At 61.4% G+C, this 56,368-nt stretch carries 54 protein-coding genes and 1 tRNA gene (2 of these 55 running past the window's edge); 30 read left to right on the top strand and 25 right to left on the bottom strand.

Features of this window, described 5'->3' with window-relative positions; genetic code table 11:
• Both gpgD and gpgS read right to left on the bottom strand, forming a co-directional pair.
• Window positions 1–212 carry the beginning of an N-acetylglucosaminyl phosphatidylglycerol deacetylase gene (gpgD, locus tag AD659_RS20850; protein ID WP_053124654.1) on the bottom strand. 556 nt of this gene lie to the left of the window's left edge, so 212 of the gene's 768 nt are visible here — the first part of the coding sequence; the start codon lies at window positions 210–212; the stop codon falls past the left edge of the window.
• 16 nt (window positions 213–228) lie between these two features.
• Entirely contained in the window at window positions 229–1,350 is a 1,122-nt protein-coding gene (gene gpgS, locus AD659_RS20845; protein WP_053124652.1) for an N-acetylglucosaminyl phosphatidylglycerol synthase, read from the bottom strand.
• Window positions 1,351–1,663: 313 nt separating this feature from the next.
• On the opposite strand from gpgS, the gene AD659_RS20840 reads away from it, so the two are divergent.
• Window positions 1,664–3,151 carry a helicase HerA-like domain-containing protein gene (locus AD659_RS20840; protein ID WP_053124650.1) on the top strand — a complete coding sequence of 496 codons (1,488 nt, stop codon included), beginning with the start codon at window positions 1,664–1,666 and terminating at the stop codon, window positions 3,149–3,151.
• Window positions 3,152–3,288: 137 nt separating this feature from the next.
• On the opposite strand, the gene AD659_RS20835 is transcribed toward AD659_RS20840, so the two are convergent.
• Window positions 3,289–3,744, bottom strand: a complete 456-nt coding sequence (locus tag AD659_RS20835; RefSeq protein ID WP_053124648.1) for a DUF721 domain-containing protein — start codon at window positions 3,742–3,744, stop codon at window positions 3,289–3,291.
• 308 nt (window positions 3,745–4,052) lie between these two features.
• Between AD659_RS20835 and secA the strand changes: the two genes are divergently transcribed.
• The 4 genes from secA to AD659_RS20815 all read left to right on the top strand — a co-directional run bounded on the left by secA (window position 4,053) and on the right by AD659_RS20815 (window position 9,868).
• Window positions 4,053–6,788 carry a preprotein translocase subunit SecA gene (secA, locus tag AD659_RS20830; RefSeq protein WP_053124646.1) on the top strand — a complete coding sequence of 912 codons (2,736 nt, stop codon included), beginning with the start codon at window positions 4,053–4,055 and terminating at the stop codon, window positions 6,786–6,788.
• Between the two features lie 122 nt (window positions 6,789–6,910).
• Window positions 6,911–8,128: a bifunctional glutamate N-acetyltransferase/amino-acid acetyltransferase ArgJ gene (gene argJ, locus AD659_RS20825; protein WP_053124644.1), complete on the top strand. Its 1,218-nt coding sequence runs from the start codon at window positions 6,911–6,913 to the stop codon at window positions 8,126–8,128.
• A gap of 163 nt (window positions 8,129–8,291) precedes the next feature.
• Window positions 8,292–8,924, top strand: coding sequence for a glutathione S-transferase family protein (locus AD659_RS20820; RefSeq protein ID WP_053124642.1), 633 nt, complete (start codon window positions 8,292–8,294; stop codon window positions 8,922–8,924).
• Window positions 8,921–9,868 (top strand): Nudix family hydrolase, encoded by a 948-nt coding sequence (locus tag AD659_RS20815; RefSeq protein ID WP_053124640.1) that lies wholly within the window; start codon window positions 8,921–8,923, stop codon window positions 9,866–9,868. The genes AD659_RS20820 and AD659_RS20815 overlap by 4 nt, the downstream gene beginning before the upstream one ends.
• 124 nt (window positions 9,869–9,992) lie before the next feature.
• On the opposite strand, the gene AD659_RS20810 is transcribed toward AD659_RS20815, so the two are convergent.
• Genes AD659_RS20810 through AD659_RS20800 form a run of 3 tightly spaced genes read right to left on the bottom strand, consistent with a single transcriptional unit; the run spans window position 9,993 to window position 13,577 of the window.
• Window positions 9,993–10,574: a cob(I)yrinic acid a,c-diamide adenosyltransferase gene (locus AD659_RS20810; protein WP_053124639.1), complete on the bottom strand. Its 582-nt coding sequence runs from the start codon at window positions 10,572–10,574 to the stop codon at window positions 9,993–9,995.
• Window positions 10,575–10,576: 2 nt separating this feature from the next.
• Complete coding sequence (locus AD659_RS20805) at window positions 10,577–12,613, bottom strand: sensor histidine kinase (protein WP_053124637.1); 2,037 nt, start codon at window positions 12,611–12,613, stop codon at window positions 10,577–10,579.
• Window positions 12,614–12,659: 46 nt separating this feature from the next.
• Complete coding sequence (locus AD659_RS20800) at window positions 12,660–13,577, bottom strand: putative 2-dehydropantoate 2-reductase (protein ID WP_053124635.1); 918 nt, start codon at window positions 13,575–13,577, stop codon at window positions 12,660–12,662.
• 142 nt (window positions 13,578–13,719) lie between these two features.
• Between AD659_RS20800 and AD659_RS20795 the strand changes: the two genes are divergently transcribed.
• Window positions 13,720–14,205 carry a YajQ family cyclic di-GMP-binding protein gene (locus AD659_RS20795; protein ID WP_003205057.1) on the top strand — a complete coding sequence of 162 codons (486 nt, stop codon included), beginning with the start codon at window positions 13,720–13,722 and terminating at the stop codon, window positions 14,203–14,205.
• A gap of 228 nt (window positions 14,206–14,433) precedes the next feature.
• Entirely contained in the window at window positions 14,434–15,276 is an 843-nt protein-coding gene (locus tag AD659_RS20790; protein WP_053124633.1) for a mechanosensitive ion channel family protein, read from the top strand.
• A 165-nt stretch (window positions 15,277–15,441) separates the two neighbouring features.
• On the opposite strand, the gene AD659_RS20785 is transcribed toward AD659_RS20790, so the two are convergent.
• Window positions 15,442–16,734, bottom strand: coding sequence for an OprD family porin (locus AD659_RS20785; protein ID WP_053124631.1), 1,293 nt, complete (start codon window positions 16,732–16,734; stop codon window positions 15,442–15,444).
• Window positions 16,735–17,618: 884 nt separating this feature from the next.
• On the opposite strand from AD659_RS20785, the gene AD659_RS20780 reads away from it, so the two are divergent.
• The gene (locus AD659_RS20780; RefSeq protein WP_053124629.1) at window positions 17,619–18,044 is read left to right on the top strand and encodes an HIT domain-containing protein; all 426 of its coding nucleotides are present in this window, start codon (window positions 17,619–17,621) and stop codon (window positions 18,042–18,044) included.
• A gap of 3 nt (window positions 18,045–18,047) precedes the next feature.
• Window positions 18,048–18,254, top strand: coding sequence for a SlyX family protein (locus AD659_RS20775; RefSeq protein WP_053124626.1), 207 nt, complete (start codon window positions 18,048–18,050; stop codon window positions 18,252–18,254).
• 75 nt (window positions 18,255–18,329) lie between these two features.
• Here the strand turns inward: AD659_RS20775 and AD659_RS30390 are convergent, their stop codons facing one another.
• Window positions 18,330–18,935 (bottom strand): cold-shock protein, encoded by a 606-nt coding sequence (locus AD659_RS30390; RefSeq protein WP_003205048.1) that lies wholly within the window; start codon window positions 18,933–18,935, stop codon window positions 18,330–18,332.
• Window positions 18,936–19,332: 397 nt separating this feature from the next.
• Between AD659_RS30390 and AD659_RS20765 the strand changes: the two genes are divergently transcribed.
• The 18 genes from AD659_RS20765 (at window position 19,333) to AD659_RS20680 (ending at window position 33,226) form a co-directional block, all read left to right on the top strand.
• A complete protein-coding gene (locus AD659_RS20765) occupies window positions 19,333–19,806 on the top strand; it encodes a Dps family protein (protein WP_053124624.1) in 474 nt (157 codons plus the stop codon).
• A 203-nt stretch (window positions 19,807–20,009) separates the two neighbouring features.
• Window positions 20,010–20,369, top strand: coding sequence for a ribbon-helix-helix domain-containing protein (locus AD659_RS20760; protein WP_053124622.1), 360 nt, complete (start codon window positions 20,010–20,012; stop codon window positions 20,367–20,369).
• 245 nt (window positions 20,370–20,614) lie between these two features.
• Window positions 20,615–20,836 (top strand): FmdB family zinc ribbon protein, encoded by a 222-nt coding sequence (locus tag AD659_RS20755; RefSeq protein WP_003178589.1) that lies wholly within the window; start codon window positions 20,615–20,617, stop codon window positions 20,834–20,836.
• 75 nt (window positions 20,837–20,911) lie between these two features.
• Window positions 20,912–22,687 (top strand): aspartate--tRNA ligase, encoded by a 1,776-nt coding sequence (gene aspS, locus AD659_RS20750; RefSeq protein WP_053124620.1) that lies wholly within the window; start codon window positions 20,912–20,914, stop codon window positions 22,685–22,687.
• Between the two features lie 120 nt (window positions 22,688–22,807).
• Window positions 22,808–23,554, top strand: coding sequence for a YebC/PmpR family DNA-binding transcriptional regulator (locus AD659_RS20745; RefSeq protein WP_053124618.1), 747 nt, complete (start codon window positions 22,808–22,810; stop codon window positions 23,552–23,554).
• A 192-nt stretch (window positions 23,555–23,746) separates the two neighbouring features.
• Window positions 23,747–24,271, top strand: coding sequence for a crossover junction endodeoxyribonuclease RuvC (gene ruvC / locus AD659_RS20740; RefSeq protein ID WP_014339919.1), 525 nt, complete (start codon window positions 23,747–23,749; stop codon window positions 24,269–24,271).
• A gap of 114 nt (window positions 24,272–24,385) precedes the next feature.
• Window positions 24,386–24,994 carry a Holliday junction branch migration protein RuvA gene (gene ruvA / locus AD659_RS20735; protein WP_053124616.1) on the top strand — a complete coding sequence of 203 codons (609 nt, stop codon included), beginning with the start codon at window positions 24,386–24,388 and terminating at the stop codon, window positions 24,992–24,994.
• Window positions 24,995–26,056 (top strand): Holliday junction branch migration DNA helicase RuvB, encoded by a 1,062-nt coding sequence (ruvB, locus tag AD659_RS20730; protein WP_003178599.1) that lies wholly within the window; start codon window positions 24,995–24,997, stop codon window positions 26,054–26,056.
• 127 nt (window positions 26,057–26,183) lie between these two features.
• Window positions 26,184–26,651, top strand: coding sequence for a tol-pal system-associated acyl-CoA thioesterase (ybgC, locus tag AD659_RS20725; RefSeq protein ID WP_003205037.1), 468 nt, complete (start codon window positions 26,184–26,186; stop codon window positions 26,649–26,651).
• Complete coding sequence (tolQ, locus tag AD659_RS20720; RefSeq protein WP_030140798.1) at window positions 26,641–27,336, top strand: protein TolQ; 696 nt, start codon at window positions 26,641–26,643, stop codon at window positions 27,334–27,336. Before ybgC ends, tolQ begins: the two co-directional genes overlap by 11 nt.
• A gap of 23 nt (window positions 27,337–27,359) precedes the next feature.
• On the top strand, window positions 27,360–27,812 hold the full coding sequence (tolR, locus tag AD659_RS20715) for a protein TolR (protein ID WP_162277330.1): 453 nt from the start codon (window positions 27,360–27,362) through the stop codon (window positions 27,810–27,812).
• Window positions 27,812–28,891 (top strand): cell envelope integrity protein TolA, encoded by a 1,080-nt coding sequence (gene tolA / locus AD659_RS20710; RefSeq protein ID WP_053124613.1) that lies wholly within the window; start codon window positions 27,812–27,814, stop codon window positions 28,889–28,891. Before tolR ends, tolA begins: the two co-directional genes overlap by 1 nt.
• On the top strand, window positions 28,888–30,189 hold the full coding sequence (gene tolB, locus AD659_RS20705) for a Tol-Pal system beta propeller repeat protein TolB (RefSeq protein WP_053124611.1): 1,302 nt from the start codon (window positions 28,888–28,890) through the stop codon (window positions 30,187–30,189). The genes tolA and tolB overlap by 4 nt, the downstream gene beginning before the upstream one ends.
• Before the next feature lie 52 nt (window positions 30,190–30,241).
• Window positions 30,242–30,739: a peptidoglycan-associated lipoprotein Pal gene (gene pal, locus AD659_RS20700; RefSeq protein WP_003178634.1), complete on the top strand. Its 498-nt coding sequence runs from the start codon at window positions 30,242–30,244 to the stop codon at window positions 30,737–30,739.
• A 6-nt stretch (window positions 30,740–30,745) separates the two neighbouring features.
• A complete protein-coding gene (gene ybgF, locus AD659_RS20695; RefSeq protein WP_053124609.1) occupies window positions 30,746–31,579 on the top strand; it encodes a tol-pal system protein YbgF in 834 nt (277 codons plus the stop codon).
• Between the two features lie 166 nt (window positions 31,580–31,745).
• Window positions 31,746–32,393 carry a 7-carboxy-7-deazaguanine synthase QueE gene (gene queE, locus AD659_RS20690; protein ID WP_053124607.1) on the top strand — a complete coding sequence of 216 codons (648 nt, stop codon included), beginning with the start codon at window positions 31,746–31,748 and terminating at the stop codon, window positions 32,391–32,393.
• A 19-nt stretch (window positions 32,394–32,412) separates the two neighbouring features.
• Complete coding sequence (gene queC / locus AD659_RS20685) at window positions 32,413–33,087, top strand: 7-cyano-7-deazaguanine synthase QueC (RefSeq protein ID WP_172681748.1); 675 nt, start codon at window positions 32,413–32,415, stop codon at window positions 33,085–33,087.
• Between the two features lie 63 nt (window positions 33,088–33,150).
• Window positions 33,151–33,226, top strand: a tRNA-Lys gene (locus AD659_RS20680).
• A gap of 325 nt (window positions 33,227–33,551) precedes the next feature.
• Here AD659_RS20680 and AD659_RS20675 read toward each other — a convergent pair.
• The 6 genes from AD659_RS20675 to AD659_RS20650 form a co-directional block, all read right to left on the bottom strand.
• A complete protein-coding gene (locus AD659_RS20675; RefSeq protein ID WP_053124603.1) occupies window positions 33,552–34,487 on the bottom strand; it encodes a LysR family transcriptional regulator in 936 nt (311 codons plus the stop codon).
• Between the two features lie 115 nt (window positions 34,488–34,602).
• Window positions 34,603–35,790, bottom strand: a complete 1,188-nt coding sequence (locus AD659_RS20670) for a cyanate transporter (RefSeq protein WP_053124601.1) — start codon at window positions 35,788–35,790, stop codon at window positions 34,603–34,605.
• A 294-nt stretch (window positions 35,791–36,084) separates the two neighbouring features.
• Window positions 36,085–36,996: a copper homeostasis membrane protein CopD gene (gene copD / locus AD659_RS20665; protein WP_053124599.1), complete on the bottom strand. Its 912-nt coding sequence runs from the start codon at window positions 36,994–36,996 to the stop codon at window positions 36,085–36,087.
• Between the two features lie 4 nt (window positions 36,997–37,000).
• A complete protein-coding gene (gene copC, locus AD659_RS20660) occupies window positions 37,001–37,378 on the bottom strand; it encodes a copper homeostasis periplasmic binding protein CopC (RefSeq protein WP_053124597.1) in 378 nt (125 codons plus the stop codon).
• A 51-nt stretch (window positions 37,379–37,429) separates the two neighbouring features.
• Window positions 37,430–38,296, bottom strand: a complete 867-nt coding sequence (locus AD659_RS20655) for a copper resistance protein B (protein ID WP_167352842.1) — start codon at window positions 38,294–38,296, stop codon at window positions 37,430–37,432.
• 22 nt (window positions 38,297–38,318) lie between these two features.
• Window positions 38,319–40,136 (bottom strand): copper resistance system multicopper oxidase, encoded by a 1,818-nt coding sequence (locus AD659_RS20650; RefSeq protein WP_053124593.1) that lies wholly within the window; start codon window positions 40,134–40,136, stop codon window positions 38,319–38,321.
• A 498-nt stretch (window positions 40,137–40,634) separates the two neighbouring features.
• Here AD659_RS20650 and nadA point away from each other — a divergent pair, with 498 nt between their 5' ends.
• Window positions 40,635–41,693 carry a quinolinate synthase NadA gene (gene nadA, locus AD659_RS20645; protein WP_003205010.1) on the top strand — a complete coding sequence of 353 codons (1,059 nt, stop codon included), beginning with the start codon at window positions 40,635–40,637 and terminating at the stop codon, window positions 41,691–41,693.
• Between the two features lie 115 nt (window positions 41,694–41,808).
• Here nadA and AD659_RS20640 read toward each other — a convergent pair whose 3' ends face one another.
• From AD659_RS20640 to AD659_RS20605, 8 genes are all read right to left on the bottom strand, one after another.
• Window positions 41,809–42,297, bottom strand: a complete 489-nt coding sequence (locus tag AD659_RS20640) for an RDD family protein (protein WP_053124591.1) — start codon at window positions 42,295–42,297, stop codon at window positions 41,809–41,811.
• Window positions 42,298–42,391: 94 nt separating this feature from the next.
• The gene (locus tag AD659_RS20635) at window positions 42,392–42,604 is read right to left on the bottom strand and encodes a cold-shock protein (RefSeq protein ID WP_003175786.1); all 213 of its coding nucleotides are present in this window, start codon (window positions 42,602–42,604) and stop codon (window positions 42,392–42,394) included.
• Between the two features lie 395 nt (window positions 42,605–42,999).
• A complete protein-coding gene (gene gcvT / locus AD659_RS20630) occupies window positions 43,000–44,124 on the bottom strand; it encodes a glycine cleavage system aminomethyltransferase GcvT (RefSeq protein WP_053124589.1) in 1,125 nt (374 codons plus the stop codon).
• Window positions 44,125–44,155: 31 nt separating this feature from the next.
• Window positions 44,156–45,532 carry an L-serine ammonia-lyase gene (locus AD659_RS20625; RefSeq protein ID WP_053124588.1) on the bottom strand — a complete coding sequence of 459 codons (1,377 nt, stop codon included), beginning with the start codon at window positions 45,530–45,532 and terminating at the stop codon, window positions 44,156–44,158.
• A 184-nt stretch (window positions 45,533–45,716) separates the two neighbouring features.
• Window positions 45,717–48,566 carry an aminomethyl-transferring glycine dehydrogenase gene (gene gcvP / locus AD659_RS20620; protein ID WP_053124586.1) on the bottom strand — a complete coding sequence of 950 codons (2,850 nt, stop codon included), beginning with the start codon at window positions 48,564–48,566 and terminating at the stop codon, window positions 45,717–45,719.
• A 10-nt stretch (window positions 48,567–48,576) separates the two neighbouring features.
• Window positions 48,577–48,960, bottom strand: coding sequence for a glycine cleavage system protein GcvH (gene gcvH, locus AD659_RS20615; RefSeq protein WP_053124584.1), 384 nt, complete (start codon window positions 48,958–48,960; stop codon window positions 48,577–48,579).
• A gap of 428 nt (window positions 48,961–49,388) precedes the next feature.
• Window positions 49,389–50,897: a sigma-54-dependent transcriptional regulator gene (locus tag AD659_RS20610; RefSeq protein ID WP_053124582.1), complete on the bottom strand. Its 1,509-nt coding sequence runs from the start codon at window positions 50,895–50,897 to the stop codon at window positions 49,389–49,391.
• A 219-nt stretch (window positions 50,898–51,116) separates the two neighbouring features.
• Entirely contained in the window at window positions 51,117–52,022 is a 906-nt protein-coding gene (locus tag AD659_RS20605; RefSeq protein WP_053124579.1) for a LysR family transcriptional regulator, read from the bottom strand.
• A gap of 114 nt (window positions 52,023–52,136) precedes the next feature.
• Here AD659_RS20605 and AD659_RS20600 point away from each other — a divergent pair, with 114 nt between their 5' ends.
• Entirely contained in the window at window positions 52,137–53,015 is an 879-nt protein-coding gene (locus tag AD659_RS20600) for an MBL fold metallo-hydrolase (protein ID WP_053124578.1), read from the top strand.
• 274 nt (window positions 53,016–53,289) lie between these two features.
• Window positions 53,290–53,904: an NAD(P)-dependent oxidoreductase gene (locus AD659_RS20595; protein WP_053124576.1), complete on the top strand. Its 615-nt coding sequence runs from the start codon at window positions 53,290–53,292 to the stop codon at window positions 53,902–53,904.
• A 147-nt stretch (window positions 53,905–54,051) separates the two neighbouring features.
• Here the strand turns inward: AD659_RS20595 and AD659_RS20590 are convergent, their stop codons facing one another.
• The 3 genes in view from AD659_RS20590 to aauS are tightly spaced (at most 25 nt apart) and all read right to left on the bottom strand, a layout consistent with a single transcriptional unit that may run on beyond the window.
• On the bottom strand, window positions 54,052–54,381 hold the full coding sequence (locus AD659_RS20590) for a GlpM family protein (RefSeq protein WP_167352841.1): 330 nt from the start codon (window positions 54,379–54,381) through the stop codon (window positions 54,052–54,054).
• Window positions 54,382–54,406: 25 nt separating this feature from the next.
• On the bottom strand, window positions 54,407–55,735 hold the full coding sequence (gene aauR, locus AD659_RS20585) for a two-component response regulator AauR (RefSeq protein WP_053124572.1): 1,329 nt from the start codon (window positions 55,733–55,735) through the stop codon (window positions 54,407–54,409).
• Window positions 55,732–56,368, bottom strand: the 3' portion of a protein-coding gene (aauS, locus tag AD659_RS20580) for a two-component sensor histidine kinase AauS (protein ID WP_053124570.1). 1,265 nt of this gene lie beyond the right edge of the window; only the last 637 of its 1,902 coding nucleotides appear in the window; its start codon lies beyond the right edge, outside the window; its stop codon occupies window positions 55,732–55,734. The genes aauR and aauS overlap by 4 nt, the downstream gene beginning before the upstream one ends.

Genomic DNA, 56,368 nt, shown 5'->3' with positions numbered 1-56,368 from the left:
AGTTCGTCGCCGCGCTCGACCCGGCTGTCGAGCAGGCGCCGAAAGCCGGGGTGAGCGTCGAGGGCATTGGTGCGGTGAAAGTCCGGCACCACCAGCCAGCTCATCGGCACTTGACCGAGGGCATCCACGGCTTCGACGAAGGGCTGGTAGTCGGGCCAGGTTTGCGGTGCGACGTCGTGCAGCACCAGGAGGACACTGGGCGAGGAATTCATCGACACGGACCTCGCCTCAACCATTGGCCAGCAACGGCATCTGTTCGCCGAGCACGGCGTAGTAATGCCCCAGCAAGCTGTTGACCACAGTGTCCCAGGCGTAGTGACGCTCCACATGCCGGCGCGCCAGCAGGCCACGGCGCTGGCAGCCTTCGGCAAACAGCTGCCGCACGGCGTTGGCCATGGCCTGTGGATTGTTGGGCGTGCACAGCAGGCCACAGTCTTCATTGACGATTTCGGTGAAGGCTCCGGCTGCCACGGCCACCACGGGAATACCGCTGGCCATGGCTTCGAGGATCACCAGGCCGAAGGTCTCTTGATCGCCGGCGTGCAGCAGGGCATCGGCGCTGGCCATGAGCCGGGCGACTTGCGGTGCCGGGCAGAATTCATCGACCACCGTGACGTTGTCCGGCACCACGGCGGGCATCGACGAGCCTACCAACAACAGGTGATAGCGCTCGCCTAGGCGTTTCATGCACTTGAGCAGCACCGGCAGGTTTTTCTCCTTGGAGCCGCGACCGGCGAAAATCAGCAGGCGCGTGTCTTCGGCGATCCCCAGTTCGGCCCGCAGTTCCGGGTCGCGGGCGGCGGGGGTGAAGGTTTGCAGGTCGACGCCCAAGGGTTGCACGAAGACGTTCTTGACTCCCAGCCCGGTCAGTTTGTCGGCCATGACCTGGCTTGGCGCCAGGACCCGGTCGAAATTGCCATACAACTTGCTGACATAGGCTTCGATGTTGGGGGTGAACCAGTTGCCCATGCGGTTGCTCACCAGCAGCGGCAGGTCGGAGTGATAGAAGCCGATGACGGGCACGTCGAGCTGACGGCGGGCGTCGAGCGCGGCCCAGGCGGTGAGGTACGGGTCACCCACCTCGATCAGGTCCGGCTGCAGATCGCGCAGCACATTGCGCCAGGGCGCCAGGCGAAGGGGGAAACGATAGCCCTTGCCAAATGGCAGCGCAGGGGCCGGAACCTTGTAGATTCCGTCGTGCTCGCTCAAATGCGCGCCGGGAATCAACAGGCTGTGACGAATACCGGGCCGATCGCCCAGGCGCCGGTGCTTGGCATCCAGGTAAGTGCGCACACCCCCGCTGGCAGGGGCGTAGAACATGGTTATGTCCGCGATATGCACGATGAACATCCCTCCGGTCTGTGTTCTCCTGTGTTGACCTTTATGAAGAATAGATGTTCGGTTGGGGTTGTGGTGATGTAGCGGCTATGCAAATGAATACGTGGCGAGGGAGCTTGCTCCCGCTGGACCGGGCTGGCGCTCCAGTGCGAAGCGCTCCCAAGATTCTAGGGCCGCTTCGCAGCCCAGCGGGAGCAAGCTCCCTCGCCACAGGAGTGCGGTCAAATGCGGTTTTTATTTCCAGCGCCAGGGCCTTAATGCGCCAGGCATGCTTTTATATAAGCATGCAAAATGGCGTCATATCGCAAACACCACGGGTGACCAAATGCCTGACTCATCGCAACTCGTTATCGGCGCCGATCTTAGCGGCCAGCCCATCGGCCAGGCCATGCGCCTGGCGAACCGTCATGGCCTGGTGGCGGGCGCCACCGGTACCGGCAAGACCGTCACCTTGCAGCGCCTCGCGGAAATGTTCAGCGATGCCGGCGTGGCGGTGTTCGCGGCAGACATCAAGGGTGACCTGTGCGGCCTCGGCGCGGCCGGCAACCCCCAGGGCAAGATCGCCGAGCGCATCGCCGGCATGCCCTGGCTCAATCACAAGCCCCAGGCTTATCCGGTGACCTTGTGGGATATCCACGGCCAGTCCGGTCATCCGTTGCGCACCACCCTGAGTGAAATGGGCCCGTTGTTGATCGGCAGCCTGCTGGAACTGACGGACAGCCAGCAGTCGGCGCTCTACGCCGCGTTCAAGGTGGCCGACCGCGAGGGCCTGTTGCTGCTGGACCTCAAGGACTTGAAGGCACTGCTCAACCATCTCAAGGACAACCCAGAGTTGCTGGGGGACGACGCGGCGTTGATGACCACCGGCTCCAGCCAGGCACTGCTGCGGCGCTTGTCCACCTTGGAGCAGCAGGGCGCGGACGCGTTGTTTGGCGAGCCGGCCTTGCAGCTCGAAGACATCCTGCAACCGGCCAGCGATGGCCGTGGCCGCATCCACTTGCTCGACGCCAGCCGTCTGGTCCATGAAGCGCCCAAGGTCTATGCGACGTTCCTGCTGTGGCTGTTGGCCGAGCTGTTCGAACAGTTGCCCGAACGCGGCGATGCGGACAAGCCGCTGCTGGCGCTGTTCTTCGATGAGGCGCACTTGCTCTTTGCTGGCACGCCCAAGGCTTTGCAGGAGCGTCTGGAGCAAGTGGTGCGGCTGATCCGTTCCAAGGGTGTGGGGGTGTATTTCGTGACCCAGTCGCCGGGCGATTTGCCGGACGACGTGCTCGCCCAGTTGGGGTTGCGCATCCAGCATGGGTTGCGGGCGTTCACTGCCAAGGAGCAGAAATCCCTGCGGGCGGTGGCCGACGGTTTCCGGCCCAATCCGCAATTCGATGCCCTGGCGGTGCTGACCGAGCTGGGCATCGGTGAAGCCCTGGTGGGCACCTTGCAGGAAAAAGGCACACCGGAAATGGTCCAGCGCGTACTGGTAGCACCGCCGCAGTCGCGGATCGGGCCGCTGAGCGAGGCCGAGCGCGCCGGGTTGATCGCCAGTTCGCCGTTGCAAGGGCGCTATGACAAGCCGATTGATCGCGAGTCGGCCTATGAGGTGCTGATGGGGCGCAAGGGGCTGGAACCGCAGAACGAAGCGGCGCCGGGCAAACCAACGGCGGAAGAGCCCAGCTTCACCGAAAAGGCCGGGGAGTTCCTCGGCACGGCAGCCGGCCAGGCGCTCAAATCGGCGATGCGCCAGGCGGCCAATCAACTGGGCCGGCAACTGGTGCGCGGGTTGATGGGGTCGTTGCTGGGGGGCAGCAAGCGGCGGTAGTCAGGACCGAGCCGCGCCCTTCGCGAGCAGGCTCGCTCCCACAAGGAGTTGGCGTCGTACACGAAAGAGATGCCCGCCTCAGATCCCCTGTGGGAGCGAGCTTGCTCGCGATAGCTATCTGACAGCCGCCGAAAATCTCAATCCTTGGGCCGCGCATGGGCCGCCAATCGCTCCAGCGCCGCCCGCAGGTTGGGGTCGCTGATGCCGTCGGCGGTGGCCTGGATGGTCGCCGCGGCGTCGGTGGACAGATCCAGCGTATGCCCCTTGGCGCCGACCTGGACGGTGGGCGGTTGGACCTTGAACAGGATCCGCGTCAGGTTGGCGAATTCTTCGAATGCCTGGAGTTGGCGCAGCAAGCGTTTTTGCTGGTAGCGCAGGCGCGTGGCCCAGTGGCCGTCGGTGACGATCAGCAACAAGCTGCCTTCGCGCCAGGATGCTACGTGGCAATGCTCGCGTGCGGCGGGTTGCAACTGGCTGTCCAACAGGCGCTGCAGGTGGCCCAGGCGCCTGGCGTGGCCGAAGATGGCTTTCAGCGGCTTGGCTTCGCGCAGCAGAACGGCGGGCGCCTTGGCTGGAAGAGGGCGAAAGGCCATGAATGAACACCGCAAGTGACAGAGGCGCCATGGTAGCAGAAAGCGCCGGATGCGCCTCGACCCTCTCGCCCTGCGACCTTTTATCCATACAATCAATAGGTAACTTCTGCACCTTGTGGGTTGAAGTTCGCGCAAAAGACCTTATTTTAGGGAGGCCCCGTCACAGCGCTGTGCCAGCATCGTGGAATAACGCCACTTTCCTCACCATCGTTTCCGGGTAGAATGCTCGTTCGCATGCGGCCATGAGGGCTGCACGGGCGACTCACGGGGCCGCCCTCCATCCCTTTAGTGTGGAAGATCCTGCCGATATGTTTGCGCCTTTGTTAAAGAAACTTTTTGGAAGCAAGAACGAGCGTGAAGTCAAGCGCATGCTCAAGACGGTACAGACTGTCAATGCCTTCGAAGAGCAAATGGTGGCCCTTTCGGACGATCAGTTACGCGCCAAGACTGCCGAATTCAAGGACCGCGTCGCCAAGGGAGAAACCCTTGACCAGCTCCTGCCTGAAGCCTTTGCGGTCGCCCGTGAAGCCGGCAAGCGGATCATGGGCATGCGCCACTTCGACGTTCAGTTGATCGGCGGCATGACCTTGCACGAAGGCAAGATCGCCGAAATGCGGACCGGTGAGGGCAAGACCCTCGTGGCGACCCTGGGCGTGTACCTCAATGCGCTGTCCGGCAAGGGCGTGCACGTGGTGACGGTCAACGACTACCTGGCCCGCCGCGACGCCAACTGGATGCGCCCGCTCTACGAATTCCTCGGCCTGACCGTCGGCGTCGTCACGCCGTTCCAGCCGCCGGAAGAGAAGCGTGCCGCCTATGCCGCCGACATCACCTACGGCACCAACAACGAATTCGGGTTCGACTACCTGCGCGACAACATGGCGTTCAGCATGGAAGAAAAATTCCAGCGTGAACTCAACTTTGCCGTGATCGACGAAGTCGACTCCATCCTCATCGACGAAGCCCGTACCCCGCTGATCATTTCCGGTCAGGCCGAGGACAGCTCCAAGCTGTACATCGAGATCAACAAACTGATCCCGCAGCTCAAGTTGCACGTCGAGGAAGTCGAAGGCGAAGTGACCCAGGCCGGGCACTACACCATCGACGAGAAGACCCGCCAGGTCGAACTCAACGAGGCCGGTCACCAGTTCATCGAAGAAATGCTCACCCGCGTCGGCTTGCTGGCCGAGGGCGAGAGCCTGTACTCGGCCCATAACCTGGGCCTGCTGACCCACGTCTATGCCGGCCTGCGTGCGCACAAGCTGTTCCATCGCAACGTCGAATACATCGTGCAGGATGGCCAGGTCGTGCTGGTGGACGAACACACCGGTCGGACCATGCCGGGCCGTCGCCTGTCCGAAGGCCTGCACCAGGCCATCGAAGCCAAGGAAGGCCTGAACATCCAGGCCGAGAGCCAGACCCTGGCCTCGACCACTTTCCAGAACTACTTCCGCCTGTACAACAAGCTGTCCGGCATGACCGGTACCGCGGACACCGAAGCGTTCGAATTCCACCAGATCTACGGCCTGCAAGTGGTGGTGATTCCGCCGAACAAGCCGCTGGCGCGTAAAGACTACAACGACCTGGTGTTCCTGACCGCCGAAGAGAAGTACGCGGCGATCATCAACGACATCAAGGAAGGCATGGCCCAGGGCCGTCCGATCCTGGTGGGTACCGCCACCATCGAGACCTCCGAGCACATGTCCAACCTGCTCGACAAGGAAGGCATCGAGCACAAGGTCCTCAACGCCAAGTTCCACGAGAAGGAAGCCGAGATCATCGCCCAGGCCGGTCGCCCGGGTGCGCTGACCATCGCCACCAACATGGCCGGTCGTGGTACCGACATCCTGCTGGGCGGCAACTGGGAAGTGGAAGTCGCCAGCCTGGAAAACCCGACCCCCGAGCAGATCGCGCAGATCAAGGCCGACTGGCAGAAGCGTCACCAGCAGGTGCTCGAGTCCGGCGGCTTGCAGGTGATCGCGTCCGAGCGTCACGAATCCCGCCGTATCGACAACCAGCTGCGTGGCCGTGCCGGTCGCCAGGGCGATGCCGGTTCCAGCCGTTTCTACCTGTCCCTGGAAGACAGCCTGATGCGCATCTTCGCCTCTGACCGGGTGAAGAACTTCATGAAGGCCTTGGGCATGCAGCCAGGCGAGGCGATCGAGCACCGCATGGTGACCAACGCCATTGAAAAGGCCCAGCGCAAGGTCGAAGGCCGCAACTTCGACATCCGCAAGCAACTGCTCGAATTCGACGACGTCAACAACGAACAGCGTAAAGTGATCTATCACATGCGTAACAGTTTGTTGGCCGCTGACAACATCGGCGAAACCATCGCTGATTTCCGCCAGGACGTGCTCAACGCCACCGTCAGCGCCCACATCCCGCCGCAGTCGCTGCCGGAACAGTGGGACGTCGCCGGCCTGGAAGCCGCCTTGCAGAGCGATTTCGGCGTGGCCTTGCCGATCCAGCAATGGCTCGACGAAGACGATCACCTGTACGAAGAAACCCTGCGCGAGAAACTGCTGGCCGAACTGATCGCTGCCTACAACGAGAAGGAAGACCAGGCGGGCGCCGAGGCGCTGCGCTCCTTCGAGAAGCAGATCGTGCTGCGGGTACTGGACGACCTGTGGAAAGACCACCTGTCGACCATGGACCACCTGCGCCACGGTATCCACCTGCGCGGTTACGCCCAGAAGAACCCGAAGCAGGAGTACAAGCGCGAGTCCTACACGCTGTTCTCCGAGTTGCTCGATTCGATCAAGCGCGACTCGATCCGTGTGTTGTCCCACGTTCAGGTTCGCCGCGAAGACCCGGCCGAAGAAGAGGCTCGCCTGCGCCAGGAAGCCGAAGCCCTGGCCGCGCGCATGCAATTCGAACACGCCGAAGCCCCGGGCCTGGAAGTGGTCGCCGAAGAGGGCGTCGATGTGGATGTCGCCTTGGCGACCGCACCGGTGCGCAACGAGCAGAAGCTGGGCCGTAACGAACTGTGCTATTGCGGTTCGGGCAAGAAATACAAGCATTGCCACGGGCAGATCCAATAAACCCGTTCCAACGCTGAACCACCCGCGCCGCGACCGGCTCCCAGCCGTCGCGGCGTTTTGCCATTTTATTCGCCGTCTCGATGAGGACGGCGTCGATAGACATCTCATTTAGGAGCGCATTCATGGCTGTTGGTCTTGGTCCGTTGCCAACGTTGCACCCGGTTGCCGGTTTTGAACTCGGTATTGCCTCGGCGGGCATCAAGCGCCCCGGGCGCAAGGACGTCGTGGTCATGCGTTGCGCCGAAGGCTCGACGGTGGCGGGCGTGTTCACCCTTAACGCCTTTTGTGCCGCTCCGGTGATCCTGGCCAAGCAGCGCGTGCAAGGGCCGGTGCGTTACCTGCTGACCAACACCGGTAACGCCAACGCCGGCACCGGCGCGCCAGGCCTGGCCGCCGCCGAGCGCACCTGCGCCAAGTTGGCAGAGCTGACCGGCGTCGACGCCAGCCAGGTGCTGCCGTATTCCACCGGCGTGATCGGCGAACCGCTGCCGGTGGAGAAGATCGAAGGCGCACTGCAAGCCGCCCTTGATGACCTGTCGGAAAACAACTGGGCCGCCGCCGCCACCGGCATCATGACCACCGACACCCTGCCCAAGGGCGCGAGCCGCCAGTTCCAGCATGACGGCGTGACCATCACTGTCACCGGCATCAGCAAAGGCGCCGGCATGATCCGCCCGAACATGGCGACCATGCTCGGCTACATCGCCACCGACGCCAAGGTCTCGCGCCAGGTGCTGCAAGACCTGATGCTCGACGGCGCCAACAAGTCGTTCAACCGCATCACCATCGATGGCGACACCTCCACCAACGATTGCTGCATGCTGATCGCCACCGGCCAGGCCAACCTGCCGGAGATCACCGAAGCCAGCGGCCCGCTGTTCGCCGCCCTGAAGCAGGCTGTGTTCGAGGTGTGCATGGAAGTGGCCCAGGCCATCGTCCGTGACGGCGAAGGCGCGACCAAGTTCGTGACCGTGCAGGTCAACGGCGGTGGCAATCACCAGGAATGCCTGGATGTCGGCTACACCGTGGCGCACTCGCCGCTGATCAAGACCGCGCTGTTCGCCTCCGACCCGAACTGGGGCCGCATCCTCGCCGCCGTGGGCCGGGCCGGCGTGTCTGAGTTGGATGTGAGCAAGATCGACGTGTTCCTCGGTGAGGTCTGCATCGCCAGCCAAGGTGCCCGCGCCGCGACTTACACCGAAGCCCAGGGCGCGGCGGTGATGCAGCAGGAAGAAATCACCATCCGCATCGAGCTGGGACGGGGTGATTGCAGCGAAACGATCTGGACCACCGACCTGTCCCACGAGTACGTCAAGATCAATGCTGAGTACCGGACTTAATACACTCGGGACCGAGCTGCTCCAATCGCGAGCAAGCTCGCTCCCACAGTGGATCGGTGGCGTGAACGCTTTTTAGGTCACTCAACAAATCCCCTGTGGGAGCGAGCTTGCTCGCGATGGCGCCAGAACAGACACACCTCAGAACCATAAGAAAGGAATCCACATGAGCCTGCACCTGATCATCGGCGACAAAGATCTATCCTCCTGGTCCCTGCGTGGGGCCTTGGCCCTGGCGCTGACCGGCGCGAAGTACACCGAAGAGCTGGTCAGGCTCGGCCAGCCGGACACCCGTGAAAAGCTGCTCAAGTATTCGGCCACGGCCAAGGTCCCGTTGCTCAAGACCGAATTCGGCGTGATCGCCGATTCCCTGGCGATTGGCGAGTACCTGGCCGAACAGTTCCCCGAGGCCAATCTCTGGCCCACGGATGTGGCCGCTCGGGCCCAAGCGCGTTCGGCCTGTGCGCAAATGCACAGCGGCTTTTTCGCCCTGCGCAACCATATGCCCATGGATCTGCTGCACGATGCGCCGCTGTCGCCCATGCCGGCTGACGTCCAGGCGGAGATCGAGCGGATGCTGGCGCTGTGGGCCGAATGCCGTGCCACGGCGACCGAGACCGGTCCTTACCTGTTTGGCCGCGTGAGCCTGGCCGATGCCTTTTTTGCCCCTGTTGCCGTGCGCTTGCGCACTTATCAAGTGGCACTTTCCGAGGTCGATGAGGCCTACGTTGAAACCCTTTATCAATGGCCGGCCTTCAAGGTATGGCAACAGGCTGGCCTGGAGGACACTGCGCGGTGAAACGAGTCCATGTGGCGGCAGCGGTCATTCGCGATGCCGCCGGTAAAATCCTGATCGCCCGACGGGCCGACACCCAGCACCAGGGCGGCCTGTGGGAATTTCCTGGCGGCAAGGTCGAGGCCGGCGAATCCGTCGAAACCGCCCTGGCCCGCGAACTTCATGAAGAGCTGGGCATTGTCGTCGACGCCGCCCGGCCGTTGATCAAGGTGCGTCACGATTACCCGGACAAACAGGTGTTGCTGGATGTCTGGGAAGTCTCGGCGTTCACCGGCGAGCCCCATGGCGCCGAAGGTCAACCGTTGGCCTGGGTGACGGCCCGCGACCTGACCAACCATGAGTTTCCGGCGGCCAACCAGCCGATCGTCGCGGCGGCCCGTTTGCCGGGTGAATACCTGATCACCCCGGAAGGCCTCGAGACGCCGGCCTTGCTGCGCGGCATGCAGAAGGCGATTGCCGGCGGGATCAAATTGGTCCAACTGCGTGCCCCCAACGGCTACGACCCGCAATACCGCGATCTGGCGGTGGATGCGGTGGGGTTGTGTGCTGGCAAGGCCCAGTTGATGCTCAAGGGGCCGTTCGAATGGCTGGGGGATTTTCCTTCCGCTGGCTGGCACATTACTGCCGCGCAACTGCGCAAGCATGCCGCGGCCGGTCGCCCGTTCGGCAAGGACCGCTGGCTGGCGGCCTCCTGCCATAACGCCGAGGAACTGTCCCTGGCGCAGCAGATGGACGTGGATTTCGTGACGCTTTCGCCGGTGCAACCGACCCAGACCCATCCCGATGCACAGCCGTTGGGATGGGCAGAGGCGGCGCGGTTGATCGAGGGCTTCAACCGTCCGGTCTATCTGTTGGGTGGTGTAGGGCCCGGCGAGCGGCAAAAAGCCTGGGAGGCTGGAGCGCAGGGTGTGGCGGGGATTCGGGCGTTTTGGCCAGAGGGGCAGTGAACTGATCGTTCCCACGCTCCGCGTGGGAACGCCTCAACGGACGCTCCGCGTTCGGCTCTGGAGGGACGCGGAGCGTCCCGGGCTGCGTTCCCACGCAGAGCGTGGGGAACGATCAAGCAGGTGATCAGCTCCCAGGCTTGGCCGCCGCCTCCCAAAGCACCTCCGCCACCCCTTGCCGCCGAGCAATCACCCGCGCGGCCACGAACAACAAGTCTGACAACCGATTGATATAGGCCAGCCCCGGTCCGGCCAGCGGCTCCACCGCGTTCAATTGCTGGCACCGACGTTCGGCGCTGCGGGCCAGGCTGCGACAGACGTGGGCCTGGGCGATCAGCGTCGAGCCGCCGGGCAGGATGAAGTTTTCCAGTGGCCCCACTTCCTCGTTCCACACATCGATCGCTGCTTCCAGCCGCTCGATCTCCGCCACGTTCAAGGCCTGGTAGGCCGGCATCGCCAGTTCGCCGCCGAGGTCGAACAAGCGATGCTGACAAGGCTCCAGCACGTCGCTGACTTCCTTCAGCGCCGGGTATTGGGCCGTTTCAGCGGCGAGCCCGGCCAGCAATAAACCCAGTTGGCTGTTCAGTGTGTCCACTTCGCCGATGGCCTCGACCCGTGGGTGATCCTTTGCCACGCGGCGACCGTCGCCCAACCCGGTTTCACCTTTGTCGCCGGTGCGGGTGTAAATCTTCGACAGGCGGAAACCCATGCTCAGCGCTCCAGTTGTTTGTTTTCCTGCGCCACCATAGAGGTGCCCGCCAGGGGCAGGCGTAGCGTGAAGCAGGTGCCTTGGCCCGGCGCCGACTGCACTTCCATCTGGCCCTTGTGGTTGTTGGTGATGATGAAATACGAAACCGATAGCCCAAGGCCGGTGCCCTGGCCGATCTCCTTGGTGGTGAAGAAGGGCTCGAAGGTGCGCTTGCGCACGTTCTCGCTCATGCCGATGCCGTTGTCCTCGACCTGGATTTCCGCCCACGGCGGATTCAACCGCGTGCGCAGGATAATGCGCCCGGGTTCGCTGTCGTCCTGGCGCTGATGGATCGCCTGGGCGGCGTTTTTCAGCAGGTTGAGCAGCACTTGTTCCAGTTCGTTGGCGGTGCCTGGCACCGGCCCCAGGTTCGGGTCGAACTGACGGATGATCGCCTGGCCCTTGAAGTCGAAGCCGATCGCCAGGTCGAAGTCGTTACCGGCGATTTCCACCGCCTGGTCGATCAGCGCCGGCAGGTCGCACGGCGCCATCTGCCGTGTGCTGCGACGGCTGAAGCTGAGCATGTGGGTGACGATTTTCGCTGCCCGGGCGCCGGCCTGCTGGATGCCGTCGAGCAACTGCGGGATTTCCCGGGTTTCCAGGTAGCGGTTGACCACCGGCAGTTCGATCCCCAGGTGCTCGGCCTGTTCGAGGTTCTTCGGCAGTTCCGGCGACAGGCGTCGGCGGATGTTCTGCACGTTGTGCAGGATGGCGCCCAGGGGGTTGTTGATCTCATGGGCCATGCCCGCCGCGAGGCCGCCGACCGAGAGCATCTTCTCCGACTGCACCATCATTTCTTCCAGCGACAGGCGCTGGGTGATGTCGTCGATGCGGATTACCACGCCCCGTCCGGCACCGCCCATCAGCGGGTAGAAGGTCAGGGCGTAATGCCGGGCTTCGTCGTCCTTGGTCCAGGTGACGCGTTCGATCTTGGCCACCGTATGCTGCTCGACGGTTTGCTTGAGCTGGGGCAGGTACGGCTTGAGCGGTTCGAAGGCGAGGAAGATCGGCTGGTTCAGGGCTTCGTCCAGGCGCGTGCCGGAGAGGGCGCTGGCTTCCTGGTTCCACTGAGTGACGTAGAGTTGCTCGTCGAGGGCGATCAGGGCCGACGGCATGGAGTCGATGATGCTGTTGAGGTAGTTCTGGAAACCAGTGAGTTTTTTCTCGATCTTGCTGCGCACCTGGACTTCCAGCTCCAGCTTGCGATTGGTGTGACGGGTTTCTTCCGCCAGGCCCTGGGCCTGGTCGTAGGCGGCCTGGGAATCGTCCCGCGCACGCTTGAGTTGCTGTTCCCGGGCTTCGATCCGCGAGAGCATGGTATTGAACGCCTCGGCCAGGCTGCCGATCTCGTCGTGGTTGCCCCGTGCGGCACGCAGGGCATAGTTCTCCTCGCGGGTGACCTGGCGTGACAGTTCTTCGAGTTGATGAATCGGTCGGGTAATCAGGCGTTTGATCTGTTGGGCAATGACCAGCCACAGCAATACGCTGAAAATCAGGATGCCGAGGCTGGCGGTCAGGGTGCCGGTGTAGAACGCGGTCGGCAATTCGCTGCTGGCCACCAGCAACAGATGGCCGGGCGTCGTGCCGGGGCGGGGCAGGGTGATGACCTGGTTGCTGCGAAACTCACCCGCTTGCCAGGCTTGTATGTGGCGGTAATGATCTGGCAGCTTGAGTTTTTCGCCTTGTTGCAGCTGTGCCAGGCGCTCGCCCTGGCCGTCGTACAACGCCGCGGCCCGCAGCGGTGCGTAGCTGTTGAGTTCGTCGAGCAGGCGTTGGGCGCTTTGGGGCGATTGCAGGGCGTCGGAAATCAGGCTCGGGTTGGCGATCAGCCGGCCAATGGTCTGCAGGGCCTGGGGCGCCATGCTTTCCTGGGAAATGTAGTAGGCGGCGCTGATAAAAGTCAGGTTGGCCACCAGCAGGACAGTGGTCAATAACACCAACAGGGCGGCCAGCAGTTTCTGGCCGACCGGGAGATTTTCAAGGCGCTGGCGCAATGGCATCAGACTCGTCGCTAAAAAGGAACACGAGGGCCAGCGTAGCCGCTGCTCAGTCGCTGGGCAATCCGAGGTTGTCCAAGTGGGCAATCAGTCGCTGGCGCAGTTGCTCCAGGTGCGGCACGCTCAGCTCATGGCGTTGGGCGACCTTGCAGGCGTAACCGAGCAAGTAGCTGATTTCGGTGCGACGCCGATTGGCGACGTCCTGGTACATCGAGGAGTAATTGGCGGCCGTGGCCTGGATCACTCGTCCGACTTCCGGCTGCAAATCCTCGGCTGCCGCAGGCTGGCCGCAGCGTTCGAGCAGGTCGGTGAGCTCTGCGCACAAGGTCGCCACTTCGCAGCGGTGTTCCTGCAAGCCGCCGTTCTTGCAGTGATGCAGCACGGTCAGCGGATTGATTGCACAGTTGAGTGCCAGCTTGCGCCAGAGGCGGGTGAGGATGTCGGCGCTCCATTCGTGGGGAATGCCGGCGGCGGCCAGGTCGTTCAGCCAGAACGGCGCCACCGGGTGTGCCGGGTCGCCCAACCAGGTGTAGCCGTGGCCAGCGAACACCACGCGCCAGTCACCGTCGCGGAACGCGCCTTCGGTGCTGGAGGCGCTGATGCAACGGGCCTGGGGCACACAATTGGCCACTGCGTCCTGGCTGCCGAGGCCGTTTTGTAGCAGGATCAGTTCCGATTCGGCGTCCAGGCGATGGGCCACCGAGTTCACCGCCGCTTCTGCGTCGTAGGCCTTGCAGGCCAGCAGCAGACGCCTGATTGGCTCCGGGCTGTCCGCTGTTTCGCCTGGCACCGGGTAGGACTGCGCCTGGCCCTGTTCCACCAGGGTCAGGCCACCGGCGCCGCGGTAGGCCTGCAAGCGCGCTTCGTCGCGCAGCACCAGCCGCACCGGCAGCCCGGCCCGGGCCAGGCGCGTGGCCCACAACGTGCCGAGACTGCCGGCCCCGAGGACATGCCAGGTGGTCGACATCAGTTTTTTGCTCGGATTGATGCAGGCATCGGAGGGCTCGCAGTGTCGGCAGGAAAAGAGCCGTTATAATGAGCCCGATTTTAACCACAAGCCAAGCGCGCGCCGTTGTTACTGGCGCGCCTTTTTATTTGGAGAACACTACATGCCGTCATTCGACGTGGTATCCGAACTGGACAAACACGAAGTCACCAACGCGGTTGAAAATGCCGTCAAGGAACTCGACCGTCGTTATGACCTCAAGGGCAAGGGCAGTTTCGAGTTCAAGGAAAAAGACCTGACCGTGAACCTGACCGCCGAGGCCGATTTCCAGCTCGAGGCGATGATCGAGATCCTCAAGCTGGCGCTGGTCAAGCGCAAGATCGACGTGCAGTGCCTTGAGGTCAAGGACGCCTATGCCTCGGGCAAGTTGATGAAGCAGGAAGCCGTGCTCAAGGAAGGCATCGACAAGGAACTGGCGAAGAAGATCGTCGCTCACATCAAGGACGCCAAGCTCAAGGTACAAGCCGCCATCCAGGGCGAGCAGGTACGGGTCACCGGCAAGAAACGTGACGACTTGCAAGAAGCCATTGCGGCACTGCGCGGCAAGGAATTCGGCATGCCCCTGCAATTCAATAATTTCCGCGACTGATTTCGTAATGACCGTGGCGAGGGAGCTTGCTCCCGCTTGGTCCTGTAGGAGCTGCCGAAGGCTGCGATCTTTTGATCTTTCGCTTGGGATTCAAGTGCCTTGGGAAAAGATCGCAGCCTCGTTTCACTCGACAGCTCCTACACAGCTCCTACACAGCTTCTACAGGCCCAGCGGGAGCAAGCTCCCTCGCCACACAATGCCGCGTGCAACAGGAATAAGGAGAGTTAGATGGACTTGAACGCTGAAGTGGATAACCTGGTCAAGGTTTCCCAGACCTGGATCCCCATGATCATGGAATACGGCAGCCGCGTGCTGCTGGCCGTTATCACCCTGGCCGTCGGCTGGTGGTTGATCAACAAAGTGACGCGCAAGCTGGGTGCTTTGCTGGCCTTGCGTAATGCCGACCTGGCACTGCAGGGGTTTATCAGTACCCTGGCCAACATCATCCTGAAGATATTGCTGATCGTCAGCGTCGCTTCGATGATCGGTGTGGAAACCACTTCGTTCGTCGCCGCCATCGGTGCCGCCGGCCTGGCGATTGGCCTGGCCTTGCAAGGCAGCCTGGCGAACTTCGCCGGTGGCGTGCTGATCCTGCTGTTCCGCCCGTTCCGCATCGGTGACTGGATCGAAGCCCAGGGCGTGGCCGGTACGGTCGACAGCATCCAGATTTTCCACACGGTGCTGCGCACCGGTGACAACAAGACCGTCATCGTGCCTAACGGCAATCTCTCCAACGGCATCATCACCAACACCAACCGCCAGCCGACCCGCAAGGTCGTGTTCGATGTCGGTGTGGATTACCAGGCCGACCTGCAAAAGGCCCGGGAAGTGTTGCTTGAGTTGGCCAAGGATGAACGCGTGCTGGCGGATCCAGCGCCTGAAGCAGTGATTTCCACCTTGGGCGACAGTGCCATCACGGTGTCGTTGCGTATTTGGGTCAAGACCGCGGATTACTGGAACGTCATGTTCATGCTCAATGAGCAGGCGCGGGATCGCTTGAAGGAGGCGGGTATAGATATTCCGTTTCCACAACGCGTGATTCGAGTCGTTCAGGAAGGGCCAGCGCAATAACGACTTGAATATACCTTGGCGCTGGAGTCAGGTTATATTTAGTTAGCTTGCTACTTAACAAGTTGCGTTAAAGCTGGCATTGCAATGGACATAAAAAAAACGCTCACCTGGATCAGGTGAGCGGTTTTTGTTTGTTGCGGGTGAAGCTATCGAATTAGCACTGAATTACAAGATGCTCAGTGGGTATTCGACGATTACGCGGAAGTCGTTGTTGTCGGTGTAATCCGGGTTAGAGGTGCTAGTCCGATAAACCGCGCTACGCAGACGCACAGACAGGTCTTTGGCTGGACCGCTTTGCAGAACGTATTTGGTTTCGAAGTCCCACTCGTGGGCTTTGGCATCGCTTGTAGCGGTAGCGATGTTGTCACTGGTGATGTAACGAGTCATGAAGCTCAGGCCAGGAATGCCGTAGGTCTTCATGTTCAGGTCGTAGCGAGCCTGCCAAGAGGTCTCGTCTTGACCGTTGAAGTCGGAATACTGCACGGAGTTGGCGAGGTAGATAGTACCGCCACCGTCAACGCCATAAGCGTAGCCGCTGTCACCGGAGGAGCGCTGGTGAGCCAAGGTGAATTTATGCGCGCCGAGGCTGTAAGCTGCTGCGAGCGACCAGATGCGGTTGTCAATATCACCGCTTAGCTCTTGACCCTGACTCTTGCTGTCGTAGCCGTTGAAGTCGAAGTTCAGAGACTGATCTTCATTGATTGGCAGGGTGTAGTTCACGTTGAGGTACTTCTTCTTGAAGTAGTCTTCAACGTCGGAAGCTGCTACGCCTGCTACGAAGTTGTCAGTGAACTGATAGGTTGCGCCAGCAATGTTGGCGGATGGCAAGCCTTGGCTGTGCCGACCATTGATGCTGTCACGGCCCGTGTAGTTCTGTGCGTTCATAGCGGTGAAGCGACCAGCGGTCAGCTCCAGACCCTTGATTTCTTTGCTGGTGATGAGCGTACCGGTAGCAACTTCCGGATTCAGACGGCTGTCATCCGTGGAGAATACTGGGCTGGTGGTGTACTGGTTACCATACTTCAGGACGGTGTCAGATAAGCGGAACTTGACTGCGCCGCCAACTTCAGACTGGGTGTCTTCCGGGCTGCCGTCGTCACCTGTGCCGAAAATACTGTTACCGGTACGACCTGCGCCGCTATCCAGTTTGACTTGGCCATTGAACAGAGCGTCCACACCGACACCAACGGTGCCTTGAGTGAAGCCGGACTCGTAAACAGCCTGCACGCCAAGACCAGTTTCTTCGCGGTAGCCAGTGCTACGTGCCTTGCCACCGGTATTTTGGTTGTTGGAAGCACCGTGTTTGAAATCACGGTTCATGTACAGCATACGACTTTTAACAGTCAGGCTCTGATCTTCAAAAAAGCCCTTGGATTCCTCTTGGGAGGACGCCACTGCGAACTGCGAAACGCTGGCCGATACAGCCAGTGCGATCATGCTCCACTTCATCACGCGCATCGTGATTTGCTCCTTTGGTTTTTAGAAGAGTACTGCCGTCCCACCTGTTTTTTTATCTGGGCGGCTCTTTCTTTTTGTGTCGGCGCAAACTTATATCACGTCGACATTCTTTGGCGATACTTGCCCATTCAACCTTTCAGCTTCTTTACGACCCTGTCGCCAATGGCTCGATCCATGTCGCATTTCAGCTGTTCCGACGCAACCGTATTCACAACTTTATGTTGTTTTTTCTTTTTCCGGCATCGGTGTAAAGAGTCCGTCATTACCGCGCTTGAAGCTCCTGTGGGCAGCCTTGCCACTTTAATTTGTATGTCGGCAGGTGCTCGCTTCCGGCGAGCCCCTTGGACAGTGCGAGTATGAATGCAACAAGCATGCTCAAACCCGGATTTCGTTTACATTTTTTTCACATTTCACCGGTTGACGCGGTGAAACCTCATGAAACCGGGCTCCAAAGGCCTTGTTTTAAATAGGGTTGACTCGTGTGGGCTCCCGTGTTTGGCGGCGACAAATGTGGCCAGACAACCAAAAACGTTACCGGTTCACCCTACCCAGTGAGTAAATCACGGATGCTTTGTGCACTGAGCGTAGACGCACTGTGCTGTTTTGGTGCAGAAAAATTTCAGGTTGTACGAAAATCTTACAGCGTCGAGGCTTTGCCTGGGCCCTGGCACGGTCCTTTCAGGACCTTGCCGTGCCGCTTGCGCTGTGTTGGTGCGTCAGCTTGCACAGGTTGATGCTTGCAGGTGAAAAATCGTTCGAAAGAATGAACATCGGGACGCTACGCAGTGATCGATCCGGCGTTCGCGGGTATGCTGCCTATCTGTGTCCGACGCAGGCCTGCGGGTCACTGAACCGGACAGAATCGAAAACGAGGAGTACACACGGTGTTTGCCTTAGATCCACGACTGCAACAAGACACATTGCCCATTGGCGATTTCCCGCTATGCCGGCTGCTCTTGTCCAACGACGCCAATTACCCGTGGTTCATCCTCGTGCCGCGGCGAGAAAATATCAGCGAATTGTTTCAGTTGGATGACAGCGATCAGTTGCAACTGTGGAAAGAAACCACGGCGTTGGCCGAAACCCTCAAGGATTCGTTCGATGCCGACAAGATGAACGTTGCAACCTTGGGTAACGTCGTCAGTCAACTGCACATGCATGTCATCGTGCGCAAGCGTGAGGATGCGGCCTGGCCTGCGCCGGTCTGGGGCAAGCACCCGGCCCAGCCTTATGATGCAGGGCAGGTCGCGGCCATTCGCGAACGGTTGCGAGTGGCCCTGGCCGATGATTTCAAGTTTCTGGAGGGCTGAACCATGAACCTTGAAGACCGTGTAACCGATCTGGAAAGCCGCCTGGCGTTTCAGGATGACACCATCCAGGCATTGAATGATGTGCTGGTGGCGCAACAGCGGGTTGTCGAGCGTCTGCAGCTGCAGATGGCGGCGTTGCTCAAGCGCCAGGAAGAAATGGCCGGGCAATTCGAATCGTTCGAGGAAGAGGCGCCGCCCCCTCACTACTGAACGGATGTGGCCCGATTGCCGGGCAATAAAAAACCGCGAGCAGCCAGGCTGCATCGCGGTTTTTTTACGCTTGGATCAGCGGCGCGGCAGCGCGGCGATCACGTCTTCGGCCTGCAGGCCCTTGTCGCGGTTCATCACGGAGAACTCCACGCGCTGGCCTTCCACCAGGACGCGATGGCCTTCGCCACGAATGGCCCGGAAATGCACGAAAATGTCATCGCCGGAGTCGCGGGAGATGAAGCCGAAACCCTTGGACGTGTTGAACCACTTCACCGTGCCGGTATCGCGGTTGGACATGTCGTAGTTCTGCGCAGCGGCGGCCGGCGACGACTTCTTGTAGAAGCTGACAGCCAGGTGCAGTGCCACGGCGAGCAGTGCCGCGCCCAGGCTGAACAGAATGGCCGGTTGACCGCCGATTTCCGGCATGGGTGCCAGCAGGGCCAGGGTTTGCAAGGCAACGGCCAACACCAGCAGGGCGCTGACCAGGTTTTGCAGTTGGTGACGTGGACCTTTGTTCCAGTAAGGGATGACGGGGGCAAGGGTCAGGTTGAGCAGGCCGAAAAAGGCCAGGTACAGTGCATCGGGGTGTTGCAGGTAAGGTGTGGCTTCGGAACCCAGGCTAGGGATGAAGGACAGCAGCAGGGCGGCTGCGCCCATTAGCAAGTGGACGATTTTCAACATTTTGATTGGCTCACGGTTAAGACAGATCACAAGGAAGAGCGGGTCGGGGACGGTTCGCTTCGAAACAATGAGAGGCGTTGGACACGTACCCGAATCAGCCTATGCGCAACGCCCGGGAAAATAAGCGTAGCGACACACTGCCTATTTAACAGCAAAGCTCGGGCCTTCTCAAACCCGTTACGGGCGCGCATCGCGCTGTTCGTCGGGCAGAAAAGGCCCACCGGTGCTCGAAGGTGCCAGGCAAGCGGCGTTGAATTTACTTGAGTGTCGGAACCGCATGCTGTCCCGGCTTGTCGGTTCAGGAGGGCTGGCGATCTGTCGCAGGCTGTAGGCGGTCAAAACCACTAGAGTAGGGTGTGGCCGTTGTCGAATTCATCACCGTCAGGAGATCAAGCAAATGGCAATTGATATCGGTATCAGTGAAGAAGACCGCAAGTCCATCGTCGACGGGCTGTCGCGCCTGCTGTCGGACACCTACGTGCTGTACCTCAAGACCCACAATTTCCACTGGAACGTCACTGGGCCGATGTTCCGGACCTTGCACCTGATGTTCGAGGAACAATACAACGAGCTGGCCCTGGCCGTGGACCTGATTGCCGAGCGAATCCGCGCCCTGGGTTTTCCGGCCCCGGGTGCTTACTCGGTGTATGCGCGCTTGTCTTCTATTAAGGAAGAGGAAGGCGTACCTGCCGCCGAAGACATGATCCGGCAATTGGTCGAGGGTCAGGAAGCGGTGACGCGTACGGCCCGTGGCATCTTTCCTTTATTGGACAAGGTCAGCGACGAGCCCACGGCCGACCTGCTGACCCAGCGCATGCAGGTTCATGAAAAGACCGCGTGGATGCTGCGCGCGCTGCTCGAAGGTCAATAATCGAACGGGCGATGACGGGTAGTGGGGTGTATTGCCTGCAGCTGTCGTGTAGGACCACGTAATTCGTCGCCGGCCTGCTGTTGGCTTGTCCTACGCCCGTGGTCATAAAGTCGTCTGGAACTGGGAATGCCGTTGAGCTTCCATAGAGCCACAAATGGGTTGTTCCAACCCAGAGGCTCGTATGGCAAAGGAGTGTCAACGGTATGATTCAAGGAAAAGAACCCGGGGAAGGTGCGCGCGGGCGTTGTCAGCCTATCAGTGTCGACCCGTTCGTCCGGGGGTTCGATATGCAATTGGCCCGGCCCCTGGCCCGTTCCATTCGCCTGAACGGTTTCGCCACCTGTCTGCGGCTGGAACAGGTCTATTGGGAGATTCTCGGTGACATGGCCGAGCTCAACCGCTGCTCCATCAGTACGCTGCTGTCCCATGTGGACAGGGAAGTGCACCTGCGCCACGGCGGGGTGCGCAATTTCAGCGGGCTGGTGCGCGTGGTCTGTGTGGTGCACAGTTTGAAGGAGGCAGGAGTGGATCATTGCGTGGATTGGCCCCCAAAAGGGGTATGAATTCATTTGTGGCGAGGGAGCTTGCTCCCGCTGGGCTGCGCAGCAGCCCTCTTTGTGAGCGCTTCGCACTCAAGCGGGAGCAAGCTCCCTCGCCACGATGAGTCCTGCAAGCCATAAATGAACAACAGGGTCGGCAATGACCGTGCGGTCTTACGGCTGCACAGGCCGCATTTAATGGATATAATCCCGCTCTTTGCCGCAAAGCCCCGCCTTTGCGCGAGTAACCTGATCGCCGAGACAACCCCATGCCGATGTACGACTATCAATGTGCTTCCTGTGGTCATCAGATGGAAGCCATTCAAAAGATCAGCGCGGCACCGCTGGTCGACTGCCCTGCCTGCCAGGCGCCGGAACTGAAAAAGATGCTGTCCATGCCTGGTTTCCGCCTTGGCGGTACGGGCTGGTATGAAACCGACTTCAAGACCGGCGCCAAGAAGAACCTGGCCGGTGGCGATAAAGCTGATTGAGTTGAATACGCGCGAGTTCTTGCACGGGCAGGGCCTCCAACCGAATGTCGAATTACGAGAAGTGAAACCACTACCATGATGCGCAGCCATTATTGCGGCCAACTGAACGAAAGCCTGGAAGGTCAGGAAGTTACTCTTTGCGGATGGGTCCATCGTCGCCGTGACCATGGCGGGGTGATTTTCCTCGATATCCGTGATCGTGAAGGCCTGGCCCAGGTAGTGTTCGATCCGGACCGCGCCGAAACCTTCGCCACCGCTGACCGCGTGCGCAGCGAATACGTCGTCAAGATCACCGGCAAGGTGCGCCTGCGCCCGGCCGGCGCCGGCAACGCCAACATGGCGTCGGGCATGATCGAAGTGCTGGGCTACGAGCTGGAAGTGCTCAACGAGTCGGAAACCCCACCGTTCCCACTCAACGAATATTCCGACGTAGGCGAGGAAACCCGCCTGCGCTACCGCTTCATCGACCTGCGTCGCCCGGAAATGGCCGAGAAGCTGCGCCTGCGTTCGCGCATGACCACCAGCATCCGTCGTTACCTGGACGAGAACGGCTTCCTCGACGTCGAGACACCGATCCTGACCCGCGCCACGCCGGAAGGCGCCCGCGACTACCTGGTGCCGAGCCGCACCCACCCCGGCAGCTTCTTTGCCCTGCCGCAATCGCCACAGCTGTTCAAGCAACTGCTGATGGTGGCCGGGTTCGATCGTTATTACCAGATCGCCAAGTGCTTCCGCGACGAAGACCTGCGTGCCGACCGTCAGCCTGAGTTCACTCAGATCGACATCGAGACCAGCTTCCTCGACGAAAAAGACATCATGGGCCTGACCGAAGGCATGATCCGCAACCTGTTCAAGGAAGTGCTGGGTCTGGAATTCGGCGAGTTCCCGCACATGACTTTCGAAGAGGCCATGCGCCGCTACGGTTCCGACAAGCCGGACCTGCGTAACCCGCTGGAACTGGTGGACGTGGCCGACCAGCTCAAGGACGTCGACTTCAAGGTGTTCAGCGGTCCGGCCAACGATCCTAAATGCCGTATCGCGGCCCTGCGTGTTCCAGGCGGCGCCAGCATGCCGCGCAAGCAGATCGACGACTACACCAAGTTCGTCGGCATCTATGGTGCCAAGGGCCTGGCGTACATCAAGGTCAACGAGCGTGCCGCGGGTGTTGAAGGCCTGCAATCGCCGATCGTGAAGAACATCCCGCAAGACAACCTGAATGTGATCCTCGATCGCGTCGGTGCGGTTGACGGCGACATCGTGTTTTTCGGCGCCGACAAGGCCAAGATCGTCAGCGAAGCCCTGGGTGCGCTGCGCATCAAGCTGGGCCACGACCTGAAGCTGCTGACCTGCGAGTGGGCGCCGATGTGGGTCGTTGACTTCCCGATGTTCGAAGAAAACGATGACGGCAGCTTCTCCGCGCTGCACCACCCGTTCACTGCGCCGAAGTGCTCGCCGCAAGAGCTGGAGGCCAACCCGGCCACCGCGCTGTCGCGTGCCTACGACATGGTCCTGAACGGCACCGAGCTGGGTGGCGGTTCGATCCGTATCCATCGCAAGGAAATGCAACAGGCGGTGTTCCGCCTGCTGGGCATCAGCGAAGCCGAGCAGGAAGAGAAGTTCGGCTTCCTGCTCGACGCCCTGAAATACGGCGCGCCGCCCCACGGTGGCCTGGCCTTCGGCTTGGACCGCCTGGTGATGCTGATGACCGGCGCCCAGTCGATCCGTGAAGTGATCGCGTTCCCGAAAACCCAGAGCGCGGCCGATGTCATGACCCAGGCGCCGGGTGTGGTGGACGCCAAGGCGTTGCGCGAGTTGCACATCCGTCTGCGTGAACAGCCAAAGGCTGAGTAAGGCTGGCACCTGAGAGGGCGCATCTTCGGATGCGCCTTTTCATTGGCGTCGATATTTCTGATTGTCGGCCGCTGCGCAAGCGCAGGGCGGGCAATGTTCCAAAGAGAAACGGAGCGAGTTATGGCAGGTCATTCCAAGTGGGCGAACATCAAGCACCGCAAAGAACGTCAGGATGCCAAGAGAGGCAAGATCTTCACCAAGTGGATCCGTGAGCTGACAGTCGCGGCCCGCCAGGGTGGCGGCGATCCGGGTTCCAACCCGCGCCTGCGCCTGGCCCTGGACAAGGCCTTGGGTGCCAACATGAGCCGCGACATCATCGACCGGGCCATTGCCCGTGGCGCCGGTGCGACCGAGGCCGATAACGTTGAAGAACTGACCTATGAAGGCTATGGCCCGGGCGGCGTGGCGGTGATGGTCGAGTGCATGACCGACAACCGCAACCGTACCGCCGCGGCCGTGCGTCACGCGTTCAGCAAATGCGGTGGCAACCTGGGCACCGATGGCTCGGTGGCCTATCTGTTCGAGCGCAAGGGGCAAATCAGCTTCGCCCCGGGCCTCGATGAAGACGCCCTGACCGAGGCGGCCCTGGAGGCCGACGCCGATGACGTGGTCGGCCATGAAGACGGCTCGTTCGACGTGTTCACGTCGTTCGCCAGCTTCTATGCCGTGCGCAACGCCCTGGAGGCAGCCGGTTTTGCGCCTGCGGACGCGGAAATCGTCATGCAGCCGACCACCAGTGCCGAACTGGACCTGGAAGGTGCCGAGAAAGTGCTCAAGCTGATCGACATGTTGGAAGACCTGGATGACGTGCAGAACGTTTATTCCAACGCTGATATTCCTGAATCGGTCGCCGAACAACTCGGCTGACAGGCTTGATGCTGCACTTAGGGGTTGTTTGAAATCATCGTGGCGAGGGAGCTTGCTCCCGCTTGAGTGCGAAGCGCTCACAGAAAAGGCCTGCTGCGCAGCCCAGCGGGAGCAAGCTCCCTCGCCACAGGTTCACAGCAAACCTTTGATGGGCTGTATCCTCATGCAACCGCATTACCTTTCGCAGGCGTTATGACTTTAATCCTTGGTATCGACCCCGGTTCGCGCATCACCGGCTACGGTGTGGTTCGCGATACCGGGCGCGGCTGCGTGTACGTTGCGTCTGGTTGCATCCGCACTGGCGCGGGTGAGCTGCACGAGCGCTTGCAGATCGTTTATCGCGGGGTGCGCGAAGTCATCCAGACCTACGGCCCGGTGACCATGGGCATCGAACGGGTCTTCATGGCGCGCAACGCCGATTCGGCCTTGAAGCTAGGGCAGGCCCGGGGCGCGGCCATTGTGGCGGGCGCCGAGGAAAACCTGGAGATCGCCGAGTACACCGCGACCCAGGTCAAGCAGGCGGTCGTCGGTACAGGGGCGGCGAACAAGGAGCAGGTGCAAATGATGGTGATGCACCTGTTGAAACTGGTCAGCAAGCCGCAGATCGATGCCTCCGACGCCCTGGCCATCGCCATTTGCCATGCCCACACCCGTTCCAGTCTGTTGCCCCATGGCCTGGGGACCGCACGCAGTCGTGGCGGGCGCCTGCGTCTCTGATAGCATCAGCGCTTCTTTCATGAACCCGAGCCCGTTGCGCCTGTGTCGTCGGCCTTTATGCTCGTGTTGTTACTCGCCAGCCCGCGGGCTGGCCAACGCCCAAGGATCTGAAACGTGATTGGACGCTTGCGCGGCACCCTGGCTGAAAAACAGCCGCCGCACCTGATTCTGGATGTAAACGGCCTGGGCTATGAGCTCGAAGTGCCGATGACCACGCTGTATCGCCTGCCGTCGGTCGGTGAGCCGCTGACCCTGCACACTCATTTGGTCGTGCGCGAGGATGCGCAGTTACTCTATGGTTTCGTCGGCAAGCGCGAGCGGGATTTCTTTCGCGAGCTGATCCGTCTCAATGGCGTCGGCCCGAAACTGGCCCTGGCGTTGATGTCGAGCCTGGAGGTCGACGAACTGGTGCGCTGCGTACAATCCCAGGACACCTCGGCCCTGACCAAGGTGCCGGGGGTGGGCAAGAAAACCGCCGAGCGCCTGCTGGTCGAACTCAAGGATCGCTTCAAGGCCTGGGAGGCGGTGCCAGCGATGTTTGCCTTGGTGCCGAACCAGCCGGACGCGCCGGTGCCGGCGGTCAGCGCCGAAAACGATGCGGTCACCGCGCTGATCTCCCTGGGCTACAAGCCGCAGGAAGCCAGCAAGGCGATTTCCGCCATCAAGGAAAAAGGCCTGAGCACCGAAGACATGATTCGCCGTGCCCTGAAGGGAATGATCTAAGTGATTGAAGCTGACCGTCTGATCGCCGCCACGGGCGCGCCCCGTGACCGCGAGGAAATCCAGGACCGCGCGATTCGTCCTGTCAGCCTGGCCGACTACATCGGCCAACCGACCGTGCGCGAGCAGATGGAACTGTTCATCCAGGCCGCCCGTGGGCGCAGCGAGTCGCTGGACCACACCTTGATCTTCGGCCCGCCAGGCCTGGGCAAGACTACCCTGGCCAACATCATTGCCCAGGAAATGGGCGTCTCGATCAAGAGCACATCGGGGCCGGTGCTTGAACGGCCGGGCGACCTGGCGGCGCTGCTGACCAACCTTGAGCCCCATGATGTGTTGTTCATCGACGAAATCCATCGGTTGTCGCCGATCGTCGAGGAAGTGCTGTACCCGGCCATGGAAGATTTCCAGCTCGACATCATGATCGGCGAAGGGCCGGCGGCGCGCTCCATCAAGCTCGACCTGCCACCCTTCACCCTGGTGGGCGCCACCACGCGTGCGGGCATGCTGACCAACCCGCTGCGGGACCGTTTTGGTATCGTCCAGCGCCTGGAGTTCTACAACAATGCGGACCTGGCGACGATTGTCAGCCGCTCGGCGGGCATCCTCGGGCTGCCCCTGGACCCTGACGGTGCCTATGAGATTGCCCGGCGGGCCCGGGGCACGCCGCGGATCGCCAACCGCCTGCTGCGCCGGGTCCGGGATTTTGCCGAAGTCCGGGCCAAGGGCCACATCACCAAGCCGATCGCCGACCTGGCGTTGAACCTGCTGGACATCGACGAGCGTGGCTTCGACCACCAGGACCGGCGCCTGCTGCTGACCATGATCGAAAAGTTCGACGGTGGCCCGGTGGGCGTGGACAGCCTGGCGGCGGCCATCAGCGAAGAGCGCCACACCATCGAAGATGTGCTGGAGCCATACCTGATCCAGCAAGGCTATATCATGCGCACGCCCCGCGGGCGTGTGGTGACCCGCCATGCTTATCTGCATTTCGGCTTAAACATCCCGACACGAATGGGTGAGATGCCGGTGGTAGACGAATTCCTCGATGCCGTGGACGATTGAACGAGCTCTGAATGTCGACTTTTTTCCGGTTCGTGCTGTCCCAGACCACGCCTGGAGCGTCAATGCATTCGAGAATGAAAAAACAGTTGCCTGGCCGATTGGCAACCTGAGGAGTAAGCACTAGAGTATGCGCGCGCAAAACGGGCTGGAGTCGTTCGCACATCGCTGTCGCGTTTATTACGAGGACACCGATGCTGGCGGCATCGTCTACTACGTCAATTACCTCAAGTTTATGGAACGGGCTCGAACCGAACGGCTGCGGGAACTGGGTTTTGCCCAATCCGCGCTGGCAGGGGAGGACCTGTTATTCGTCGTGCATTCCAGCGAAGCGCGCTACCACGCGCCGGCGCGACTGGACGACGAACTGGTGGTAAGTGCCGATGTCATCGAATTGAACCGTGTCAGCCTGCGCTTCAAGCAGCAGGTCAGGCGGGCTACGGATAATGTGCTGCTCTGTGAAGGGCAGTTTTTGGTGGCCTGTGTGCGCACCCATAGTTTGAAACCCCGGGCCATTCCCGAAGCTCTACGTGCGGCCTTTGCCGGCGTGAGCGGCGCGGGTACACACTCAGAGCAGGAGATAAAGCGTGGAAGCTAACGTCGTCGACCATTCCTCCATGTGGAGCCTGGTCAGCAATGCCAGCGTCGTGGTGCAACTGGTAATGCTGACCCTGGTAGCCGCATCGGTGACCTCATGGATCATGATCTTTCAGCGCAGCAACATGCTGCGCGCCGGTCGCCGTGCCCTGGAGAGCTTCGAAGAGCGCTTCTGGTCCGGCATCGACCTGTCCAAGCTGTATCGCCAGGCTGGCAGCAACCCCGACCCGGATTCGGGCGTCGAGCAGATCTTTCGTGCCGGCTTCAAGGAGTTCTCCCGCCTGCGCCAGCAGCCTGGCGTCGATCCTGAAGCGGTGATGGAAGGCGTGGCCCGTGCCATGCGCGTCGCCATTTCCCGCGAAGAGGAAAAACTCGAACAGGGCCTGCCGTTCCTGGCGACCGTCGGTTCGGTCAGCCCGTACATCGGTCTGTTCGGTACCGTGTGGGGGATCATGAACTCCTTCCGTGGCCTGGCTTCCGCCCAACAGGCGACGCTGGCCACCGTGGCCCCGGGTATTGCCGAGGCGCTGATCGCCACCGCCATCGGCCTGTTCGCGGCGATCCCGGCCGTTATCGCCTACAACCGCTTCGCTGCCCGCAGCGAAACGCTGACCAGCCGCTACTACACCTTCGCCGATGAATTCCAGGCGATCCTGCACCGCAAAGTGCACACCAGCGAAGAATAAGCAGGTATTTCCCAATGGCTTTAATCGCTCGAGCCCGAAAAAAGCGCAAGCCGGTTGCCGAGATGAACGTGGTGCCCTACATCGACGTGATGTTGGTGCTGCTGGTCATCTTCATGGTGACCGCGCCCATGCTCAATCAGGGCGTGAAGGTCGATCTGCCCAAGGTTTCCAGCGAAGCCTTGCCGCAGGACAACAACACCCAGGTACTGACCATTTCGATCAAGGCTGACAAGACCTACTACTGGAACCTTGGCAGCGAAGTCGATACCGAGAAGCAGCAGGACCGGGCCATGACCTTGCCGCAGATGACCGACGCGGTGACCAAGATCATCAATGCCGGCAACAGCAACGGCAAACGCACCCAGGTCTTCATTCGCGGCGACAAGACTGTCGACTACGGTGCCGTGATGGGTGCCATGGGCGGCCTGCAGAAAGCCGGGGTCGGTAATGTTGGCTTGATTACCGAGGCACCCTGATGCAGCAACAGCGAGAGCCGTCCGCCTCGGAAAGTTACTTCTGGCCCAGTGTCCTGGCCATCGGCCTGCATGTGCTGGTGTTCGGCATGCTGTTCGTCAGTTTTGCCATGACCCCGGAGCTGCCGCCGGCCAAGCCGATCGTGCAGGCGACGTTGTACCAGCTCAAGTCAAAAAGCCAGGCCACTACGCAGACCAACCAGAAGCTTGCCGGTGAGGCGAAGAAATCCGCCGCGCGCCAGACTGAAGTCGAGCAGATGGAGCAGAAAAAGGTCGAGCAGGAAGCGATAAAGGCCGCGGAACAAAAGAAAGAGGAAGCGGCTCAAAAGGCCGAAGAAGCCAAGAAGGCCGATGAGGCGAAGAAAGCGGACGAGGCGAAAAAGGCTGACGAAGCCAAGAAAGCCGACGACGCGAAGAAAACCGCCGAGGCCAAGAAGGCAGAAGAGAAACAATTGGCTGATATAGCCAAGAAGAAAGCCGAAGAAGAAGCCAAGAAAGCCGCTGAAGAAGAGGCCAAGAAAGCCGCCGCTGAAGAAGCGAAGAAAAAGATCGTCGAGGACGCGAAGAAAAAAGCGGCCGAGGACGCCAAGAAGAAAGCCGAAGCTGAAGAGGCGAAAAAGAAAGTCGCCGAAGACGCGAAGAAGAAAGCCGCTGCCGACGCCGCCAAGAAAAAGGCCCAGGACGCAGCGCGTAAATCCGCCGAAGACAAAAAGGCCCAGGCCTTGGCAGATTTGCTTTCCGACACGCCGGAGCGCCAGCAGGCCTTGGCCGATGAGCAGGGCGATGAAGTCGCCGGCAGCTACGATGATCTGATTCGCGCACGAGCGGCAGAAGGCTGGGCTCGTCCACCTTCGGCGCGCAAAGGCATGACGGTAGTATTGCAGATCGGCATGTTGCCCGACGGTACGGTTACCTCGGTCAGCGTCGCCAAGTCCAGTGGTGACGGTCCGTTCGACGCTTCGGCGGTCGCTGCGGTCAAGAACATTGGGCGTTTGACGGAAATGCAAGGAATGAAACCGAGCGACTTTGCTCCTTATCGTTCATTCAAGATGACATTCACACCTGAGGATCTAGCCTTGTGAGAAACCTTCTTCGATCAATGCTGGTCGTTATCTGCTGCCTGGCAGGGATAGCGGTAGCAGAGGAAAAGAACATCCTGGTCACCAGCGGCAGCGACCGGGCGACCCCGATCGCCGTCGTACCGTTCGGCTGGCAGGGCGGTAGCGTCCTGCCGGACGACATGGCGGAAATCATCGGCAACGACCTGCGCAACTCGGGTTACTACGCGCCGATTCCGAAACAGAACATGATCAGCCTGCCAACCCAGGCCAGCGAAGTCATCTACCGTGACTGGAAGGCCCTGGGCGCCCAGTACATCATGGTCGGCAGCATCGTTCCGGCCGGCGGTCGCCTGCAGGTGCAGTACGGCCTGTTCAACGTCGCCACCGAGCAGCAAGTGCTGACCGGCAGCGTGTCGGGCAGCGTCGATCAACTGCGCGACATGGCGCACTACATCGCCGACCAGTCGTTCGAGAAGCTCACCGGCATCAAGGGCGCGTTCTCCACTCGCATGCTCTACGTGACGGCCGAGCGTTTCTCCGAGAACAACACCCGCTACACCCTGCAGCGTTCCGACTATGATGGCGCGCGCGCGGTGACCCTGCTGCAATCGCGCGAGCCGATCCTGTCGCCGCGCTTCGCACCCGATGGCAAGCGCATCGCCTATGTCTCGTTCGAGCAGAAGCGTCCGCGCATTTTCGTGCAGCACATCGACACCGGTCGTCGTGAGCAGATCACCAACTTCGAAGGCCTGAACGGCGCGCCAGCCTGGTCGCCGGACGGTTCGCGCCTGGCGTTCGTACTGTCCAAGGACGGGAACCCGGACGTCTACGTGATGAACCTGGCTTCGCGTTCGATCTCCCGCGTCACCAACGGCCCGGGCATCAACACCGAACCGTTCTGGGGCAAGGATGGCTCGACCATCTACTTCACCTCCGACCGCGGCGGCAAGCCACAGATCTACAAGACCAGTGCCGGTGGCGGCGGTGCCGAACGCGTGACCTTCGTCGGTAACTACAACGCCAACCCTAAACTGTCGGCGGATGAAAAGACCCTGGTGATGATCCATCGCCAGGATGGTTTCACCAATTTCAAGGTGGCAGCCCAGGATTTGCAGCGCGGTAGCGTAAAAATCCTCACTGATAGCACTCTGGACGAGTCACCTACTGTTGCGCCCAACGGCACCATGGTAATCTACGCCACCCGCCAGCAGGGCCGGGGAGTCTTGATGCTCGTGTCCATTAATGGACGCGTGAGGCTCCCGCTTCCTACCGCTCAAGGCGAAGTCAGAGAACCGTCCTGGTCCCCTTACCTGAACTGACGCGGCGCAATACGTTTTACTTAACACACTGGGGTTCATTAGGAGTTTCACGATGGAAATGCTGAAGTTTGGTAAATTTGCTGCGCTGGCTCTGGCCATGGCTGTAGCTGTAGGTTGCTCGTCCAAAGGCGGCGACAATGCCGGTGAAGGCGCTGTTGATCCAAACGCTGGTTACGGCGCTAACACTGGTGCAGTTGACGGCTCCCTGAGCGAAGAAGCTGCTCTGCGCGCAATCACCACCTTCTACTTCGAATACGACAGCTCGGACCTGAAGCCAGAAGCCATGCGCGCTCTGGACGTTCACGCCAAAGACCTGAAAGCAAACGGCGCTCGCGTTGTTCTGGAAGGCAACACCGACGAACGTGGTACTCGTGAGTACAACATGGCACTGGGCGAGCGTCGTGCGAAAGCCGTTCAGCGCTACCTGGTACTGCAAGGTGTTTCCCCAGCTCAGCTGGAACTGGTTTCCTACGGCGAAGAGCGTCCAGTTGCTACCGGCAACGACGAGCAGTCCTGGGCTCAGAACCGTCGCGTCGAACTGCGTAAGTAATTCGTCATGCGAACGTGCCGTCGTGCTGTAACTGTCCTGGCTCTCAGCCTCGCGCCGCTTGCGGCGTGGGCTGCGGTTCCTGTGGTCGATAACGACTCCGGCTATAACAATAGCGGGAGCAGCTATCCGCCTGCAGGTTACGGTACGAACGGCGCCTATGCCGGGGGAGGGGTTTCGGCCCCTGTCTCGGCACAGGGCCAGCTGTTCAACCAACTGCAGCAAATGCAGGATCAGATCTCGCGCCAACAAGGTGTGATCGAAGAACTGCAAAATGATATTTCGCGCATGAAGCAGGAAAACCTGGAGCGATACCAGGATCTTGATCGGCGCATAGGAACCGGCGTTGCACCTGCCGCGACTCCTGAGAATTCTCCAGCCGGTGGCGACTTGAATGCCCCCGGTGCAGCCGCAGGCGCGGGGGCAGTTGCTCCAGCAGCACCTGCCGCCGGTGGCGAGCCGGCTGATCCGGCGAAGGAAAAGCTCTATTACGATGCTGCCTTCGACCTGATCAAGGCCAAGGATTTCGACAAGGCCAGCCAGGCCTTTGCCGCTTTCCTGCGCAAATACCCAAACAGCCAGTACGCGGGCAATGCCCAATACTGGCTGGGCGAGGTGAACCTGGCCAAGGGCGACCTGCAAGGTGCCGGCCAGGCGTTCGCCAAGGTTTCGCAACTGTATCCCAAGCACGCCAAGGTGCCGGATTCGCTGTACAAGCTGGCTGACGTAGAGCGCCGCCTTGGTCACACCGACAAGGTGAAGGGCATTTTGCAGCAGGTGGTGGCCCAGTACCCGGGCACATCCGCCGCCCAGTTGGCCCAGCGCGATCTGCAGCGCATGTAATCCGGCTTGACCTGTTTTGAAGAAACCCGCGCCTGTCGCGGGTTTTTTCGTTAGAATTCACGCCCTTTTTCTGAAACACGCTTTTTGGGATCTGCGCGTTGGCGGGGTTCCTTGAAGTGCCTGACGGAGGCGGACAGCCTGTTTAGCTGTTACGCCCGTGGCGACTATGCAAGACACATTGAGAATCACCGAAGTTTTTTACTCGTTGCAGGGTGAAACGCGAACGGCTGGGCTGCCCACGGTATTCGTGCGCCTCACCGGTTGTCCGTTGCGTTGCCAATACTGCGACAGCGCCTACGCCTTCAGCGGCGGCACCGTGCGAACCCTGGACGATATCCTGGAGCAAGTGGCTGGTTATCGTCCGCGTTATGTCTGTGTCACGGGCGGCGAGCCCTTGGCGCAACCTAACGCCATCCCTTTGCTCAAGCAGTTGTGTGATGCCGGTTACGAGGTCTCGCTGGAAACCAGCGGCGCCCTGGACATTTCGGCCGTCGACCCGCGCGTCAGCCGCGTCGTGGACTTGAAAACCCCAGGCTCCAAGGAAGCGCACCGCAACCGTTACGAAAATATCGAATTGCTGACGCCCAACGATCAGGTCAAGTTTGTGATCTGTTCGCGGGAGGATTACGACTGGGCCGTGTCCAAGTTGATCCAGTACGGGCTCGATCAGCGGGCCGGCGAAGTGTTGCTGTCGCCGAGCCATCACGATTTGAGCGCCCGGGACCTGGCGGATTGGGTAGTGGCGGACAACTTGCCGGTGCGCCTGCAATTGCAGTTGCATAAATATCTTTGGAACGACGAGCCGGGGCGCTGAGATGACTGAACATTCGAACATTGCTGAAAAACGTGCGGTCATTCTGTTGTCCGGTGGCCTGGATTCGGCCACGGTCGTGGCCATGGCCCATGCCGAGGGCTACCGCTGCTACACCATGAGTTTCGACTATGGCCAGCGTCACCGCGCAGAACTGCACGCCGCCGAGCGCGTTGCCCGGGATCTGGGCGTGGCGGAGCACAAGGTGATCGGCCTGAACCTCAACGGCATCGGCGGCTCCGCCCTGACCGACAGTTCCATCGACGTGCCCGAGGCGCCTGGCGAAGGCATCCCGGTGACCTATGTGCCGGCGCGTAACACGGTGTTCCTGTCCTTGGCGCTGGGCTGGGCCGAAGTGCTAGGCGCCCGCGACATTTTCATTGGCGTCAATGCCGTGGATTATTCCGGCTACCCGGATTGCCGTCCCGAGTTCGTCGAAGCGTTCGAGCGCATGGCCAACCTGGCGACCAAGGCCGGCGTGGAAGGGCAGGGTTTCCGCATCCAGGCACCGTTGCAGAATCTCAGCAAGGCCGACATCGTCAAGGCGGGTGTGAAGCTTGGCGTGGACTACGGGCTCACTGTTTCCTGCTATCAGGCCGATGATCAGGGCCGCGCTTGCGGCAAATGCGACAGCTGCCGCTTGCGCGCGGAAGGCTTTGCGGCGGCGGGTGTGAGCGATCCAACCCGTTATTTTTGATTTATTTCAAATTAGGTGTTGAATAGTCCTTAAAAATCAGTATTATACGCGCCACCACACAGCGGGTCGTTAGCTCAGTTGGTAGAGCAGTTGGCTTTTAACCAATTGGTCGTAGGTTCGAATCCCACACGACCCACCATTTTTTGCTGTTTTAAAAGTCTGGAAGGCCCACGAAAGTGAGGATTTCCGGATTTTTTTTTGCCCATGAAAAAGCCCACCCACCGAAGTCAATGCTGTTCACTTAAGGCAATCGGCAAACCCGTGGCGAGGGAGCTTGCTCCCGCTGGGCTGCAGGAGCTGCCGAAGGCTGCGATCTTTTGATCTTAAGACTCAATGGTCTGGAACAAGATCGCAGCCTCGTTGCACTCGACAGCTCCTACACGCAGCCGAGCGGGAGCAAGCTCCCTCGCCACAGGGTCATCATTTTTCTTAAGTGAACGGCATTGCACCCACCGAAGTGGGGGTCAGAGCAGGCCCTCCTCGGCGCATACTTGCATGATCTGCTCGCGAAGCCAGATGTTGGCGCAGTCCTGGCTCGCTTTCTCGCTCCAGACCATCTCCAAGGTAAAGTTCGGTAAGCCCGTGGGTGGCGGGTGTTCGCCGAATCGTGCTTGATCGCAAATCAATGCCTGGATACGCCGAGGCAACGTCAGGATGAAGTCGGTTCCAGTGATCAGGTTCAACGCTGCTACGTAGCTGTTGGCCCTTGCGACGATCTTCCGGTTATAACCCTGTTGAGCGAGCCAGCCATCGATCATGTTGGTGTCGGACGTCCAAGGTGTTGGAAATACGTGCTGGCGGGCGGCAAACGCTGCCAGGCTGAAGTCTGCTTGCGGCCCAGGGAGATTTTTATCGAAGACGCACACCAATTCGTCTTCGAGCAGCATCTGCGAGCGCAGACCTTTGACATCGCCATGGAAGTGCGGCCCGAAACAGACGACAAGATCGAAGCGATCGTCCCGCAGTGCATCAACTGGAATATCCCGATGAAATTTCGTCGTGTTGATGACCACCGCAAAGCGCTTGCCGATGAAGCGCTTGACCAATTTTGGCAGGATCAGCAGTTCGAAGTATTCCGGCGCGCAGAGGTTGAAGGTGATCTCTTCCTGATTCGGATCGAATGCCTGGAAGCCGGAATGACATTGATTGATTGCCTGGAGCACTCCCAGTATCTGGCCGTACATGGCGGTGGCTTTATGAGTGGGGCTCATGCCGGAGCGGGTATTGATGAACAGCTCGTCGTCGAAACTGGTGCGCAGTTTCTTCAGGCAGTAGCTCACGGTTGACTGGCTGACGCATAAGGCCTCGGAGACCTTGGTGACATTGCCCTGTTCATACACCGCCACGAAAACCATCAGGTCTTGCATGTCCAGCTTTCTGAGCAGGTTACTGACCAGCATCAGCTATTCTCGGCGTCATCCCTGCGTCTCTCTTTGTCCTGACGAAAGTCTCCATTTATACATGAGCCTGGGGCTTTTATCCTTCAAACAGGTGCAAGGCTGCGACAAGCGTTGCCTAGTCTATATGCCGCGCGTATTGCTTGGGATCGAAGCGCAGGACCATCAGGAGCATCAATGCCATGACGGCGGTGAGCGACCACCAGGCCCATTCGAAGCTGCCCAACTGATCGCGAATCATCCCGGCAATCAACGGCGAGAGCCCGGCGATCAGGTAGCCGATGCCTTGCACAAACGCCGTCAGGCCACCGGCCCGTCGCGGGTTGTCCAAGTGGTCGAGGGACACGATCAAGCTCATCGGGAACAGGCCGCCGATGCCCAGGCCCAACAGGCAGGGCCACAACAGGCTGAAGCGTTCCGGGCTGAGGATGAGGCCGCCGAAGCCAGCCATGATCAACGCCAGTAACACGGTGAGGACCACGCGTTTATCCTGGCTGCGGTTGGCAATCGCCGGTGTGACAAGGCCGGACAGCACTTCCATGGCCGTGAGGAACCCCAGCAGCAAGCCAGCGTGCTGTTCACTCCAGCCTTTTTCCACATAGTACGGGGCCAGCCAGGCCAGTACGCAAGTGTAGGAAGCGGTGCCCAGGCCGAAGAAAATCGCCAGCAGCCAAGCCCGGGAATTGTTGAAGAATGACGCTTGCGGCCGGGCAGGGGCTCCGGGCAGCGATGTCAGTGCTGATCGCTGGGCGTACCAGCAGCCCAGGGCGACCAGCGCCAGCAGCGCCCAGATCGCCAGGCCAATGCGCCAACTGCCGGTCTGCGCCAGCACGAAGGGGGAGAACGATGCGGCAATGGCTGCCCCGCCCATGATCGACGTGACGTACAAGCCCATGAACAACGAGACATTGTCGGCGAAGCGCGATTTGATCAGCGCCGGCATCACCGCCTGGATCAGCGCGATGCCGAGCCCGGCCAACACCGCGCTGACGATCAGCTCGGCGGCGCTGTCCAGGTACAAGCGCGATGCCGTGGCGACGCCAATGATCAACAGCGACAGCACGATGGTGCGGTGTTCACCGATGCGCAGGGCGATGCGCATGCCCAGGAACATCGCCAGGCCCATCGCCATGACCGGCAACATGGTCAGCAGCGAGGCGGTGCTGAAGCTCAGGGCTACCTCGCCACGAATGGCCGACAGCAACGGCCCGATTGCCGCCATCGAAGGCCGCAGGTTCAGCGCTACCAACACGATGCTGACCATTAGCCAGGCGGCATGGGTGCTTGAGGTTCGAACGTTTTCCATAACAGCGCCTTGGCAGGATAAAGCGCCATTTAGGCCAGGGCACCTTGCGATGGGCAAACTGAAAACTGGCTGCTGGTATTGAAAAACTAAATACCGCGCCCGGTTGCCCTTTGTGGCGAGGGAGCTTGCTCCCGCTGGGCTCTGTAGGAGCTGGCGAAGCCTGCGATCTTTTGATCTTTTGATCGTTCGCTCACGACTCAAGCGTCTGGGACAAGATCGCAGCCTCGTTGCACTCGACAGCTCCTACACGCAACCCAGCGGGAGCAAGCTCCCTCGCCACGAATTCAGTGCCGTTTATTCCATCCCGGGGCTCAACGTCCCCAGCCAGGCCACCAACCCCAGGATGACCACCGCCACGGAGAACTCCAGGACCATGCTGCGCCGTAGGGCATTCACCGCGACCCCATGCTCGCCGCTCTGTCGGGCACTTTCCAGGAGTGGGCTCAGGTGAAAACGATTCAACGCAGCGAACACCAACATGGCCGCGAACAAGATGAGTTTCAGCGCCAGCAACTGACCATAGGTGCTGTCGAGCAGCCCTGTGACGCTGGGACCGACGATGAACAGATAATTGACCACCCCAGTCACGCTGATGAGCACCACGATCACTGCCCCGGCGGTTTCAAACCCGGTCAATGTCCGGGTCAGTACCGCCAACTGCGGTTCGGCCTGGCGAAGCAGCAGGGCAAACGCCGCCAGGGCACCGACCCAGCCGCCCGCCGCCCACAGGTGCAGGAAGTCGGTGATGAAGTGCCAGTTACGGCGGGTGCCTTCGTCCATGGCACCGTGGCCTGCCCAGGCCAATGTCGCCAGGGCCACGGCCCCGCCCAGCGTGACCAGGCCAAGGCTGGCGGCCGGCCAACGTTTATTGAGCGTCACGGCGAAACCGGCCAGCACCAGCGCCGCCATGCGCAGCATCCAGGTCCAGCCGACATCGGTCTCCAGCACCATCATTTCAATGTGTGGCCACAATTCGGCCCACTCCGAAACACCGCTCATGGCCCAGGCCATGCACGCCATGGCCGCCAGGGAAAGCAACCCGCCCAGCACCGTCGTGGTCACCAGCAGTGGCGCGAAAGGTAACTGTACCCCCGACACTCGTTCCGGGCCTCGCAGGCTATACAGGCCAAACGCGGCCAGGCCGAACAGCAACATCAAATCCAGGTACAGGGCAAAGCGCAGCGCAATGTTGATCGAGTCGCTCATCAACTCACTTCACCTTGAACGTGACGTTGCCGGTGATCGGGTGAGTGTCGGATGACACCGCGCGCCACTGGACCTGATAGGTGCCCGCGGTGAGCGGCGCATTCGGCGTGATGACCATGTTTTTCGGATCTTCGCTGCCGGACACCTTGGCCGGCATCGGCATTGGCGAATGCGCGGCCATGCCGGGCATCGCGGTCATCATCAGCTTGGCGCCGGAAAACTTGGTCAGCAGGTTTTCGGAAAAGTGCAGCTCGATCTTTGCCGGTGCCGCACCCTCGGCGCCTTCGGCCGGGGTGGAGGAGAGCAGTTTTGGATGAGCCTGGGCCAGGCCGCTGAGCAACAGGCCGACGGACAATACGACAGCGGTTTTGATGAATGACATGCAAGGACTCCTACAGCTTGGTTTTAGTTTTAAGTGAAACAGATCAGCGGCTCAGAACCACATGCGCACGCCCAGCACCAGGCGCGCTTCGCTGCGGTCCTCACCTTCTTCCCGGGCGTAGTCGGCGGTGTTGCCGTAGACCCGATTCCAGGTGACGCCAATGTAAGGGGCGAACTCGCGGCGCACTTCGTAGCGCAGGCGCAGGCCCAATGCGGTGTCCGACAGCCCCGACCCGACGCCGCGAGCCGGATCGTTCTTGCCATAGAAGTTGGCTTCGGCGGTGGGCTGCAGGATCAGGCGATTGGTCAACAAGATGTCGTAGTCGCCTTCCAGGCGTGCCGCGCTCTGGCCGCCTTCGCCGATGAACGCGGTAGCCTCGGCTTCGAAGTTGTACAGCGCCATGCCTTGTACGCCGAACGCGGCCCAGGTTTGCGAATCGCCTGGCTTGAAATCCTGGCGCACGCCGGCCACCACGTCCCACCAAGGGCTGACGGCATGGCCCCACAGGGCCTGGACTTCGGCTTCTTCAGTCTTGCCGTTGAGGCGTTCACCTTCGGAGCGCAGCCACAAACGGTCAATGTCGCCGCCGATCCAGCCGGAGGCATCCCAGCTCAGGGCACTGCCGTCATCGGCGTCTTGCCACTCCAATTGGTCGACGAGGAAAAACGAATGGATGCCACTGTCATGCACCGCGTGCCCGCCCGGATCCTCGTAGACGGCGGCGCGGTCGGCGGCGGTCAGTTCCGGGATGGGCGTACGGCTGGTGGCAGGGGCCGACTGCATGGGTTCCATGCCCTGCATCGAGTCCATGCCTTGCATCTGGCTGTGGTCCATGCCCGGCATGTCATTGCTCGCGGCCCACGCCGAGACGCTGGTGCCGAGGGCGAGGATGGCCACGGGCAGGGCGGGGTATTTCATGATAATGGTCATGGTCGCTTCCTCATTCCTGCACCCGAACTTCACGGAACATGCCCATCTCCATGTGATACAGCAGATGGCAGTGATACGCCCAGCGCCCGAGGGCATCGGCGGTGACCCGGTAGCTGCGCCTGGCGCCCGGCGGCACGTCGATGGTGTGCTTGCGAACCATGAACTGGCCGTTCTCATCCTCCAGGTCGCTCCACATGCCGTGCAGGTGGATGGGGTGGGTCATCATGGTGTCGTTGATCAGCACGATGCGCAGTCGCTCGCCGTACTTGAGCAGCAGCGGCGCGGCGTCGGCAAACTTCACGCCGTTGAACGACCAGACGAATTTCTCCATGTGCCCGGTCAGGTGCAGCTCGATCGTACGGCCTGGCTCGCGGCCGTCGGGGTCGGGGAAGGTGCTGCGCAGGTCGGCGTAGGTCAGCACCTTGCGACCGTTGTCGCGCAGGCCCATGCCCGGGTCGTCGAGCTTGGGCTTGACGCTCATGGCTTGCATGTCCACCAGGGGGTTGTCTTTCTCGGTGTCGGGATGCGACAGCATGTTGTCCATGCCCTGCATGGCACCGTGATCCATACCGGCCATGTCGCCCATGCCCTGCATCTGGCTGTGATCCATGCCTTGCATCGGGCTGTCGTCCATTCCCGCCATGCCCTGCATCGAACCGTGGTCCATGCCTTTCATTTCACCCATGCCGCTCATGCCGCCGTGATCCATGCCACCCATGCCCATGTCGTCCATGGTCACCAAGGGCCGTGGGTCCAGGGGCGGCACCGGTGCCGACAATCCGGCCCTGGTCGCGAGGGTGCCGCGGGCATACCCGGTGCGGTCCATGGACTGGGCGAACAGGGTGTAGGCCTCCAGGGTCGGTTCGACGATGACGTCATAGGTTTCGGCCACGGCGATCCGCAACTCATCGACGCTCACCGGTTTGACGTATTGGCCATCGGACGCCACGACTGTCATCTTCAGACCGGGAATGCGCACGTCGAAATAGCTCATGGACGAGCCGTTGATGAAGCGCAGGCGAAGACGTTCGCCAGGCTTGAACAGGCCGGTCCAATTCATGTCCGGCGCCTGGCCGTTCATGAGGTAGGTGTAGGTGGCGCCACTGACGTCGGCCAGGTCGGTGGGGTTCATCTTCATCTCGGCCCACATCTTGCGATCGGCGACGGTGCTGGCCCAGCCGTTCTTGCCCACATCGTCGATGAAGTCGGCGACGGTGCGCTTGTTGTAGTTGTAGTAGTCCGACTGCTTCTTGAGCTTGCGCAGGAGGGCGCCGGGGTTTTCATCCGTCCAGTCGGTGAGCATCACCACGTAGTCCCGTTCGTACTGGAAGGGCTCGGGTTCCCTGGCGTCAATCACCAGTGGGCCGTAGACCCCGGATTGTTCCTGGAAACCGGAATGGCTGTGGTACCAGTAGGTGCCGTTCTGCCGGACCTTGAACTGATACACGTACAGGCCGCCCGGCTCGATGCCTTTGAAGCTCAGCCCTGGGACGCCGTCCATGTTGGCCGGCAGCAAGATGCCATGCCAGTGGATGGAGGTGGTGTCCTCCAGGCGATTGCGCACCCGCAGGGTCACGGTGTCGCCTTCACGCCAGCGCAGCAGCGGACCGGGGATGCCACCGTTGATGGTCTGGGCGGTGCGTGGCTGGCCGGTGAAATTGACCGGGCTTTCGCCGATGAACAGGTCGAACTCGGTGCCGCTCAATACGTTGGGCTGGCCCGGACCAGTGACTGCCCAGACCGGCGCGCGCCACAAGCCCAGGCCGCCGAGGATGCCGCCGGCAGTCAGGCCTTTTACGAAGGTTCGCCGGGAAGTTTTTGTTTGCATGCCATGAAAGTCCGTCAGTCGATTCGCTGCGAACACCGGTTCCCCTGTGTCGCGTTGAAAAGAAGATGACATAAGCCGACGGAGCGGGTGATTACATTTCAGTCAGCTTGCCGGAGGCGAGCATCAGGCGCTTTTGTGGCGAGGGAGCTTGCTCCCGCTTGACTCTGTAGGAGCTGGCGAAGCCTGCGATCTTTTGATCTTTTGATCGTTCGCTCACGACTCAAGTGTCTGGGACAAGATTGCAGCCTCGTTGCACTCGACAGCTCCTACACGCAACCCAGCGGGAGCAAGCTCCCTCGCCACAGTGGAGCGCGTCCGGTTCTGTAGTCGGGACACAGGTCAGAATGATCTTTTGCATCGACGGGATATTCTGTAGCCTTGCCGGCTTCACGCTGTCCCGTGCCTGATTGATACCCACTTTCCCGGCGGTACCCGAGTGGTCCGGAGCCGGGTGTATACTCGACTTTCGCGCTAAACGCGCTTGCAGGTCTTGCGAACATGACGCAAATTTCCGAACGCCTTCTGGTCCAGGCCCACCTCGACGCCAAGCAGCCCAAGCCGCTGACCGCCGAGCAAGAGGCCTGGTACCGCGCCGCCATCGCCGCTGAGCTCAAGGCTCAGGACGCGGTGCTGGTCGCGCACTTCTATTGCGACCCGATCATCCAGGCCCTGGCCGAAGAAACCGGTGGTTGCGTGTCCGACTCCCTGGAAATGGCCCGCTTCGGCAATGCCCACCCGGCCAAGACCGTGGTGGTGGCCGGGGTCAAGTTCATGGGGGAAACCGCCAAGATCCTCAACCCCGAAAAACGCGTGTTGATGCCCACCCTGGAGGCCACCTGCTCCCTGGACCTGGGGTGCCCGGTGGACGAATTCTCGGCGTTCTGCGACCAGCATCCGGAGCGCACCGTGGTGGTGTATGCCAACACCTCGGCGGCGGTCAAGGCCCGGGCTGACTGGGTGGTGACGTCCAGTTGCGCACTGGAAATCGTCGAGAGCCTGATGGATAACGGCGAGACGATCATCTGGGGCCCGGACAAGCATCTCGGCACCTACATCCAGCGCAAGACCGGCGCCGACATGCTGCTCTGGGACGGTGCCTGTATCGTCCACGAAGAGTTCAAGTCCAAGCAGTTGGAAGACATGAAGGCGCTGTACCCGGACGCCGCGATCCTGGTGCACCCGGAGTCGCCGACGTCGGTGATCGAATTGGCGGATGCCGTGGGCTCCACCAGCCAGTTGATCGCCGCGGCCCAGACCCTGCCGAACAAGACGCTGATCGTCGCCACCGACCGCGGTATTTTCTACAAGATGCAGCAGCTGTGCCCGGACAAGGTCTTCATCGAAGCCCCTACCGCCGGTAACGGCGCGGCGTGCCGCAGTTGCGCGCATTGCCCCTGGATGGCGATGAATACCCTGGAGCGTACGCTCAAGAGCTTGCAGGAAGGCGCCAACGAGATCTTCGTCGACCCGGCGCTGATCCCCCAGGCGATTCGCCCGCTCAAGCGCATGCTGGACTTCACCCAGGCGGCGCGGATGAAGCTGGCGGGCAATGCCTGATGGTTGGAAGGCTCGAGGCTTTCCAACGGGCTGAGGCTTTTGGAAGGTCCTGAGCCTGGACGGCTTTTTGTGGCGAGGGAGCAAGCTCCCTCGCCACGGGGGTTGTGGTGTGTGCCTATTTGGTCTTCTTGGGAATCCGCACCAACTGCGTATCCGAGTAGATGTCATGCCAGCTGCGCTGGCGCTTGTCGAACAGCGCCCAGATGAAGCCCAGCCCCACCAGCAGCAATGACGCAATCGACACCACGAACCGCAACAGCGCTTGCCACAGGCTGATGGCCGTGCCATCGGCGTTCTGTACGCGGATGCACCACACTTGCATACCCAGGGTCTGGCCGTTGTGGGTCCAGAACTTGGCGAAGAAACCGAACAGCACGAACAGCAGCACCGTGGACAGCAGCGGGTCGCCGTCCAGCGCGCCAGCTTCGGTCAGGGCGCGCATTTTTTCTTCGCCGATGATCGCCATCTGGATCATCTTGTAGGCACCGCTGGTGACGATCAGCAGCGCCGTGCACAGCAAAAAGTCATAAAACATCGCAGCCAGGCGACGGCCCAGGCCGGCGGGAGGAAAGTCGCCCTGGGGAGTGAGCAGGTGTTTCGGCATGACGGCCTCGGCTGAAAAAAGAAGCCATTTTACGGATTTACGCCCATAAAAAAGCCCCTGATATCAATCAGGGGCTTTTTAGTATGCGAAAGCCTTAGGCTTCGGCTTGAACCTCGTCAGCCTGCATGCCTTTCTGGCCTTGCACGGCAACGAAAGTGACTTTCTGGCCTTCTTTCAGGCTCTTGAAGCCGTTGCCCTGAATGGCGCGGAAATGCACGAACAGGTCCGGACCGCTTTCAGGTGTGATAAAACCAAAACCCTTCTCGTCGTTGAACCACTTGACGGTACCGCTCTGACGTTGAGACATTTTCTTATTTCCTTTGACGCTAAAATTGATGACAGCCTCTTTCACATGAAAGAGTACTGGGGCTGGGTTGCAGGAAAGTAAGAGACGTCGAACGGGATGTAGCGAACTTCATAAGCTACTGCCCAGGTCACGATTCCAAGCGACCCATGCAAACACAGTGACCAAACTCTACGCCAACTTCGAATAAAAAAACAACCCCCCGGAAGGCCCCGTATTTGCTCAGTTTGCCAGCATTTACGTCGCTTGCGGAGCGGGGCTTATTCGATAGGCTAGTTCAATTGTTTGCCAACGTTATAAGGAACGATGCACATCTAAGGACATGCACCTTTTTATGGCGATTGCGTGACACATTAGTGCACGTATAACGCAACCGCGTTACTTATAGAAACAACCAATCAGCCGCGGTAGTAGCGCTGTGGAACGAATGGCATTTTGCTTACAAGCAAAGGCACCTTTTTCCCACGCACAATGGCCCAGACCGGCGTATCCAGTGCCACATAGGCGCTGTCCAGGTAACCCATCGCCAACGGAGCGCCCAAGGTCGGGCCGAAACCGCCGCTGCACACCGCGCCGATAATCTCGCCGGCTTCGTTGACGATCTCCGCGCCTTCGCGCACCGGTGTGCGTTCTTGGGGCAACAGACCGACACGTTTGCGGCTCACGCCGCCCTGTTGTTGGGTGAACACAGCTTCAGCCCCTGGGAAACCACCGGCGCGGGCGCCATCGGCACGGCGCACTTTGGAAATCGCCCACAGCAGGCTGGCTTCGATCGGTGTGGTCTCGGTGTTCATGTCGTGGCCGTAGAGGCACAGGCCGGCTTCCAGGCGCAAGGAGTCGCGGGCGCCGAGGCCGATGGCTGCGACTTCCGGCTCGGCCAGCAGGGCGCGGGCGAGTTTTTCCGCGTCGGCGGCGGGTACGGAAATTTCGAAACCGTCTTCACCGGTGTAGCCCGAACGGCTGACAAAGCAGTCCACGCCCAACAGCGTGACGCGCTGGAACTGCATGAAGGTCATTTTCGCCACGTCCGGCGCCAGGCGGGCGAGTACGGTGACGGCGGCCGGGCCTTGCAGGGCGAGCAGGGCGCGGGCTTCGAACAGCGGCTCGATGTTGCACTGCGCGCCAATATGGGCCCGCAGGTGAGCCAGGTCCTGATCCTTGCAGGCGGCGTTGACCACCAGGAACAGTTCGTCATTGCCCAGGTTGGCGACCATCAGGTCGTCAAGAATGCCGCCGTTCTCGTGGGTGAACATGGCGTAGCGCTGCATGCCCACCGGCAGGTCGATGATGTCCACCGGCACCAGGCTCTCCAGAGCCTTGGCAGCGCCTGCGCCGGTCAGGCGGATCTGGCCCATGTGGGACACGTCGAACAGCCCGGCCTGATCGCGGGTGTGCTGGTGTTCCTTCATCACGCCCAGTGGGTACTGCACTGGCATGTCGTAGCCGGCGAACGGCACCATGCGGGCGCCGAGTTCGAGGTGCAGGGCGTGCAGCGGGGTTTTCAACAGTTGTTCGGTGGACATATCAACTCCTGGAAAATGAGAATGGCGCGCGTCAGCATTCGATGATGTTGACCGCCAGACCGCCGCGGGCGGTCTCCTTGTATTTGCTTTTCATGTCGGCGCCGGTCTGGCGCATGGTGCGGATGACCTTGTCGAGGGAGACGAAGTGATGCCCGTCGCCGCGCATGGCCATGCGCACCGCGTTGATGGCCTTCACCGAGCCCATGGCGTTGCGTTCGATGCACGGCACCTGCACCAGGCCGCCGATCGGGTCGCAGGTCAGGCCGAGGTTGTGTTCCATGCCGATCTCGGCGGCGTTTTCCACCTGCTGCACGGTGCCGCCAAGCACTTCGCACAGGGCGCCGGCGGCCATGGAACAGGCCACACCCACTTCACCCTGGCAACCGACTTCGGCGCCGGAGATAGAGGCATTTTCCTTGTACAGGATGCCGATGGCGGCAGCGGTCAGCAGGAAACGCACCACGCCATCCTCGCTGGCACCGGGGATAAAGCGCATGTAGTAATGCAGCACGGCCGGAATGATGCCCGCCGCCCCGTTGGTCGGGGCAGTGACGACGCGTCCGCCATAGGCGTTTTCTTCGTTGACGGCCAAGGCATACAGGTTGACCCAGTCCAGCACCGACAGCGGGTCGCGCAAAGCGGCTTCGGGGTTCTTGCACAATTGGCGGTGCAACGCCGCGGCCCGGCGCTTGACCTTCAGCCCGCCCGGCAGGATCCCTTCGTTGCGACAGCCCGCCGCCACGCAATCCTGCATCACCTGCCAGATCTTCAGCAGGCCGGCACGGGTCTCGGCTTCAGGGCGCCAGGCACTTTCATTGGTCAGCATCACCTGGCTGATGGACAGGCCATAGGTGCTGCAATGACCCAGCAGGTCCTTGGCACTCTTGAACGGGAAGGTCAGGGGCGTGGCGTCTTCGACAATGCGGTCGGCGCCGGCGGCGTCTTCATCCACGACAAAGCCGCCGCCGACCGAGTAGTACTCGCGGCTGCGCACTTGCAGCCCGGCGGCATCGAAGGCGCGGAAGATCATGCCGTTGGGGTGAAAGGCCAACGGCTTGCGGATCATCGCCAGGTGCAGTTTTTCGTTGAATTCAATGGGGTGTTCGCCAAGCAGGTTCAGGCGACCGTTGCTGCGGATCTCCTGGAGCCGGGCGGTCACCGTCTCGGTGTCCACGGTGTCCGGGTGCTCGCCTTCCAGGCCCAGCAGCACGGCCTTGTCACTGCCGTGGCCCTTGCCGGTGGCCCCGAGCGAGCCGTAGAGCTCGACCTTGACGCTGGTAATGCTTTCAAGCAGATCATCACGGCGCAGCCCCTCGACAAAACGGGCAGCGGCACGCATCGGGCCGACGGTATGGGAGCTGGAAGGACCGATACCGATCTTGAACAGGTCGAACACGCTTAACGACATGGTGTTTCTCCGGTTTCTTTTTATGAGATCGACGGTTTAAGGTCTGGCATAGATCCTTGTGGGAGCGAGCCTGCTCGCGATAGCGGAGTGTCAGACAACATCTCTATTGGCTGTTACGCCGCTATCGCGAGCAGGCTCGCTCCCACAGGGGATTCGGAGGGCTGGTAGATCGCCCTCCTTCAGATCAAGCGTAGCTTTCGATCGACGGGCAGGCGCAGACCAGGTTGCGGTCGCCGAACACGTTGTCGACCCGGCCCACCGGCGGCCAGTACTTGCCGTCGATCAACGACGCCACCGGGTACACCGCCTGTTCGCGGCTATAAGGGTGGGTCCACTCGCCGACGAGTTCCGCCGCGGTGTGCGGGGCGTTCTTCAGCGGGTTGTCGTCTTTGTCGAGGCTGCCGTTTTCCACCGCGCGGATTTCTTCGCGGATGCAGATCATGGCGTCGCAGAAGCGGTCCAGCTCTTCCTTGGATTCGCTCTCGGTCGGCTCGATCATCAACGTGCCGGCTACCGGGAACGACATGGTCGGGGCGTGGAAGCCGAAGTCGATCAGGCGCTTGGCCACGTCATCGACGCTGATGCCGCTGCTGTCCTTGAGCGGACGCAGGTCGAGGATGCATTCGTGGGCCACCAGACCGTTGCTGCCGGAGTAGAGCACTGGATAGTGTTCCTCCAGGCGACGGGCGATGTAGTTGGCGTTGAGGATCGCCAACTGCGAGGCACGCTTGAGGCCCGCGCCGCCCATCATGCGGATGTACATCCAGGTGATCGGCAGGATGCTCGCGCTGCCGAACGGCGCCGCGCACACCGCGCCTTCCTTGCGTTCCATGTTGGCATGGCCCGGCAGGAACGGTGCCAGGTGCGACTTGACGCCAATCGGGCCGACGCCCGGGCCGCCACCGCCGTGAGGAATGCAGAAGGTCTTGTGCAGGTTCAGGTGCGACACGTCGCCGCCGAACTTGCCCGGGGCGCAGAGGCCGACCATGGCGTTCATGTTGGCGCCGTCGATGTACACCTGGCCGCCGTTGTCATGAATGATGCCGCAGATTTCGCGGATGCCTTCTTCGAACACGCCGTGGGTGGACGGGTAGGTGATCATCAGCGCGGCGAGGTGTTCGCGGTGCTCGATGGCCTTGGCCCGCAGGTCTTCGATGTCGACGTTGCCACGGGCATCGCAGGCGGTCACGACCACGCGCATGCCGGCCATGTTGGCGGTGGCCGGGTTGGTGCCGTGGGCCGAGGACGGGATCAGGCAGATGTCGCGACGGTCTTCGCCACGGCTCTGGTGATAGGCGCGGATCGCCAGCAGGCCGGCGTACTCGCCTTGGGAGCCGGCGTTGGGTTGCAGCGACACCGCGTCATAGCCGGTGGCGGCGCAAAGCATCGCTTCCAGCTCGTCGGTCAATTGCTGGTAGCCAGCGCTTTGCTCGGCCGGGGCGAACGGGTGCAGGGCGCCGAACTCGGCCCAGGTCACCGGGATCATTTCGCTGGCGGCGTTGAGTTTCATGGTGCAGGAACCCAGCGGGATCATGGTGCGATCCAGGGCCAGGTCCTTGTCGGCGAGCTTGCGCAGGTAGCGCATCAGCTCGGTTTCGGAATGGTAGCGGTTGAACACCGGGTGGCTGAGGATCGCCGATTGGCGCACCAGTTCGGCCGGGATACGGCTTTGCACGCTAGCGGCCAGTGCGGTGAAGTCCGGCAGTGCCTTGCCGTCGGCCAACAGGCTCCACAGCGCTTCGATGTCAGCCTGGTTGGTGGTCTCGTCCAGGGACAGGCCCAGGCGTTCGGCGTCCACCACGCGCAGGTTGATGCGCTGGGCGCGGGCCTTGTCATGCAGGGCAGCGGTTTGCGCGCCGGTGAGCAGGGTCAGGGTGTCGAAGAAGCCTTCTTGCTCGACGTTCAGGCCCAGAGCGCCCAGGCCCTTGGCGAGGATCGCGGTCAGGTGATGGATGCGATTGGCGATTTGCACCAGGCCCTTGGGGCCGTGGTACACGGCGTACATGCTGGCGATGTTGGCCAGCAGCACCTGGGCGGTGCAGATGTTGCTCGTGGCTTTCTCGCGGCGGATGTGTTGTTCGCGGGTCTGCATCGCCAGGCGCAGGGCCGGCTTGCCGAAACGGTCCACGGAAACACCGACCAGGCGGCCCGGCATGTCGCGCTTGAACGCGTCCTTGGTGGAGAAATAGGCCGCGTGCGGGCCGCCGAAACCCAGCGGAACGCCGAAGCGCTGGGCGCTGCCGATGGCGACATCGGCGCCGAATTCACCCGGCGGGGTCAGCAGGGTCAGGGCCAGCAGGTCAGCGGCAACGGCCACCAAGGCGTTGGCGGCGTGGAAGCGTTCGGTCAGTTCGCGGTAGTCGAACAGGTCGCCGTTGCTGGCCGGGTACTGCAGCAGCGCGCCGAAGAAACCGCTGACGTCGCTCAGTTCGCGCTCATCGCCCACCACCACGTCGATGCCCAGGGGCTCGGCACGGGTGCGCAGCACGTCGAGGGTTTGCGGGTGGCTGTGCACGGAGGCGAAGAACGCGTTGCTGCCCTTGTTCTTGCTCAGGCGCTTGCAGAAGGTCATGGCTTCGGCGGCGGCGGTGGCTTCGTCGAGCAAGGAAGCGTTGGCGATCGGCAGGCCGGTGAGGTCGCTGATCAGGGTCTGGAAGTTCAGCAGTGCTTCGAGACGGCCTTGGGAGATTTCTGGCTGGTACGGGGTGTAGGCGGTGTACCAGGCCGGGTTTTCCAGCAGGTTGCGCAGGATCGGCGCCGGCGTGTGGCAGTTGTAGTAGCCCTGGCCGATGTAGGTCTTGAACAGCTGGTTCTTGGCGGCGATGGCCTTGATCGAGGCCAGTGCGTCGGCTTCGCTCTGGCCGTCGCCCATGTCCAGCACGCTGGTGCCCTTGATACTTTCCGGGATGACGCTGGCGCTCAAGGCTTCCAGGGAGTCGTAGCCCAGGCGTTCGAGCATGGCTTGCTCGTCGCCTGCACGCGGGCCGATGTGGCGGGCGATGAATTCGTTGGCGGTGCCGAGATTAACGGTCATGGTGCGCTCCTCAGGCTTCGGCGTTGGCTTTGATCAGGCGATCGTAGGCATCTTGATCCAACAGCTTAGCCACTGCGTCGGCGTCGGTCGGTTTAAAGCGGAAGAACCAGCCTTCGCCCATCGGATCTTCGTTGACCAGTTCCGGGCTGCCGTCGAGTTTGTCGTTCACTTCCAGCACTTCACCGTCCAGGGGCATGTACACACCGCTGGCGGCCTTGACCGACTCCACGGTGGAGGCTTCGGCGCCTTTGTCGTAGGCCTGCAGTTCAGGCAGTTGCACAAAAACCACGTCGCCCAACGCGTTCTGCGCGAAAGCGGTGATGCCTACGGTGACGCTGCCGTCGGCTTCGGCGCGCAGCCATTCGTGATCTTCAGTGAAACGCAACTCGCTCATGGAAACTCCTGGGGCCAGATTCGTCTGGTGGACGCGAAGAAAGGCACGGGGCTTGGCCCGGCCGAATGGTTATATCCATAGCAAGAATGCGGCCAATGTTATTAATGGCTTATATATCAATGGATTGAGTGGTTTTGCCGAAGCTTGGATGGAGTGAGGTGTAGCGAAATCGCTACAGCTGGAAGCCTGGAAAAAATCGTTGTGGGATCAAAGCCTTGCACAGTGCAGGTTAGCGCAGGGTGTAGCGATATCGTTCCGCTGTAGCGCTTTCAGTACAGTGGAGGTCGTTTTTGAACGCTATTTTCGATGCAACACAAGAACCCTGTGGGAGCGAGCTTGCTCGCGATGACGGTAGCCCAGTCAGCGACAGGTTGACTGACACACCGCTATCGCGAGCAAGCTCGCTCCCACAGGGGACTGCGGCGGGTTTATGGCTTCCCGGAAATCCCATATTTGCGCAACCGATGAGCAATCGCGGTATGGGAGGTTTGCAGGCGGCTGGCCAACTGGCGTGTGGAGGGGTAGTTGGCATAGAGGCTTTCGAGCAGCTGCTTCTCGAAGGTTTCCACCGCCTGTTCCAGGCTTTCGACTTCCACATCGCCCTGGCGCGCCACGGAGGTGCCGGCGATGTCCAGGTCGCCGATGTCCACCAGGCTGCTTTCGCAGATGGCGGCGGCGCGGAAGATCACGTTCTGCAATTGCCGCACGTTGCCCGGCCAACGGTTGCCCAGCAGCGCCGGGTATGTGCCAGGGGAGAGGCGGCAGACCGGGCGCTGGATCTGCGCGCAGGCCTGCTGCATGAAATAACGCGCCAGTAGCAGGATGTCCTGGCCGCGCTCACGCAGCGGCGGCACTTCGACGTTGAGCACGTTCAGGCGATAGAACAGGTCTTCGCGGAACGAGCCTTCGCTGACCATTTTCTCCAGGTTGCGGTGGGTGGCGCTGAGAATCCGCACATTGACCTTGATTTCCCGGTCGCCGCCCACCCGGCGGAAGCTGCCATCGTTCAAGAAGCGCAGCAACTTGGCTTGCAGGTACGGCGACATCTCGCCGATTTCATCGAGAAATACCGTGCCCTGGTTCGCCAGCTCCATCAGCCCAGGCTTGCCGCCCCGTTGCGCTCCGGTGAAAGCGCCGGGGGCGTAGCCGAACAGTTCGCTTTCGGCCAGGTTCTCCGGCAGCGCGGCGCAGTTCAGGGCCAGGAATGGCGCGCTGTGGCGGGTACTGATGGCGTGGCAAGCCCGGGCCACCAGTTCCTTGCCGGTGCCGGTTTCGCCCTGGATCAGCAGCGGTGCATCCAGGGCCGCGACGCGCTGGGCCCGGGCCTTGAGGGTGCGGATCGCCGGGGACTCGCCCAGCAGCGCATCGAAACCTTCGGCGTGGTCGTGATGCAGGGCCGACAGGCGTTCACCGATGCGGTTGGGCTGATACAACGTCAGCAGCGCGCCGGCGTCGGTGATGGGCGTGGCGTCCAGCAGCAAGGTCTGGCCGTTGAGGGTGACCTCGCGCAACGGCAGGCGGAAACCATTTTCCAGCAGGGCGCCGAGCAATGCCTCGTCACTGAACAACTCGGCCACGCTTTCCCCGGCCGGTTCACGACCGTACAGGGCGATCAGCGCCGGGTTGGCCAGCAGCACCTTGCCAACGCTGTCCAGGGCCAGCACCGGGTCGGTCATGGCGGCGAGCAAGGCATCGAGCTGCAAGTGCCGCCGCTGGCCTGGCAGGATGTCCACCACGGTGACCGCCTGCACGCCATGCACACTGAACAGCGCCTCGCGCAACTCGTCGAGCACTTGCGGGCTGAGGGTCGGGGCGTCGATGTAGACGTTGGGCGGCACCATCTCCACCGCATCCAGATTGAGATTGCGCCCACCGAGCAAGGCCAGGACTTCCTGGGTGATGCCGACGCGGTCGATGAAACTGACGTGGATACGCATGGGGCGGTTTTGGGTTCTGGGATGCGGAGGGTGGCCAGTATGCCTTGGGGCGGGCTGTTGGTGAAATCCTGGCGTGCGAGCAAGGAAATACACCGGACTCATTGTGGGAGCGAGCCTGCTCGCGATAGCGGTGGGTCAGACAACATCTTTATTGGCTGTCACACCGCTATCGCGAGCAGGCTCGCTCCCACAGGGGAACTTCATTGTGGCCAATATTGTTCAGAGCCCCACATCCCACTCAGGCGTCTCGGGAAACTTCAGCACCAGAAAATCCAGCAGGCTGCGCAGCGCCGATGGCATGTGCTTGCGTGAGGCATACACCGCATACATGTTCATCCGACGCGGTTCGGCGTGGGGCAGCAGGCGGATCAGTTCGCCGTTCTTGATGTGGGCACCCGCCTGGTAGCTGGGCAGCATTGCCACGCCGGCGCCGGCTATCGTTGCTTGGAGCAAGGTGCTGGCTTCGTTGGCGCTGATGTTGCCTTGCACCGGCACCGAGACCTGCTCGCCGTCCTGTTCGAAATGCCACAGGCTCTTGCCGACGTAGGAGTGGGTCAGGCAGTTGTGTCGGCCGAGGTCTTCCACGCGCAGCGGTGTCGAGTGCTCACGCAGATACTGCGGCGAGGCGCAGATCACCGAGCGGCAGACCGTAAGGCGGCGGGCGATCAGGTTCGGGTCCAGGTCGTTGCTCATGCGGATCGCCAGGTCGATGCGCTCGTCCACCAGGTTCACGGTGCGGTCGAGCATTTGCAGGTCGACGCTCACCCCAGGGTAGCGCTTGACGTATTCGGCCATGGCACTCGCCAGTTGAGCCTGGCCGAAGGAGGTGCTGGCACTGATGCGCAGCATGCCCCGTGGCGCGTCGTCCGGGGCGCCGACGGCGGCTTGCATGTCGCCGGACAGCTCCAGCATCTGCCGGCAGCGCGGCAGGATCTCCGTGCCGGCGGCGGTCAGGCTCAGTTTGCGCGTGGTGCGGTGCATGAGTCGGGCACCGACCCAATCTTCCAGCTCCGCCAGGTAGCGCGACACCACCGGCCGTGACAGGTCCAGATGCTCGGCCGCCGCCGACTGACTGCCGAGGTCGACCACCGTGACGAACACCCGCATTGCTTGTAGACGATCCATGATTTGCCCGCTTTCAGAAACAAACTATGTCCCAGCATCGCATTTTTTGTAACGAGTCAGGCAACTAAGCTCAGTCTCATTCCCCTGACGGGTTTTTGGACAACGGAGCACACCATGACCGGATATATCCCACTCAAGCGCCTGCTGCTGGCAACCGCCGCCCTGGCCTTCACCGCCCAGGGCTGGGCCGCCGATTTGACGCTCGACGTCTACAACCCCGGCGCGGCGGCGATTTTCCCGGTGACATCGGTGCTGGTCAGTGGCGAGAAAGAGGCGATCCTGGTGGATGCCCAGTTCGGCAAGACCCAGGCCGAGCAGGTGGTGGAGAAAATCCGCGCCAGTGGCAAGCGGCTGACCACGATCTATATCAGCCATGGCGATCCAGACTACTATTTTGGCTTGGAAACCCTCACCGCCGCGTTCCCTGAGGCCAAGGTGCTGGCGTCGGCACCGACTGTCGAACACATCAGGCACACCCTGGATGGCAAGCTGAAATACTGGGGGCCGATTCTCAAGACCGATGCCCCGGCCAAGGCCATCGTGCCCCAGGTGCTCAAGGGTGACAGCCTGACCCTGGAAGGCCAGCGCTTGCAGGTGGTCGGCCTCGACGGCCCACAGCCGGACCGCAGTTTCGTGTGGATTCCATCGATCAAGGCGGTGGTCGGCGGCGTCGTGGTGGCTGAAAACATTCATGTGTGGATGGCTGACACCCAGACGCCGCAGTCTCACAAGGATTGGCTGGCGACGCTTGCCAAGATTGAGAAACTGCAACCGACCACGGTGATTCCCGGCCATTACCTGGGCGAAAGCGCCCGCTCCCTGGCCCCGGTGCGCTTCACCGCCGGCTACATCAAGGCCTTCGACGAAGAAACCGCCAAGGCCAAGGACTCCGCCGCGCTGATCGCCGCCATGAAACTACGCTATCCGGACCTGGGCGAAGAGAGTTCCCTGGAACTCAGCGCCAAGGTGGCGAAGGGCGAGATGAAGTGGTGACAACCCTGACGCCAGGGTCGCAGATGCGCTTCGGTGGCGAGGGAGCTTGCTCCCGCTGGGCTGTGTAGGAGCTGTCGAGTGAAACGAGGCTGCGATCTTTCCCCAGACACTTGAATCCCAAGCGAAAGATCAAAAGATCGCAGCCTTCGGCAGCTCCTACACAGTCGAGCGGGAGCAAGCTCCCTCGCCACAACGGTGTCCATACAGCAAAGATTTGTCATGTCCGTTTCGAGCACGGCTTCATAACCCCTATGTGTAATCACTGGAGAACACCATGAGCAAAATCGCAATCATCGGCGCCACCGGGCGTGCTGGCAGCCAACTGCTGGAAGAGGCCCTGCGCCGCGGTCACAGCGTGACGGCCATTGCCCGCAACACCGCGAAAATCGGCGAAAGGGCCGGGGTGGTCAGCCAGCAATTGGATGTATTGGACAGCGAGGCGTTGACCGCCGCCATCACCGGCCACGATCTGGTGATCAGTGCCGCGCACTTTGCCACCGTGCCGGCCGACAAAATCATCGCACCGGTGAAGGCCGCCGGGGTCAAGCGCTTGCTAGTGGTCGGCGGGGCCGGTTCGTTGCTGTTGCCGGATAACAGTCGGGTGATCGACAGCGACGGCTTCCCGGAGGAATACCTGGCCGAAGCCACGGCCGGTGCGTTGTTCCTGGACGTGCTGCGCAAGGAACAGGACCTGGACTGGACCTTCCTCTCGCCCTCGGCGGAGTTCGTCGAAACAGAACGTACCGGCCAGTTCCGCGTTGGCAAGGACCACCTGCTGTTCGACAATACCGGGCGCAGTTGGATCAGCTTTTCCGACTACGCCATCGCGATGATCGATGAAGTGGAAACGCCACAGTTTTCGCGGACGCGGTTTACCGTCGGCTACTGATCTTGCATGCCCTGCACGAACTGTAGGAGCTGTCGAGCGAAGCGAGGCTGCGATCTTGCCCCTGGCAATTGAGTCGCGAGCGAAAGATCAAGGTCAAAAGATCGCAGCCTTCGGCAGCTCCTACGGGGGATGTGCGTCGCTGCAGACTCAGCCGTGAAGCCGCACCCAAACGCTGACCAGCACCGTCGCCGCCATCAGCCAGGCGACGGCTGCTACGGCCAATGAGGCTTCGAGGCGCATGCGGTCGACCATCACGTACAGCGTCGCGAGATAGACGAAATACGGAATGATCGACCACATGCCAAACACGATGGTGGTCTTCAAGTCGTCCACCGAGCGGCCCTTGCCGACGATGTAGTGGGCGATCAGGGCGAAGGTCGGGAACAGCGGCACCAACCCGGCGATGTAGTAATTCTTGGTCTTGGCGAGCATCGCGAGGATGACCACCACGGCTGCACCCAGCGCCGCTTTGAAAATCAGGTCCACAGGTTCACGTCCCAGATCAGTGGCTCAGGCCATATTTTTTGACTTTGTCGAACAACGTGGTCTTGGCCATGCCCAGTTCCTGGCTGGCCTGGGTCAGGTTGCCGCCGCTGCGCTGCAAGGCGTCCACCAGCAGGTTGCGCTCGAAGGCTTCCACCGCTTCGGCGAAGGCCAGGCCCTGGCTGCCGCTGCTGGCGCCGGAGCGCTTGAACGCCGGCAGGCCCAGGGCGTAACGCTCGGCGACGTTGCGCAGTTCGCGCACGTTGCCCGGCCAATCGTGGCTCATCAGGTTCGACAGGGTCTGGTTGTCCAGCTCCGGCACTGTGCGGTCGAAGCGTAGGGACGACTGCTGAAGAAAATGCTCGAACAATTGCAGGATGTCTTCGCGCCGCTCGCGCAGGGGCGGTAGCTCCAGGGTCACCACGTTGAGGCGGTAGTACAAGTCGCTGCGGAACTGCCCGGACCGGCCCATTTCGTCCAGGTCGGACTTGGTGGCGGCGATCACCCGGCAATCCACGGCCACGCTCTGGTTCGAACCCAGGCGCTCGAGGGTGCGTTCCTGCAACACACGCAGCAGTTTGATCTGCAAGGGCAGGGGCATGCTTTCCACTTCGTCGAGGAACAGCGTGCCGCCATCGGCGTGCTCGATCTTGCCGATCCGGCGTTTGCCGGCACCGGTGAAGGCATTGGCCTCGTGGCCGAAAATCTCGCTTTCGAACAGGTTCTCCGGCAGCCCGCCGCAGTTCAGCGCGACGAACTGCTTGTCGTGGCGCCGACTGAAGTCGTGCAGGCAGCGGGCGACCAACTCCTTGCCGGTGCCGGTTTCGCCTTCGATCAGCACGTTGGCCGAGGTATCGGCGACGTTGGCGATCAGCGCTCGCAGGTGCTGCATGGCCGGTGAGCGACCAATGATCCGGCCTTCCAGGGAATCGCGTTCAGCCAGTTGCCGACGCAGCGATGACACCTCTCGGGCCAGGCTGCGTTGCTCCAGGGCGCGGCGGGCGACGTCGACCAGGCGCTCAGGGGAGAAGGGTTTCTCCATGAAGTCATAGGCGCCTTTTTGCATGGCGCCGACGGCCATGGAAATGTCGCCGTGGCCGGTGATCAGCACTACCGGCAGGCTGCGGTCCCGCGCCTTGAGGCGGGTCAGCAGTTCCAGGCCGTCGATGCCCGGCAGGCGAATGTCGCTGATGACGATGCCGGCAAAGTTATCGTCGACCCGCTCCAGGGCTTCTTCGGCGCTGCCCACGCCGATGCAGGGAATGTCTTCCAGGCTCAGGGCCTGCTGGCAGCCCAGCAGGACGTGGGGGTCGTCTTCGACGATCAGTACGCTCAGGTCGTGGTTCATAGCGGCTCGGCAGGTGAAAGGCGGACCAACGGTAGATTGAGGACAAACGTGGTACCACGCTCAAGCGGGTACTCGACGCCCAGGTGCCCACCCGCGGCGGCGGCCAGGCTCGCCGAGAGCGTCAACCCTAGGCCCAGGCCCTGTTCGCCAGGTTTGGTGGTGAAGAACGGCTCGAACAAATGCTTGCGGGCCTCTGGATCGATGCCGTGGCCATTGTCCCGAACCCGCAGGCGATATTTGCCATCGGCGGCCTGGCCTTCGAGCCACAGTTTCGGTTCGGGTTGCGTCTGCATGGCATCCAGGGCATTGCCGATCAGGTTCACCAGGATCTGCTCCAGGCGGGTCTGGTCGATTTGCAATTGGACGTCATCGAAACCGCTGTGGATCTGGATGTCCAGCTTTTCCAGGCGCCCGCCCAGCAGTTGCAACGCGGCCTCGACGGCCTTGCCCAGGCTCGCCCGGCCCTGGTCATCGCCGCGCCGGGCGAAGGCGCGCAGGCTGGCGGTGATCCGGCCCATGCGGTCGATCAATTCGTTGATGGTCTTGAGGTTGGTGCTGGCGATGTCCAGCTGGCCGCGCTCCAGGAAGCGCACGGTGTTGCCGGACAAGGTGCGCAGCGCCGCCAGCGGCTGG

Origin of the sequence: Pseudomonas thivervalensis, assembly GCF_001269655.1 — a bacterium.
Lineage (GTDB): Bacteria > Pseudomonadota > Gammaproteobacteria > Pseudomonadales > Pseudomonadaceae > Aquipseudomonas > Aquipseudomonas thivervalensis.
Note: the sequence above shows the minus strand (reverse complement) of the source record. Positions and strands in the feature narration are given on the sequence as shown.

Excerpts from the sequence above, each read along its gene's own strand:
- gpgS (WP_053124652.1), bottom strand. The coding sequence starts at position 1,350 with ATGTTCATCGTGCATATCGCGGACATAACCATGTTCTACGCCCCTGCC.
- AD659_RS20840 (WP_053124650.1), top strand. The coding sequence starts at position 1,664 with ATGCCTGACTCATCGCAACTCGTTATCGGCGCCGATCTTAGCGGCCAG.
- AD659_RS20835 (WP_053124648.1), bottom strand. The coding sequence starts at position 3,744 with ATGGCCTTTCGCCCTCTTCCAGCCAAGGCGCCCGCCGTTCTGCTGCGC.
- secA (WP_053124646.1), top strand. The coding sequence starts at position 4,053 with ATGTTTGCGCCTTTGTTAAAGAAACTTTTTGGAAGCAAGAACGAGCGT.
- argJ (WP_053124644.1), top strand. The coding sequence starts at position 6,911 with ATGGCTGTTGGTCTTGGTCCGTTGCCAACGTTGCACCCGGTTGCCGGT.
- AD659_RS20820 (WP_053124642.1), top strand. The coding sequence starts at position 8,292 with ATGAGCCTGCACCTGATCATCGGCGACAAAGATCTATCCTCCTGGTCC.
- AD659_RS20810 (WP_053124639.1), bottom strand. The coding sequence starts at position 10,574 with ATGGGTTTCCGCCTGTCGAAGATTTACACCCGCACCGGCGACAAAGGT.
- AD659_RS20805 (WP_053124637.1), bottom strand. The coding sequence starts at position 12,613 with ATGCCATTGCGCCAGCGCCTTGAAAATCTCCCGGTCGGCCAGAAACTG.
- AD659_RS20800 (WP_053124635.1), bottom strand. The coding sequence starts at position 13,577 with ATGTCGACCACCTGGCATGTCCTCGGGGCCGGCAGTCTCGGCACGTTG.
- AD659_RS20795 (WP_003205057.1), top strand. The coding sequence starts at position 13,720 with ATGCCGTCATTCGACGTGGTATCCGAACTGGACAAACACGAAGTCACC.
- AD659_RS20790 (WP_053124633.1), top strand. The coding sequence starts at position 14,434 with ATGGACTTGAACGCTGAAGTGGATAACCTGGTCAAGGTTTCCCAGACC.
- AD659_RS20785 (WP_053124631.1), bottom strand. The coding sequence starts at position 16,734 with ATGCGCGTGATGAAGTGGAGCATGATCGCACTGGCTGTATCGGCCAGC.
- AD659_RS20775 (WP_053124626.1), top strand. The coding sequence starts at position 18,048 with ATGAACCTTGAAGACCGTGTAACCGATCTGGAAAGCCGCCTGGCGTTT.
- AD659_RS30390 (WP_003205048.1), bottom strand. The coding sequence starts at position 18,935 with ATGTTGAAAATCGTCCACTTGCTAATGGGCGCAGCCGCCCTGCTGCTG.
- AD659_RS20765 (WP_053124624.1), top strand. The coding sequence starts at position 19,333 with ATGGCAATTGATATCGGTATCAGTGAAGAAGACCGCAAGTCCATCGTC.
- AD659_RS20760 (WP_053124622.1), top strand. The coding sequence starts at position 20,010 with ATGATTCAAGGAAAAGAACCCGGGGAAGGTGCGCGCGGGCGTTGTCAG.
- AD659_RS20755 (WP_003178589.1), top strand. The coding sequence starts at position 20,615 with ATGCCGATGTACGACTATCAATGTGCTTCCTGTGGTCATCAGATGGAA.
- aspS (WP_053124620.1), top strand. The coding sequence starts at position 20,912 with ATGATGCGCAGCCATTATTGCGGCCAACTGAACGAAAGCCTGGAAGGT.
- AD659_RS20745 (WP_053124618.1), top strand. The coding sequence starts at position 22,808 with ATGGCAGGTCATTCCAAGTGGGCGAACATCAAGCACCGCAAAGAACGT.
- ruvC (WP_014339919.1), top strand. The coding sequence starts at position 23,747 with ATGACTTTAATCCTTGGTATCGACCCCGGTTCGCGCATCACCGGCTAC.
- ybgC (WP_003205037.1), top strand. The coding sequence starts at position 26,184 with ATGCGCGCGCAAAACGGGCTGGAGTCGTTCGCACATCGCTGTCGCGTT.
- tolA (WP_053124613.1), top strand. The coding sequence starts at position 27,812 with ATGCAGCAACAGCGAGAGCCGTCCGCCTCGGAAAGTTACTTCTGGCCC.
- pal (WP_003178634.1), top strand. The coding sequence starts at position 30,242 with ATGGAAATGCTGAAGTTTGGTAAATTTGCTGCGCTGGCTCTGGCCATG.
- ybgF (WP_053124609.1), top strand. The coding sequence starts at position 30,746 with ATGCGAACGTGCCGTCGTGCTGTAACTGTCCTGGCTCTCAGCCTCGCG.
- queE (WP_053124607.1), top strand. The coding sequence starts at position 31,746 with ATGCAAGACACATTGAGAATCACCGAAGTTTTTTACTCGTTGCAGGGT.
- AD659_RS20675 (WP_053124603.1), bottom strand. The coding sequence starts at position 34,487 with ATGCTGGTCAGTAACCTGCTCAGAAAGCTGGACATGCAAGACCTGATG.
- AD659_RS20670 (WP_053124601.1), bottom strand. The coding sequence starts at position 35,790 with ATGGAAAACGTTCGAACCTCAAGCACCCATGCCGCCTGGCTAATGGTC.
- copD (WP_053124599.1), bottom strand. The coding sequence starts at position 36,996 with ATGAGCGACTCGATCAACATTGCGCTGCGCTTTGCCCTGTACCTGGAT.
- copC (WP_053124597.1), bottom strand. The coding sequence starts at position 37,378 with ATGTCATTCATCAAAACCGCTGTCGTATTGTCCGTCGGCCTGTTGCTC.
- AD659_RS20655 (WP_167352842.1), bottom strand. The coding sequence starts at position 38,296 with ATGAAATACCCCGCCCTGCCCGTGGCCATCCTCGCCCTCGGCACCAGC.
- AD659_RS20650 (WP_053124593.1), bottom strand. The coding sequence starts at position 40,136 with ATGCAAACAAAAACTTCCCGGCGAACCTTCGTAAAAGGCCTGACTGCC.
- nadA (WP_003205010.1), top strand. The coding sequence starts at position 40,635 with ATGACGCAAATTTCCGAACGCCTTCTGGTCCAGGCCCACCTCGACGCC.
- AD659_RS20640 (WP_053124591.1), bottom strand. The coding sequence starts at position 42,297 with ATGCCGAAACACCTGCTCACTCCCCAGGGCGACTTTCCTCCCGCCGGC.
- AD659_RS20635 (WP_003175786.1), bottom strand. The coding sequence starts at position 42,604 with ATGTCTCAACGTCAGAGCGGTACCGTCAAGTGGTTCAACGACGAGAAG.
- gcvT (WP_053124589.1), bottom strand. The coding sequence starts at position 44,124 with ATGTCCACCGAACAACTGTTGAAAACCCCGCTGCACGCCCTGCACCTC.
- AD659_RS20625 (WP_053124588.1), bottom strand. The coding sequence starts at position 45,532 with ATGTCGTTAAGCGTGTTCGACCTGTTCAAGATCGGTATCGGTCCTTCC.
- gcvP (WP_053124586.1), bottom strand. The coding sequence starts at position 48,566 with ATGACCGTTAATCTCGGCACCGCCAACGAATTCATCGCCCGCCACATC.
- gcvH (WP_053124584.1), bottom strand. The coding sequence starts at position 48,960 with ATGAGCGAGTTGCGTTTCACTGAAGATCACGAATGGCTGCGCGCCGAA.
- AD659_RS20610 (WP_053124582.1), bottom strand. The coding sequence starts at position 50,897 with ATGCGTATCCACGTCAGTTTCATCGACCGCGTCGGCATCACCCAGGAA.
- AD659_RS20605 (WP_053124579.1), bottom strand. The coding sequence starts at position 52,022 with ATGGATCGTCTACAAGCAATGCGGGTGTTCGTCACGGTGGTCGACCTC.
- AD659_RS20600 (WP_053124578.1), top strand. The coding sequence starts at position 52,137 with ATGACCGGATATATCCCACTCAAGCGCCTGCTGCTGGCAACCGCCGCC.
- AD659_RS20595 (WP_053124576.1), top strand. The coding sequence starts at position 53,290 with ATGAGCAAAATCGCAATCATCGGCGCCACCGGGCGTGCTGGCAGCCAA.
- aauR (WP_053124572.1), bottom strand. The coding sequence starts at position 55,735 with ATGAACCACGACCTGAGCGTACTGATCGTCGAAGACGACCCCCACGTC.